Below are 56,892 nucleotides of genomic sequence, written 5' to 3'. Positions count from 1 at the left end.
GGTCGACGACCAAGGAGTCGGCCGCCTCGATCCCGTTGAAGCGCTCACGCACGCTGGGTGCCGCGAGCGCGGCACCCCCGTAGGCCGCGTCAACGTGGAGCCACATGCCGCGGTCGCGCGCGACCACGGACAAGCTGGCCAGGTCGTCGATGATCCCGGCGTTCGTGGTGCCCGCGGTGGCCGCGACTGCACAGATCGATGAGGGATCGGGGTCCGCGGCGAGGACCGCCCGCAGCGAGTCGCCGTTCATCCGTCCGGCGGGTCCCGACGGGATCACGAGCGGATCGCAGTCGATCACGCGCAAGGCGCTGATGATCGACGAGTGTGACTCCTCGCCGACGGCGACCCGCCACCGATCGGGGCGTCCACCGCGGACGCGCGCGGCGGTGTCGCGCGCCGCGACGAGCGCCGAGAGGTTGCCCGCGGACCCACCCGAGACGAAGCAGCCGCCGGCTTCTGGCCCCATTCCCGCAAGGTCCGCGACGTAGCGCAGCGCTTCGTTCTCGGCGTAGACAGCTCCGGAGGCCTCCAGCCAGGACGTGGCGCACATCGACGACGCGCCCACGACGGTGTCGAACACGAGTGCGGCCTTCGACGGTGCCGCCGGGATGAACGCGAGGAACCGTGGGCTGTCGCTCGACAAGCACGCGGGGGCAAGGACCTCCGTGAAGACACGCAGCACGTCTTCGGGATCCCGCCCCTCCGCGGTGATCGTTTGTCCTGCCTGGCGCGCCAGCTCGTCGTGCGGCACCGACCGGTCGAGCGGAGCGGGGTCATCTTGCAGCCGTTCCATCGCGTAGTCGAGGCACGCGCGCGCCGCGCGATCGGCGATCTCGTCAAAGTGATGCATGGATCGACCGTATCGGCCACCAGATCAGGGTGCGTCTTTGAGCCCGGAATAGCCGGGTGACGGACGCACCCAAGGCGGGGGGACGTAGCCTCGGCACGATGGCGGTTCCCCGGACGGTCGACGAGCACCTCACGGTGCTGGAGCGTGGGCTCCAGCCGACCACCACCGAGCCAAAGCGCGTGGTCGTCGTCGGTGCCGGGATGGCCGGCCTCGTCGCGGCGTGCGAGCTGATGCGCGCCGGCCACGACCCCGTGATCCTCGAGGCGCAGCAACGCGTGGGCGGTCGCGTGCTCACGATGCGCGAGCCGTTTGCCCCCGGGCTCTGGGCCGAGGCTGGGGCGATGCGCATCCCGAGCTCGCACCGGCTCACGCTCGGGCTTATCGAGCGCTATGGGCTTGCCACGCAGCCGTTCACCATGGACAACCCCGAGGCCTATTGCTACTTCTGCGGCCACCTCGTGCGGCACTCTGATCTTGCCGGCGACCCGACGTCGCTCGGCTTCGAGGTCGTGGAGCACGAGCGCGTACCGCCGTCCCAGCTGTGGACCGCTGAGCTCGAGCCATTCGCCGCGCGCCTTCGTGACGAAGGAGACGACGCGTGGTTGGCGATCGCTGCGGAGTACGACCAGTACGCGGTGCGCGAGTTCTTGGAGATGCGCAATTGGTCCGAGGGCGCGATCGAGATGTTCGGCCTCCTATTCAACCAGGAAGCGCTCATGAACTCGTCGTTCCTCGAGTTGCTGCGCGAGGAGCTCGGTGGGTACTACACCGACCTCGTCTACCTCGACGGTGGCACCGATCACCTGCCTCGAGCGTTCCTGCCCGAGCTGGCGGACCGCATCCGCTTCGGAGCGAAGATGGTCGCGCTCGAACAGTCCGACCAAGACGTCACCATCCACTACCGCACCGGCGCGGGCCGTTTCTCGGTGAGTGGGGACTACGCGATCGTCACGGCGCCGTTCCCGGTGCTCCGCCACGTCGACGTCCTGACGCCATTCTCCCGCGCGAAGCAGCGCGCCATCCGCCAGCTCCACTACGACGCGTCGGCGAAGGTCTTCCTCCAGTTCCGTCGCCGGTTCTGGGAGGAGGACGACGGGATCACCGGCGGTGGGACGGTCACCGACCTCGCGGTGCGCAACGTGTACTACCCGGACCACGGGCGCGACACCGGCCGCGGGGTCATGCTCGCGAGCTACACGTGGGGCGAGGACGCGCAACGGTGGGGATCGCTGTCGCCCGACGACCGGATCGTGCAAGCCCTCGAAGACGTTACGCGAATCCACCCGCAAGCCGCAGAGGAGTTCGAGGTCGGCGCGTCGAAGATGTGGCACGACGATGAGTTCGCCGGTGGGGCGTTCGCGTTGTTCGACCCGGGCCAGCAGACGCTCCTGTACGACGCGATCATCGCCCCCGAAGGTCGTGTGCACTTCGCTGGGGAGCACGCATCCCTTGCGCATGCCTGGATCCAGGGCGCCATCGAATCCGGTTTGCGGGCCGCGGCCGAGGTTCACGAGCGCGGCGGCGGCGCATGACCACCCTTGGTATGACCACCCTTGGCATGACAGCGTGGGCGCGCACGGAGCCGGACCGCCCGGCGTTCTTCTGTGGCGACGACGTGCGCACGTACGCCGAGTTCGATGCCCGCACGACGCGCCTGGCCCACGTGCTGGCTGCTCTCGGCATCGGCGAGGGCGACCGGGTGGCGATCATGCTGCCGAACAGTGTCGAGTTCTTCGAGGCGTGGGCCGCGAGCAACAAGCTCAACGCCTCCGTCGTGCTCGTGAACTGGCACCTCAAGACCGAGGAGCTGGCGTACATCCTCGAGGACTCGGGATCGCGTGTGCTGGTGGCGCACGCCCAGCTCGAAGAGCACTTCACCCCCGCCGTCAAAGCCACCGGAGCCGCCGTGCTGGTCGTGGGGGAGGGCGGCGACCGCGGCTACGAGTCCGCCATCGCCGATGCCTCCGACGACGCGCCGCCGGTCGAGCTCGAGGCGCTCACCGCGCCGGTGTTCTACACGTCGGGCACCACGGGCCGGCCCAAGGGTGTGATCCACGGCAAGCCCGACCCCGGAGCCGCGAGCCGCAACATGGAAGGTCAGCTCGCGCTGTGGAACTGGTCGGCCGACGACGTGTACATCCTCTCGGGTCCGGCGTATCACGCGGGTCCCGGCGGCTGGGCGATGGCCGCGCTGTACGTTGGCGCGCCCACCGTCGTGTTGGAGATGTTCGACGCGCACGAATGGCTGCGGTTGGTCGAGACGCACCGGGTCACCTGCAGCTTCGTGGTACCGGCCCACTTCATCCGGATCCTCGAAGTGCCAGAGGCTGAGCGCGCCGTCCGCGACCTCTCGTCGCTCCGGCTGTTGGTGCACGCGGGTGCGCCCTGCCCGATCCCGGTGAAGCGCCGCATCATCGACGCGCTCACACCGTGTGAGATCTCAGAGGTGTACGGCGCGAGCGAGGGCGGGGCCACCCGCATCAATGCCGCGCAGTGGCTGGAGCGCCCAGGCAGCGTGGGCACCCCGTGGCCGGGCGTGGAAGTGCACATCCTCGACGCTGACGGCAACGCGGTCCCGACGGGCGATGACGGTGTCATCTACATACGTCCGCCCGGTGAAGTGAGGTTCCACTACCACGATGATCCGGCGAAGACGGCCGACGCATGGAGGGACGCTGGTTTCACGGTCGGCGATGTCGGCCACGTCGACGCCGATGGCTATCTCTATCTCACTGACCGCGCCTCCGACATGGTGATCCGCGGTGGTGTGAACGTGTACCCACGCGAGATCGAGGAGGTATTGCACACGCACCCAGCCGTCGTGGACTGCGCGGTGTTCGGCGTGCCCGACGATCGCCTCGGTGAGCAGCTCCACGCGGTGGTGGAGGTCCGCGACGTCACGACTCCAGACGAGCTACGCGAGCACTGCGTCGCGCATCTCGCCGACTTCAAGGTGCCCGCGACCGTCGAGCTCGTCGACGAGCTCCCCCGTCAGCCCAACGGCAAGGTGCTCAAGCGCGTCCTACGCGACCAGCATTGGACCGGCCGGGAGTCGCAGATCTAGGACGTCTCGTGGGCGTCGGCCATCTTGATGACGGCGAACACCGCGCCTTGGCCGTCGGCCAGGATTGCGAAGCGGCCGACGTCGGGGATGTCCATCGGCCCCATCATCGCTGAGCCGCCGGCCTTCTTCGCCGTTTCGGTCGCCGTGTCGGTGTCGGTCACGGAGAAGTACGTCAGCCAGTTCGGGGGGATCGGACCCATCTCGTCGGTGATCTGGATCATCCCGCCGACCGAGCGGTCTCCGACCTTCCACTCCGTGTAGTCCATCGGACCTTCGTGGGTCTCCGGCTTCCACCCGAACAAGCCGCTGTAGAACGCCTTGGCCTTGTCGCGGTCCTTCGCGTACAGCTCGCTCCAGCAGAACGCGCCAGGCTCGTTCACAACTTCTGAGCCATGGTGCTGGTTCGCCTGCCACGCGCAGATCGCGGCACCCTCGGTGTCGAGGAAGACCGCCATGCGCCCGAAGTCCATGACGTCCATCGGCTCGACGATGACGGTGCCGCCGAGACCAGCGACCTTCTTCGCCGTGTCGTCCGCGCTCGCCACGCTCACATAGGTGGCCCAGTTCGGCGGAACGCCCATGTTCTTCTGCTCTTCCATCTGCGTCATCATCCCGGCGACTCGGCGACCGTCGAGCTTCGGTGTCGTGTAGTTGCCGGTGTCTTCGCCGCCGACTTCGTAGTCCTTCCATCCAGCACGTCGCCGTAGAACTTCTTCGCGGCTTCGATGTCGGTAGTGGACAGCTCGATCCAGCACGGTGTTCCGGCGTCGTACCTCTTCATCTCGGGCATGGATCCTCCTCGTGGCGTTCGATGCGAGTCTCGCGCCGTTGCTATCGGGCCTTGAACAGGAGATCAGCGAGGCGATCGTGGTGCCACGACGTCGTACCGAGCCAGTGCTCCGATCCCACCGCTCGACGTAGATAGAGGTGCAGGTCGTGCTCCCACGTGTATCCGATGCCCCCATGGACCTGGATCGAATCCTTGGCCGCCCGAGTGGCCGCATTTCCTGCCGCAGCCTTGGCGACGTGCACGGCGCGGAATCTCTCTTGTGAGGACGAAAGCTCGGCATCAGACGCGTCGAGTGTCATCGACGCGTACTGCGCCGCCGCGGTGGCCCGCTCGACCGCGAGCGAGCACTCGGCGAGGCGGTGCTGGATCGCCTGGAACGAGCCGATGGGAACGTCGAACTGGATCCGCTCCTTGGCGTACGCGATCGCCATCTCGAGCAGCCGGCGGGACGTCCCAACCATCTCGGCGGCCAACGCGGCCGTGGCCCGGGCCGTGAGGTCGTTGAACACCGCCGGATCCAGCCCGACGCCGGAGCCGGGCGTGCCCGTCGTGTCCACCTCGAAGAAAAGACGTGAGAAGTCGACCATGCGCGTCTGGCGCGTCGCCACGTCCGCAGCCGGAAGCACGCGCACCGTGGGGCCCGTGTCGACGACGGCGATCCAATCGACGCGGTCGGCCTCGGGGACGAAGGTCTTCACCGGCTCGTCGTTCAATGTCCAGTGGCCATCCGCACCGGCCACGGCAACCGTGCCGGTGACCTCACCCGAGAGGACGCTCGGCAGCAGCTCGTGATCCAGTGCGGCGAGTAGCGGCGCGAACATCGCCGTCGTCGGGAAGAACACGCCGGGCGCCGCGACGTACCCGGTCTCGTCGATGAACAGGCAGAGATCGGTGCACGGTCCGTCGCCCAGCGCCGTGAAGTCCTTCAGCTGCGACCACAGCGGTGCGACCGCGGCGGGATCGTCGATGTGCGCGCGCACCAGGGACGGCGGGCACTCCTTCGAGAGGATGGCGCGCGCCGTGTCACGCAGGAGCACCTGGTCGTCGGAGAACGAGAAATCCACTACCTTTGCTCCGCTCCCGCTCCGCTACTTCCGCTTCGCTCGCTCCGCATCGTGTTCACGATCGAGGAAGCCCGAGCACGCGCTGGGCGATGATGTTGCGCTGGATCTCCGAGGAGCCGCCGGCGATCGTGTTGGCGAAGCTCATGAAGAAGTAGTTCACCCAACGGCCGTTTTCTTCCCCGCGTTCGGGGTCCATCACGGGTCCGTACGCACCCTGGAGCTGCATGCCGTACTCGCACGCGGCCTTGCCCATCTCGGACGTCGCCATCTTCATGTAGGAGTGCTCGGGCGCCGACGAGCCCTGGGCGAACGACGCGAAGCCCTTGTAGCCGAGCGCGCGCAGCGATGACGCCTGCTCGTACATCGTGGCGATGTCTCGGCGGACGCCCGCGTCCTGGTCGAGACCGCGCCGCTGAGCGACGTCGATGAGACTGAGCACGCTCGCGTCGAGACGGCACACACCCTCGACCCACAGCCCGGCCCGCTCGTGCGCAAGCGAACCCTGCGTGATGCGCCAACCGTCGTTGACCTCGCCCACGATGTTCTCCGCCGGCACCTCCACATCGGTGAAGAACACCTCCGCGAACCCCGCGGAACGGCTGAGGTGGCGCAGCGGCCGAACCTCGATGCCGGGCGTGTCCATGTCGACGATCAGCAGGCTGATGCCCTTGTGCTTGGGCACGTCAGCGTCGGTGCGCACATACACGAAGCACTTCTGCGCCACCATGGCGTAGCTCGTCCACACCTTCTGACCGTTGACGATGAAGCGGTCACCGTCGCGCGTGGCGCGCGTCTGGAGCCCGGCGAGATCGGACCCTGCGTTCGGCTCGCTCATGCCGATGCACCAGATCGTGTCGCCGCGGACGGCAGCCGGCACGAGCTTCTTCTGCTCCTCGTTGCCGAACTCGAGCAGGCTCGGCGAGACGATGCCGTAGCCGGGGTAGTGGAACGAGCGCAGCACACGTCGGCGCGCTAGCTCCTCGAGGTACACGAGCGTCTGCACGAGGGTTGCGTTCCGCCCGCCGAGCTCCGGTGGGTACGCCGGGATCATCCAACCGTGGTCGAAGAGCGTTGCCTGCCAACGTCGCGCCCAGTCGGGGATGATGTTGTCGGCGTCGAGTTGCCCGTCGTCACCGACTTCCCCGCCTTCGCCCGCGTAGTCGAAGCCGCGCTCGAACTCGGGCGGTACGTGCTCGTCGAGGAACGCGCCGAGCTCCTCGCGGAACGCGACCTCCTCCGGGCCCCAGGTGAGGTGCATTCCGGGTTGCTAGGGAGCCGCGAGGAGGAACGGCGGCACGCCGGGGTCGCTGTCGGCGAAGAGCTTCTTCTTGACCTCGTCGATCGACTCGATCGTCCAGGATCCGTCGCTCTTCACGTTCGACACCGGGCGCCAGCCCTGCACGATCTGGAGCAGCCCGCCTTGGATCTTGAGCACCTGGCCCGTGACGCCTTCCGACAGGTCGGACGCGAGCCAGCCGACACCGGCGGCCACGTTGGCCGGGTCGAGCGCGGCGCGGGTCTTCTCGTCGGCCTGACCGCCCATCAGGTCTTCGGTGAGCCGGGTGAGCGCGACCGGCGCGATGGCGTTCGAGCGCACGCCGAAACGCTCGAGCTCACGCGCGAGCACGATCGTCATGGCCGCGATCCCGGCCTTCGCCGCGGCGTAGTTGAGCTGCCCGGCGTTGCCGTACAGGCCAGCCTCGGACGACGTGTTCACGATCTTGGCGTTCACCGGTTCGCCGGTGTCCTTGCTCTTCTGACGCCAGTAGGCGCCGGCGAAGCGGCTGGGGACGAAGTGGCCCTTGAGATGGACTTGGATGACTGCGTCCCATTCCTCCTCGGACATGTTGAAGCTCATCTTGTCCCGGAGGATGCCGGCGTTGTTCACGAGGATGTCGAGCCCGCCGAGGTCGCTCACGGCCTGGTTGACGACGGCCTCGCCGCCCGTCCACGACGAGATGTCGTCGTAGTTGGCGACGGCGTTGCCGCCCGCCTTCTCGATCTCGTCGACCACCTCTTGCGCGGGAGTCGTGTCGCTGCCCTCGCCCGAGCGTGCGCCACCCACGTCGTTGACCACCACGGACGCACCCTCGCGGGCGAGCAGGAGCGCCTCTTCGCGCCCGATGCCACGGCCCGCGCCAGTGACGATTGCAACCTTGCCGTCGAAGAGCCCCATGTCCGCTCCCGGTTCCTGACGTGGACGTCAGAGACTACTGCGAGCGCTGGCGCCCCCTCGGAGCCTCATCGGCATGGGCAGGATCAGCGGCGGCTTGGGGCGACGTACTTGAGCGAAGTCAGTCAAGCGCGTCGTTCGGGGCCACATTCCCGCAGCTGATACCGACGAGGGTGAAAGAGCTCGCGTTCGAGACAGAGCAGAGCGTGTAGTGGCCCTGGTACTCCCCGCGGTTGAACTGCTGCGACTCGGTGTTCTGCGCCGCAAGCGTGACGGTCTCGAAGATCTCGGTCGTGCCGTCCTGGAACGATTGTGGGGTCGTCGCGTTCAGGCACTCGGGGACGCCGGGCTCAGTGACCTGGAAGTTCGTCGCGGAGAAGTTGAGTGCGTACGTTCGATTTGGCACGGCGCCGCTCGCCGAGCCGGTGATCTGGACGTCGAAGGTCGCCGCCGTCTGCTGGTCCGAGATCTTCTCGCCGGAGCTGAGGTCGTAGCAGCCGCCGGTGAATCGGACCGTGCCCGTGCCACTCCCGCTGATCGAGGAACCGTTCACCTGGAAGGATCCGTTCCAATCGACCCTCACCAAGCTGTCCCTCGTGCCGCGGACGTTCTGGCCCTCGGCGTCGACGAACAGCTGCCACGCGGTCGGCTCGGTGAAGCCACCGGGCGGGTAGATGGGTGTCTGGGAGATGACGATGATGATGATCTTTCCGGGGTCGAAGCCCGGCCATTTCGGTCCGCGGTAGATGGGGTCGCCGATCTTGGTGGGGTCGAGGAGCGGGTTGCCGCAGCGGCAGCGGGCCACGAGCTTGCCGTACGTGTCGACGAGGACCGCGGTGCCCGCTTGGAGCACCGACTGGAGTGGCACCGCGCGCCCGTTGGCGAACGTGTGGTTCGTGACGCGGGTGTCGTACTGCAGCACGGTCGGGATCAGGTCGCGGACGTAGGTCGGGATGTCGCTCACCGAGATCTTGACCACGCGCGCCCACTCACGTGCCTGCGCCGAGTTCGCCGGATCGGTGAGGAACGAGATGAGCTGCTCGCGATCGCAGAGCGTGTTGTTGCCCGTGCCTCCGAACGGCGTATTCCCGGCGGGCGGCGGCACGAGAGTGCTCGGCGGGGTCGCGGTCGTGTCGGGAGAGAGCGGCGGTGTGAACTCGTCTTCGCCGATCGAGCTGATTGGCTCAAGCTTGATCGTGCGCTCCTTCTTTCCCTGTGCCTCGTCGCCGCCTCCGGACGCGAGCGCGCCCACCAGCACGCCGGCCAGCACCGCGATGATGGCGACGATCGCGATCAGCTGGTTGCGGTTGACGCCTTGACCTGCGGGCGGCCCGCCCGTCGGGCGTGATGAACCGGGCGGCCCCGACGGCGGCCCCGACGGCGGCGGCCCGCTCGGCGTCGTGCTCACCGCAGCTCCCCGCCCCGTGCGCTCATGACCCCCCTGTCGGCCAGAGCCTAGATCGCAACCTCGGAGGATCTCAATGCCGCCCCGCCAAGCGCCGCGGGTCGCACCGACCGGCTGAGAGAGCTCTTCCCGCTCGGTGCCTAGACGCTGTTGATGCGGTCCGCGGGCACGACGACGATGTAGGCGCCCCGGGGGTTGAACGTGGGTGTCTCGGAGCCGTCGTCGTGGTGATGCCCCGGAACCTCGCCCCCGGCGGGTTCGTCGTCGCCGAAGATCGTCACCCACACGAGCGCGGCCATCGCGACGCCCATGAGCAGAAGGAGGATCAGGAGGAACTCGAAGAAGTTCGTGACCGGCGCGCCGCCCATCACGACGTCGAGGACCCGCCCCCCCGCCTGGTCCGTCGCGTCCGCCAAGGCCTGCTGTTGACGCTCATGCTCGCCCGCGGCGTCAGCCTGGTCCGAGGCTCGGAAGGCCTCGTCAAGAGGATCCGGCATTTCCCAACTTCCCCCAGGTCATCTCGACATCATGGACGCCATTCGCGGGCCGGCGCAACGCCGCGCTCTCCGGGCTAGTCCAGACACGGCCGCGTTGCGTCCGCAAGCGTGGGTCAGCCGCCGGTGAACTTCGGGTCGCGCCGCTCCGTGAACGCGGCCATGCCCTCCGCCAGATCGGCTGACGTCGCCGCGAGGGCCTGGAACGAACCCTCGACGTCGAGGGAGTGCGCGAGGTCGGTCTCGAAGCTTGCATTGAGCAGCCGCTTCGAGAGCCCGAGCGAGCGGGTGGGCCCGGCCGCGAGGCGCACGGCCAGGTCGTCCGCGGCTGACGCGAGCTCGGCGGGCGCGACGCACTGGTATGCGAGCCCGAGGGCGACCGCTTCCGCGCCCTTGGCGCCTTCGCCGAGCAACACCATCGCCTTGGCGCGGGGAAGGCCCACGAGCCGCGGCAACAGGTACGCACCGCCGGCATCGACCACCAGCCCGATCTTGGCGAACGACCACATGAACCGCGTCTCGTCGTGCACGAGCACGAAGTCACACGCGATGGCGAGGTGCGCGCCCGGACCGACCGCAGCGCCGTTCACGGCGGCCACCGTCGGCTTGTCGAGCTCCCACAGCTCGCGGATGAAGGACTGCACCCCGACGCGCAGCGCCTCGGCGGTGCTCCGATTGTTGAACCCTGGCTCTGACGCCTTCGCGAGTGTCGACGCGCTGAGGTCCATGCCGGCGCAGAAGGCGTTGCCCACCCCAGTGATGAGCAACGCGCGCGCGTTGTCGTCGCCGCGTGCCGAGCGAACCGCGTCGACGATGGCGTCGCGCATCTCGACGGTGAGCGCGTTCTTGGCCTCGGGGCGGTCGAGCGTGATGCGACCGACATGGTCGGCCCCGACCTCGTAGCGAACGGTCACCGAGTCAGCCGGTCAGGGCCGGTTGTTGGTGAGGATGTTCACGACCGAGACGCCGGAGCCGCGACCGCCCACGTTGTGCTGGAGCGCGTACCCATTGCGCATCTCCACCTGGCGGGCGTCGGCCTCGCCCCGCAGCTGCCACCAGCACTCGGTGAGCTGCGCGACGCCGGTCGCGCCGATCGGGTGACCCTTGGCGAGCAGTCCACCCGACGTGTTGATCGGGATGCGACCCGTGAGCGATGTCTCCCCGTCGAGTGAGGCGACGCCGCCCTTGCCCTTGTCGACGAAGCCGAGGTCTTCGATGTCGAGGATCTCGGTGATCGTGAAGCAGTCGTGGACTTCTGCCATGTCGATCTGCCCTGGCTCGACGCCGGCCATCGCGTAGGCACGTTCGGCTGCCATCTGCGTGGCCTTCAGCGAGGTGAAGCTCGTCTTCTCGTGCAGGTACGGGTGGTCGGTCGCCACGCCGAAGCCGGCCACGTACACCGGCTTGTCGGTGAACTGCTCAGCGCGGTCGGCGTTCACGAGGAGCACCGCCGCGGCGCCGTCGGTCTGGGGGCAGCAGTCGAGGAGGTGGAGCGGGTGGCAGACCGGCGCCGACGCCAGCACGTCCTCGATGGTGATCTCGTTCTGGAAGTGCGCGTACGGGCAGAGCGCGCCGTTGTGGTGGTTCTTCACGGCAACGGATGCGAGCATCTCGCGCGTCGTGCCGAAGTCGTGCATGTGACGGGTGGCGAACGGAGCGAACAGCACGGGCGCGGTCTCGCCACGAGTGAAGATCGGATGGCCGGACGCGGCGCGTGCCAGCAGGCCCTCTTCGGTCGACTTGTCCCGCATCTTCTCGACGCCGATCACGAGCACGACGTCGTGCACACCGCTCGCCACGGCCATCGCCCCGACGCGAAAGGCGTCGGACCCTGACGGGCAGGCGTTCTCGATGCGGGTGCAGGCAATGCCTGACAGCCCGATGGCTGACGGGATCGTGTTGCCGCCGATGCCTTCTTGACCCCAGAGGGTGCCGCGTTGCGTGGCCACGAACGCGGCCTCGACCTGCTCGGGCTCGAAGCCGGCGTCCACGCTTTCCACCGCGGCCGAGAAGGCGTCGGAGGCCATCTGCTCGTAGCTCTGCTCGAACAGCTCGCCGAACTTGATGAGCCCGGCGCCCACGACCGCGACCCGGTTCCAGCTCATTCGGCTTCCTCCACCTCGACCGGCCCATCGGTAGCGCGCGCCTTGTAGCCGTAGACAGGTACGCCACGCTCGTGCGCGTACTTCCGCAGCACCAGCTCGACGTCGGAACCGACCGCAAGATCGGACCCGTCGCCCACGACCTGGAGCATCACGCGCGCGCCGTCTTCGAGATCGATCACCGCGATCGGGAGTGGCGCGACGAACGGCGCGGGCATCGTGTGGTTCACTACGTACGTGTGGACCTTCCCGCGACGGGCGAGTGAGGTGAGCACGAACTTCGCACTGCCGCACGACGTGCAATGCGGGTGGATCGACGGCGGGGTATTGATGGTGCCGCAGTCCACGCACCGGGCGCCCATGAGGCCGAGCATCTCGTCGGCGCCGCGCACGAACTGCGCGCTCTCGGGCGGGACCGCCATCTGCACCGTCTCACCCGACGCAACGAGCTGGTTGCGAGCGCGCAGCACGTCCGCATAGGAAGCAGGCCGTCCGGCGGTGATCGAGTGCGCAACGGTGGCCGCGCCGCGCACCGGCGACTTCACATTGATCTCGATCCCCGTCGCGCGTCCGCCACCCCAACCCACGATCGCGACCGTCCCGGCCGCATCGAGCGCGCCGATGCCGCCGAGCAAGGCAGCCGCGGCGCCGGTGTCGCCGAGCTCGGTGTAGACCGCGTCGGACACCGGGGTCGACGTGCCGAGCTGCTTCGCGACGACGCCACCGAGGCGACCGTCGGGATCGGGGAGCGACCACGCGCGCACGTCGAGCGCCGCGAGCTGCTCACCGAGCTCACGCAGCGTCGGCACGAACACCTCTTCGCGGAACAGGCGGGCGTCGTAGAGGTCTCGCGTGCCGCTCTCGCCGTCACCGCGGTACCGATCGAGGAAGGGGAACGTGCGGGTGACGCGAGCGCCGATCGAGGCGTCGCCACCATGCGAGACGAGTACGACGGCAGCCGCGCCGGCTCCGGCGCGCGCCTCGTACGGCGTGCCGAGCCCGGGCACGATCGCATCGGACACCACGACGAGCGCCACTCGTGCGGAGCCGGCGCCGATCGCGTCGGCGGCGCCGAGCAGCGCCTCCATGCCGGCGTGCGGCGAGCCCGAGCAGAGCGCGCCGCTCGAACGGTGGGAGAGACCGATCGCGCGGGCGAGCACCGCATGGCTCGGACCCTCGGCGAACGGCGGGCGTGACGTGCCCCACCAGAGCCCGTCGACGATGTCGGTCTGGAGCTCGGAGACCGCGAGCGCCCGGGTGGCCGCTTCGGCCGCGAGAGTGAGGACGTCTTCGTCGGGCGCACAGACGGCCGACTGCCCCTTGCCGCCCTTGCGCCCCCAGGCGGCAGCGGCCTCAGACGCAGCAAGGCGCCACGCGGGCGCGGCCGCGCCGACAGCCAGCAGTTGCACGCCGGGGGTCACGGCCTCCGATGCTACCGGCGCTCAGCCCCCGTCCGGCAGGGGAGCCGACGGGTCATTTCTTCTTGGGGACGTAGATGCCGATGCCGTCCGGGAAGGCCAGGCCATCGGCCATCTGCTCGGGCGCCTGGGGCTCGCCGTCGACGAAGCGCAGCCGGAACACGCGGCCGGTCCCGTTGCCGGGGCCGATGTTGGTGCCGTCGATGACGATGCTGATGTCGGCGTAATAGAGGGTTCCGTCGGGCGCGACGCCGATCCCGAGCGGTGTCCCGGTCGAGAACGGCTCTGCCCCGAGCACCTCACCCGCGGGCGGGGTGAGCACGGTGCGCACGAAGTTGCCGTCGGCGTCGTACTCGTTGATGCGGCCGTTGATCACACTCGCCACGTACCAACCACCGTCACCGGTTGGCGCGAGCCCATTCGGCGTCGCCAGCTCGTTGTCGGTGCCGATGAACTGCTCTTTGGTCACGCTGTCGGCCAGCGGTGCGCCGGTGCTGTCGGTCTTGCCGCAACCGCCTTCAGCATCGTCAGACGTGGGGAACGGTCCCGTGTAGCGCAGCACACCGGTGGTCGCGCCGCGTGCAGACGACACGAGGATGCGGTCCTCGTTGTCGATCTGGATGCTCCCCGCGGTTCCGATGGCGATGTCGATCTTGCAGAACGGAACGTCGCCGTTGGTGCCGTTCGTGGGAGCGCCGAGCTCTTCGAAGCCGGCCGTGAAGGGTGGGAACCACACGATGAGCTGACCGTTCTCAGGCCCGGCGGCCTGGTTGCCGATGTCGGAGGTGACGACGCGGCCGTCGGACAGGATCCCGCAGCCGTAGTTCTCGGCGTTGTCGCTCGCGCCCTGGTACGTGGGCTGGAGCTTGCCGATCTGCTTGGTCTTGAGCTTGCCGACCTTCGTGCCCTTCATCTTGAAGATGCCCCACCCCTGGAGCGGGTCGGGCTGGCCGGTGTCCTCGCCGGCGATGAACGTCTTCCCATCGGGGAAGAAGCAGATCTGCGCGTTGATGTCGCGTCCCTTCGGGTCGGCGTTGTGGTTCTGGATCACGAGCTGGTGCTTGAACGGCTCGGTTCCGCTGTAGGCGTCGAGATCGTTGCCCTGACCGCTGAGCACGATCACCCCGGTGCCGGCTTCCTTGCCGCCGGCGGTCGCGGGCGACGCGGCAACGATGCCGAGCAATCCGGTCACCACGACAGCTGTCATCAGTGCACGCTTCATTGCTTCTCCCTACTTGTTCTTCTTCCCCTTGCTCTTGCCGGCCACCGGCACGAGCAACGGGTTGAACGACTTGGTGGTCACGAGCCGGTCGAATCCTTGTGCGGTCGACGGCAGCTCATCGGAATCGGTGATCGCGAGCACCGAGATGCGGTTGTAGGCCGCGCCGGGTCGTGGGATCTTCGACGACACGCACGAGCCGTCGGCCTCCAAGATGCAGAGCAGCCCGCCCTGCGGGTTGTCGTCGCTCTCGGAGATGAACACGCCGAAGCGAGTGGCTCCGTCGGTAGCAGCCGGGCTCCCCGCGCGCAGCCATGTCTCGGGCGGCCCGAACCCGGTCGTTCGGATCTCCGCGCGCCACGGATCGAGCGTGAGCTCGAGTGTCATGGTCGGGTTCGTGCCGGCCGGCGGCTGCTTGAGGTCGAACGCCACGTTGCACGGCGCCTTGACGCAGTCGGGGATGGCCCCTGCGATGGTGGTTGCGGTGGGTGCGGGCTTCGTCTCGCCGGTCGTGCTCGTGACCGGCTTGCCGTGCAGCGAGAACTTGTAGACGCCGCTCGTCCGACTCCGATTTCCGACGCCGGGCTCACGGATCCCGGCCACTGCGATGACGTCATCGTCAACAATCGCCGCGCCGCCGGACACCGCGCCGCTGACCTCTTCGCGCCACAGGACCTCGCCGGTCGCGACGTCGAGCGCGCGGATCGTGAAGTCGGTGCCGCCGATCACGAGCACGCCGTTCGCCACCGCGGCAGCGCCATAGGTCGCGGCGGCCTCCGGCTGCTGCCAGATGATCTCGCCCGATGTGGCGTCGAGCGCATGGAGGAACGGCGATCCGCCGACTGCTGTCCCGCCGCTGATGATGCCCTCGGTGTACGCGGTGCCTCCGATGAACCCACCAGTCGAGAAGTTGCTGCCCGGCTCGGGTAGCCCGGCATCGGCGGCGTGCGTCTGCCACACCTCCTCGCCGGTCGCGCGGTCGACGGTGTAGTAGTTGCCGTCCTTGTTGCCGAGCCCGACGAGCGCGCGCCCGTCCGCGGTCTCGAACAAGTTGGGCGCGCCGGCGAAGTCGAAGTCGTCCTTGTTCTGCTCGTGTGGTTGGTAGGACCACGCCACCGACCCGTCGTCGAGTCGCAGCGCGACGATTGCCTCCGCGAAGCGTCCCCACCCCTCGGTGGTGACGCAGTTGCCGGTGCCCACGTACACGAAGCGCAGATCGATGTCGACGGTGGGCGAACCCCATACATCGGCGCAGCCGCTGCCGGTTGCGCTGTCGCCCTCGGTCGGGGCCAGTACAGAGGTCCACGCCTCCTCGCCCGTCGCCGCGTCGAGCGCCAGCACCCCCGCCGGGCGGCCACTCGGATCGTTGTGCACGTCCCACCCCACGATGACGAGGTTGTCGACCACGATCGGAGAGGATTCGATCTCGGAGTAGTCCGCGCCATCCCCTGGCGCGCCGATCTCGTGCTTCCAGAGGAGCTTGCCGTCGCGGGCTCGCAGCGCGTACAGCGTCTTGCCGCCACCGAAGTACACGGTGCGGACGCCGTCGACGAGCTCGACCGCGGCCGATGAGACGATCTGTCCGGCGTACACGCGTGCGTGCGGCTTGGTCGCGTACGTCCATTTCTTCTTGCCGTTCGACCGGCGCACCGCATAGAAGCGACCTGACCAGTCACCCACGTACACCGTGTTGCCGACCACTGCCGGCGTGGCCGTCACCACGTCGAACGTGTTGAAGAACCAGATGCGCTTGAGGTCGGCCGCGTTCTCAGGAGTGAGCCCGGGGCACTCCGTCGCGAAGGTGCGCTCGATGGTCCGACCCCACATGGGCCAGTCGCACGAGCTGGCCGGCACGTCGCGGCGAATGGCGCCGAACGATCCTGACGCTGGCAGCAAGCATGCGGCGAGCACGGCAAGAGCGAGCACGCACCCTGCCGTTCGCCTCCCTCCGAGGCGCACGGGTCGGATCGTAGGCCGCATAGCCTCGGGTCGTGGGAGCAGAACAGGTTCGCCACCCGATCTTCGCCAAGATCTACTCGCGCTTCGCTCCACAGATGGATGCCGCGGGCGCGCGCAAGCATCGCGAGGAGCTCCTTGCCGGTCTCTCCGGACGGGTCATCGAGGTCGGCGCTGGCACCGGGCTGAACTTCAAGCGTTATCCCGCAACGGTGACCGAGGTGCTCGCGGTCGAGCCCGAGCCGCACCTGCGCGCGATCGCGGAGAAGGCTGCGGCCGACGCGGCGGTGACGGTGACCGTGGTCGATGGCACCGCAGGTGAGCTGCCCGCACCGGATGGCGCGTTCGACGCGGTCGTCGCGTCACTCATGCTGTGTTCCGTGCGCGATCTCCCGAAGGCGCTCGCCGAGATGCGCCGGGTCATGCGCCCCGGCGGCGAGCTCCGGTTCTATGAGCACGTTCGGTCGGCCAACGCGGTCCTTGGCTCGGTGCAGCGCGCGCTCGACGTGATGTGGCCGCACCTCTTCGGTGGGTGCCACACGAGCCGTGAGACGGCCGCAGCGATCGGCGATGCCGGATTCGAGATCGAGCGCAGCCGCCGGCTCACGTTCCGGCCGGCGATCTTCGCGGCGCCCGTTGCACCGCACATCATCGGAGTCGCTCGACGTCCGGCCCACTAATCTCAACGGTTCTGGCGGCGTAGCCGAGTGGCTCAGGCAAGGGTCTGCAAAACCCTGGACGCGGGTTCGATTCCCGCCGCCGCCTCCAGTTGTTTGTGCAGTTCAGAGGCCAGTTCCGATCCGAGTGACGCAAGTCGTGAGGCCGTGTCAGGGCACTTGCGAATCAAATTTGCGAATCACTCGGAGGCCTCGTGCGAGGACACATCAGAGTTCGGAAGGGATCGCGCGGCACGTCGTACGAGCTGCGCGTGTACGCCGGGGTCGACGGGAGCGGCAAGCGCAGATACATCGTGGAGACCGTCCGTGGGTCGCGCCGAGATGCCGAGAAGCGGCTCGCGCAGCTGATCACCGCGGCCGACAGCGGCCAGGCCCGGTCGACGTCGAAAGCGAGACTGAGCGAGCTCGTCGACGAATGGTGGGAGGCGTGCACGAGCCACCTGAGCCCGCACACGCGGATCGGGTATCGAGGGATGCTCCGGCGCTACGTGCTGCCGACGTTCGGCTCGCGCCGCATCGACAAGCTGAAGCCGCTCGAGATCGAGCGTTGGTACGCGAAGTTGATGGCCGGCCCGCCGCCGCTCTCGCCGCTGACGGTGCGCAAGATCCACACGCTGCTCTCGGGGATCCTGTCGACGGCCGTCCGCTGGGGTTGGCTGCCCGTGAGTCCGCTGGCCCACGTGCGCGCACCGAGAGCGGTCCTCAAGGCGATGCGGGCGCCCGAGCCGGAAGAGATTGCTCTCGCCCTCCAGGCTGCGCAGGAGTTCGACGAAGAGCTGCATGTGTTCCTCCGCCTCTCGGCCGCGCTGGGGACACGGCGCGGCGAGACAGCCGCGCTGCACTGGTGTGACGTCGATCTCGACAACGGCGACGTCCATGTGCACCGCGGCCTTGCGCCAGTCGAGATCGATCCCACGCAGGTCCTCGAGAAGGGCACCAAGACCCATGCGAACGCGCGTCTCGCGATCGACAACGAGACCGTCGAGACGCTCCAGCGCTTCCGAGTGCGAGCCATCGAGAACGCATTCGCGTTCGGCATCGCCTTCAACGACGACTCGTACGTGTTTTCGCCTGAGCCCGGGGGACGAGCGCCGTGGCACCCAGACCACTTCGGCGGGCAGTGGGAGCGGCTCCGCAAGAAGCTCGGTCTCGACCACATCCGCCTGCACGACTGGCGCCACTTCCACGGCACCGAGCTCGCGTCCGCCGGCGTGCCCATGACCGTCGTACGCGACCGTCTCCGCCATTCGAACATCCGGACCACATCGATCTATGCCCACGGACGCCGCGCCCTCGATCGCGTCGCCGCCGACGCGATCGGCGATGCGCTCAAGAAGGCTCATCCTCGCGGCGATGAGGCCGCGCGATGAGGTCGCGATGAGGGGAGCGCGCCACAAAGCGCGGCAGCAGGGAATTCACGATGAGCAAAACATCGTGTGGTCGACCCCTTCGCGACCACATCGTCCACGCAAGTTCCGCCCGGAGGGCGGAACTTGCAATTGTGTATGCAACTCGATCGTGGCGAAGTGGCTGCTGAGCGCGCAGGAGGAAGGTTGGCTCGTCCTGCCTGTCAGGGTTCCGATGGGTTCACTGCAGAGGCAGCGTCTGCGCGTGTTGCACGAACGAGCACGTAGACAACCAATACCGCGCTCTCGATGGCACCGCCAAAAAGGAATCCCTCCGATTGCCCGAGGATCCAGGCAACCAAACCGATGCCCGCCGCGCTGATCGCGCTCGCCATCGTTACCTCGATGACATCTGCCGGCGAACGATGGACGATCTTCGGGAAGAACCATGACAGGGCTGCGCCGTACAGCATGAAGGCTGCCGCGACGAAACCGACCCATGAGCCGAGATCGTCGTCGCCCCGCGTTGAACCTGTGACGATGATCGCAATCATGATGAACGCGATCGCCGCGGTGAGGACCGGCTTACGAAGCATGAGCTTCCCGAACGCGGTTGGCATCTCTCGTGGCACGGCGGAAACCGTAATCGGGCCACCCCATATTCGTGCCAGTACCTGTGCAGACGAACGCGAGAAGAGGCCGTTTCCACTCAGTCGATTGCCTGGACGGTGGGGATCTTTCCGGACCAGAACGCGATAAGTCCTCTCCACCACCTCTGGCTCTCGGGACCGAGGTACTCCTTGAATCGATCCGGGTCGTCGAGGTCGAGGAGACCCTCGAGATAGCCGATTGTCGCGAGTTCTCGCACGTAAGCATCGCCCTCTAGGTGAAGCCGTTCGATGACCACGAACGCTGCGCTGACCTCGGTGCGGTTTCCTGCACGAAGCTGCCCAACCAAATGCGCCGCGAACTCAATGGCGTCGACGTAGTGAAGCCGTGATTCACCAGGCGAATCAGGCCCGTTCTCGGATTCGATCTGCTTCCAAACATCGGTGAATGACGGGCAAGCCACGAGCAGAAGAGGCATCACGTCGTCGCCATGGATCACTGTCGGCACGTCTACACATTGCCTGGTTTCGGGAGGCCGCTTGCGAATCAATTTGCGAATCAAACGTGGCGATACGCGCCGACACGTGGCAGCATCAGACGGACAGAGAGTGCACCTGAGCAGCGGTAACGCGACTCAGCGATACTCGACGGACAGCCTTAGAGCCGCTGCAAAACCCTGGACGCGGGTTCGATTCCCGCCGCCGCCTCCAGTTGTTTGTGCGTAGCGGCTCAGCCGAATCGGTGACGCAACCGCCGATGTCTACGGCGGAACGTCGCGTCCACCGCCCGCCGCTCGATCGGAGCGAGCAGTCCGAGCCGGTTCTCAATCTCCACGACGTCGCGCACGATTCACCCATCGGGACCGTCCAGCAGGGTGCGCTCGTGTCGCCAGACACGGTGCCACCAGCTGGACGAGGACTCACGGAAGCCACGTCCGTCAGGGAAGGCGACCAGCTCGACTCCCTGGCGGTCGACGGGGATGATCCCGAAGAGGAGCTGCCAGAGCACCGGTGCGGCGCCCCGCCACGGCTCGGTGCCGAAGGGCGCACCATCCGTGGGGTCGGTCATGCGGACGAACGGTGCGTTTCGCAGTTGACGCCACGGATGGTCGAGACGGCCGCCCAAACCTCTGAGCGGTTGGCCCGCAAGGTCGACTCGACGGTCAGCGGCATCAACTCAATCTAAGACGGGCGTACTCGGTGGATCGCTTCGCGCTCGTCAACGGATCTGGCGCGTCGAGCTTGTAGGCGCAATAGTCCTCACCGGAGATGACAGGGGGCAGGCTCACCGTGGGACCTCGCAACACGACCTGGCGCTGCGCCGCCGTGGTGGCGGCACTTGTGATGGCCCTTGTCGCTCCGGGGCTCAGTGGCACTGCTGGCGCACAGGCCAAGCGGACCGAGGACCTTTCCGGGGGCTGGACCGCGCAGGACGGCACTCCTTGGACCTTCACCGGCGACGGCCAGGGTGGGTACACGGGCGAATACCACGGGACCGCAACCCACTCGAAGCTCGTCGGGATCGTGACGGCCACCTTCGACGGGTCCACGCTCGACGGCACCGTCCACATCCAGGAGCCGAACCAGGTCGAGGGAGGTCCGCCGACGATCGTCGACGGGACGGCGTCCTTCGCGTTCAGCCGGCGCACCCTCGCCGTCCTCAAAGGTGAGCTCGTCACTCCGACCGGCGCCTACCCCTTCACACTGACGTGTCAGAGCGGTCCTTGCGAGGAACCGCCGTGCTCATTCGTGCGCGCAGGAGATCAGGAGGCCACGAAGCAGGAGGCCGCAATCTACGACGATCTCGACTTCCTGCTGTCGACCGCGTTCCCTGGCAATGAGTGCGCCGTGGAGATCAGGAACGGGGCGCTTGGAGTGACCGGCACGCTGTCGGCTGACGCGCTCAGCAAGAATCTCGACAAGACCCTTCGCTCGCTCGAGCGTGCATTTCCGGACGCACCCGTCGCCGTGCGCAAGAGCATTGCGAAGGCCGTGGTTGTTGCGGAGGTGCTATCCGCAATCGATGCAAAGGGTCAACCTGTATTCCCTGGCGTGCGCAGCCTGGTCGATGGGCCCGCGTTCGCGCTGGTCGCCGGTGCGGCGCTGAAGCCGCCGGGCGACGCCAAAGCGGCTGACGCCCTGAGGACCCTCATCCGCGTCGTAGCGCTGAGAGACGCCGTCGCGAGCGCGCCAACGCCATGAGAAACGCGAACCGCGTCCTCATGGCGCTCGTCGTGCTGGCGCTCGGTGTCGGCGCGGGTGTGGCTGCGATGGCCGCGTCGCGCGCGCAGTCCGCCGGGCCCTTGCCGGTCACGCTCGTAGCGCCAGATGGTTGGTTCGCGAGCGCAGACGGCACCGTCATCGCGGAAGTCGAGGCCGATCTCAGCGCTGCCATTCCGTCGGGCCCGCGCGCGCAAGTCGTCGGAGTTCCGAGCACCAAGCTGGGCTTGAAGCCGCTGGTGAAGCGATTCAAGAACGCCGGAGGTTCGGATCCCGAGCTCGTCGACGGCCCGACCGATGTGACGCTTGGATCCAGAGAAAGCCTCACGGGCACCGTGATCACGTTGTCGGTAACGGTGCAAGGGGAGCGTCTCGTGCGCCGCTATGTGATTGTGAATCCGCCGGGAGAAACGCCAGCCCTCGTCGTGTTGGAGGCACCCGAAGCACAATGGACCGAAGCCGTCGACGCGCTCATGACGGCCCTGAACGAGTAGTCCCAAACCGCCGAGCTGGCGGTCGTAGGTCTTTCGACCGGTACTGAGCTGCGTTGTCTACTTGGGCGCGCGCTTGAGGCGAGGCTTGAGCTTGTCGAGCATCGCGCGGTGCCTTGACGGCACGAAGCAGCACCGTGCTCGGGTGGTATTCTTTACTTATGACAAAAATAGTAAGGAAACAGCGTCGGCGGGGAACTACCGGTATCAGTGCCAAGCATCAGGTGACGATCCCGGTTGACGCTATGCAGGCCGCGGGGCTTCGGCCCGGTGATCGTCTCCGGGCTCGCGCTGAAGGCGCCGGCCGAGTTCTGCTCGAGCGCGAAGCCGAGCCGCTCGACGAGTTCCTCGGCTTGTTCACCGGCGCGTACGACGATTTCGACCTCGACGCATTGCGCGAAGAATGGGCTTGAGTGTCTTCGACGCGGGCGTCGTGATCGCAGGGCTCGACGCGAGCGACGCCCGCCATGGTGCCGCGGCCCGAGCCCTGGGTGCCGCCCGCGACCGCGGCGACGAGTTCGTGGTCCCCGCGTCGGCGTATGCGGAGATTCTGGTGCGCCCTGCCGCTCAAGGGGAGGCGGTGGTCGCCCGCCTTGACGCTGCCCTCGACGCGTTGCCGGTTGTGGTTGCCGACGCCACGCGCGACATCGCCCGTCGCGCGGCCACCCTCCGCGCACGCCACCCGAGTTTGCGCTTGCCTGACGCGCTCGTGATCGCAACTGCAGTCGAGCTCGACGCCGACCACCTGCTGACCACCGACCGGAGATGGAAGTCGCTGCGCGGTCTCGGTCTCCGCGGCCGCCTCACGGTGGTCGCATGACCGACTTCCGCCCGGCGTAGGTGCGCGCGTCTTGCCAATGGTTTGCCAACGATCACGCCGATCCTCAGGCGCGCTGAGGCATACTGGGCAGACGACAACAGTGAGCTGATCAGCCAGAACGCAACTCCGCGCCACACCCTGGACATTGGGAGTCCGCCTGCAAAACCCTGGACGCGGGTTCGATTCCCGCCGCCGCCTCCAACGTTTGTGCTGGTCAACGCGCTCTTTCGAGTGCGCGGCCGCTCGCTCTTGCCATCGAGTTGCCAACGATTCCGTTGGCAAACGGCGCGGCACCCCGACCGAAGCGACGACAACGGGGCACGTGAGCGCACTACATAGAACGGAATAGCGCCACGTGGACGAACGTCCAGAGTTTTGAAGACCCTGGCGAGGACTTGCAGCGCCATTGAGTCGCGAGCCCGGGCGCCGTGCAAGTAGCGCTGCTTGATCAAGGCAGAGCGCTGGCCGCTCTCGTTGAGAGAGGGTTCGTAACTCGATGCACGCGGCATGCCTCCTTACGCTGCCGCGCACACACGCGCGTGTGCGCCGACGGAGGCTTGAGCCATGGGGGCAGCCGCCGCGTCTGCGCTTCGGGGGAGCTGAAGAAATCGCAACCGCGATGCGCCAAGACGATCGCGACAACTCCCCGCCGTGAACTCTGAACCCCTGGCGGACCCTGATCAGCGGGTCCACCGGCGGTCCGGTGCTGACCTGACGGTCGTTCAGTCCGTGCGGGCGTCGCCCGACTTTGGCAACCTGGCGTGCGCCCGGTGGAGGTGGTTGTCAACCGAAGAGCGACCCGGACCAACCCAGACCAGCACGAGCATGAGTACGAGCAGCGTGGGCGCGTAGATGAGATGGAAGTCTCCCCCGACGACGCGACCGGCGGTCAGCAGGGCACCGACCATGTTCAGCGCGAGGGTGCCCGCGGCAAACCGCGTGGCGAAACCAACAATCAGCAGCGCGCCACCGACGATCTCAAGGATCCCGACGAGGGGTACAGCGATGTCCGGAAGCGGAACCTCGAAACGGCGGAACTCGTCGACCTCGTGCGAGTAATCGAGGAACTTCCCAGCACCGGTGGCCACGAAGAACCCCCCGGCACCGACCCGCACAACGGTTGGGACGAACGCCGCCGCGCCCGACCAACGAGTGGATCGGGAGCGAGTGAGAAGCTCGACCATGCCCGCAGCGTACGCCGGGGGTCGTTAGGGTCTTCGTCGTGCGGTTGCGGATCGTGTCTGTCGTGCTCGTCGTGGCGAGCACTCTGGTTCTTGAGTCGTCATCCGCAACCGCGGGTACGAACGGGTGCCCGGCGAAGCCATTTGCTGGTTCGATCACGCGCAGCGAGGATTCGGCCACCGGCCAGCCAGGTGTGGGCCTCCGTGGCGATGAGGTGAAGCGGGGCTTGGCCTTCGACTTCGGGACCGCGCGCAACACCACGGCGTACCTCGCGACGTATGCGCTCGATCCCGATGACCTCGGCTCGACGATCGCGGCGCCGCAAGGCGAGGCCGTCGTGACCATCTTCTTGCGTCCCGAGACCGGCGATCTCGCACCCGGCAAGCGGCTCAAGACCCCCCGGGACGTCATCACTGTGACCGTGGACTCCGGCGGCGGCGCACACGCAACGACAGCCGGTGCGCGAGCGAAGGCACGCGTGCTCGAATTCAGTGACGACGAAGTGTGCTTTTCGATCGACTACCGCGACGACCTCCAACGGGTCAAGGGTCGCGTACACGCAGTGATCAGCTGATGCCCATTCACCGGCGCGGTGCCAGGGCTCAGCGTGGTCGAACGACCCGCCATAGTGAGGCGCCCACGATGCTCCCGTCCGCGGCGTAAGCGATCACTTGCCACTGTGCCGCCTTGGTGATCACCGGGCCGACCGCATCGTCGGACGGCTCGTCGACGCCGCCGAGGAAGACCGTGGTCTCGACGCCGCGCCACGCCCAATACGGACGGCCGCGGAGGTTCTGCACCACCAGCGTGTACTCAGTCGCGTCATCGACGGCGGCCCATGTGAAGCGGGGTCGATCACCGGCGCGCGCCGTGGCCTTCATCTTCTCCACGCCTGGCAGCTCGAGCGGGTCGAAGGCGTGCGCGGAGGGTTGCTCACCCGCGCTCGTGGGCGTGGGCATGGTCAAGACTGCTCCCGTCGCCAACACCACGACGCACAGTGTCCGGAGCCTGGATGGGACCCGGGTCATTCGTCGCCCCTTGCGAAGTACTCGGCAGCCGCGGCGGCCTCACGTGCCCACCGCGCCGTTGGCGCAGAGTCTTCGTGATCAGGTTGTGGGAGCACCCCGTGCAGTGGTGCCGTACACGATGTCGGCGAGTCCTAGTCGTTCCGCGAGTGCCGCGTCGTCGACTCGAGCATCGTCAGGTACGAGCGCGGTCAACGTCTGAAGTTGAAGCCACGCGTCGAGACAACGGCCTCCCCAGCCGCTCTCAACGTACCTCGCCGCCGGTGGCGATGTTCAGGGTTGTGATCCTGCCCATCCTCTTGTCCATCTACTCGAATCCGATGCATAGCCTGCGGCCGCACCGCGACGGCAGCCGACCCGCTTGAAGGCTGGACGCACCTTGCTCCCCACGAGTGCACCACCGAGATGAAGGAGCTTCTCGTTCGCCGAGCCGAGGACGAAGGGGTGCCGGTATCGGAAGTGATCCGTGAAGCACTCCGCCACCACCTCAAGACCAGCGAACCAGGAGCCACCCGGCGCGGGGCCCGAATCTTTGCCAATGGTTTGCCAACGAACACGCCGACATTCAGGCGCGCTGAGGCATACTGCGTGGACACCCATAGCGAGCTGATCAGCCAGAACGCAACTCAATGCCACAGCCTGGACAGTGGCATTCCGCCTGCAAAACCCTGGACGCGGGTTCGATTCCCGCCGCCGCCTCCAAGTTTCTCCTAGTCAGAGCACGTTTCCGGGTCGGTGAACCTTTGTGCCCGATAGTGGTTTGCCAATGAACTCCGCGTCACTCCGCGTCACACGCTGCGACGGAGCATTGCGCGGTGGACGCGGCGCTGAACCAGGGACGCTCAACGGCACTGCAGATCACCAGATAGACGGACGGCGCGTCTTCGCGAGACCCTGGACGCAGAGTGCATCGCACTTGCAATTGGGTTGCGCCTCCGGTTGGCACGTCAGGATTCGAGCAGTTCGGTAGCGAGCTCACGCAGAGCGGCGAGAGACTGCTCGAGGGCTCGCCGACCGCGTGCAGTGGCTCGGTAAACGCGGCGGGCGCGGCCGTCGACGACGACGGGGCGTGATCGCAGCAGTCCTTCGTATTCCATGCGGTGAAGGGTTGGATAGAGGGTTCCGGGGCTGATGCGATGGCCATGATGCGCGAGCTCGGTCCGCATCCACGCGCCGTGGACATCGTGCCGGGCGGCGTGGTGGAGGATGTGGAGTCGCACCGCGCCACGCGTGAACTCCCGCACGCTCTGATGGTAACTGCTGATATCGCAGAACGATATCGGAAACCGATATCGTCCGGGGGTGGATCGGGCCGATCGAAGCCGTGTCGCGGAGGTCGGGTGCCTGTTCGCTCGGTTGGGGTTGACCGCGTTCGGTGGTCCTGCGGCGCACGTCGCGATGATGCGGCGCGAGGTCGTCGAGCAGCGCGGCTGGGTCGACGACCAAGAGTTCCTCGATCTCGTGGGTGCGACGAACCTGATTCCGGGCCCGAACTCGACCGAGCTCGCGATCCACTTGGGCGCGCGCCGAGCCGGCGCCCGGGGTCTGGTGGTCGCGGGGGTTGCGTTCATCTTGCCTGCAGCGGTCATTGTGACCGGCCTCGCGTGGCTCTATTCCGAGTACGGGCGTTCGGCCGCATTCGTCGACTTGAGCTACGGGGTGCTGCCGGTCGTCATGGCGATCATCGGCCAGGCCCTGTGGGGACTGGCCCGCACCGCGATCAAGACACTCGCGCTGGGAACGACCACGGCCGCGGTCATGGCGCTCTACTTGGTCGGTGTCAACGAGCTGTTACTGCTCGCGGCCGGCGCGTTTGGCGGCATCCTCGTCAGTGCGTGGCGGGCGAAACCTCCAGGGGGGTCGACTGCACTCCTCGGCGCGCTCCTCGTCGCGCCCGGCGGCCTTGGAGTCCTCGTCGCGCGTGCCCGAACGACTGTGGACCCGGAGCTCGCGCGGCTCTTCTTCGTGTTCCTCAAGATCGGCAGCGTGCTCTACGGCAGCGGTTATGTGCTGCTCGCGTTCTTGCAGCGCGACCTGGTGCAGCACCTCGGATGGGTGACCAAGCAGGAGCTCCTCGACGCGGTCGCGATCGGGCAGATCACTCCCGGACCGGTGTTCACGACGGCTACGTTCCTGGGCTTCCAAGTCTCGGGCCTCCCAGGAGCTGTCGTCGCGACCGTCGGGATCTTCTTACCGTCGTTCGTCTTCGTCGCGCTGTTGACCCGCATCGTCGGGTGGGCTCGGAACACCCCCTGGGTCCGTCCCGCGCTCGACGGGGTCAACGCCGCGTCACTCGGGCTGATGGCAGGTGTGACCCTCGTCCTCGCCCGGGCTGCGTTCCCCGACGTGATCACCGTGGGAATCGGCATCGCGGCAGTGCTGGTCCTCGTGCGTTGGAACCCGAGCACGGTCTGGCTGCTCGGCGTGGGCGCGGCGATCGGGGCATTCAAGCTCGTCGCGTAGACGATCACCGAGCGATCTTCATGCGGACCCGGCGCGACTCAGTCGGGTATGAACGCCTGGAAGAACGTCGGGAACGTACCGATGAGCCCGAGCGCCACCAGCACAAGCGCGATGGTGAGCGCCCGGCGGCTTTCGTACGCTTTCGCCCTGAGCCACACGTACAGCACCGTCCAGGCGATCAGCCAGACGATGACGGCGGAGATCGTCTTGCCCGAGAGCGGACCGACGCGCACGCTCCACTCGAAGAACTTGGCGATCGACTCGCTGGCCTCGGCAAGTGTCGTGAAGATGCCCAATGCGAGCGCGCCGATGCCGGCCGCGATGATCGCCGCCGAAATCGGGCCTTCGGGCTTGTCCTCGAACTCGATCCCCGTCAACGCGGCGCCCGCAGCGCCACTTGGCGACTTGGTGGTCATCGAAGCTCCTCCTGAAATTCGGCCGGCGCGATCACTTGACTGGTGCGACCTTGGTGATGAAGGCACCAAAGGCGCCCGCGACGAGCGCACACGCAAACGACAGCACGAACAGCGTCATCGCGGTGCGGCGGACCCGATCGTGACGGATCAGGTTCGTCCCGTAGTACACGACGATGAACGCCACCGCCGTGGCCAGGATCGGGCTGATCCAGGCGATGTGTTCCTTCCATTCCATTCCGAAGTCATGCCAATCGGCCGTCGAGGCGTCGGCTAACAGCGTGGACCTCGGACTGGATGGAATGTCCTCCCGGTACCACGGGTATACGACCCAAGAACCGGTGATCACCGTGCCCCACGCGGCCGCGGCCATCGCGACGACACCGAACCTCAGCCGGCGCATGCGCTCTTGCACCCCCGCGGCCGTCACGAGATCGGGGCGCAAGCTGTAGAGACCAGCGAACCCACCCGCGAACGCCAGCAGGAAGAGTGCGCCGAATCCCATCCCGTGGATCAGCGCCCACCATTCCCGAGTCGTGAAACTCATCCAGTCCCTCCCCAACGGTGACGACGATCATGCCGCTCCCCATCTTCCCCCAAGGCTGGCGGGAGCGGACTCTCGCACAGACAATCCAGCGCTCGACCTTGTGAGGCTCGGCGCGACGTGTCGGAACTTGCCAACGGTTTGCCAACGAACACGCCGATGCTCAGGCGCGCTGAGGCATACTGGATAGACAGTCGCAGTGAGCTGATCAGCCAGAACGTGACTCAGGTGCATGGCCTGGACGGTTGCATTCCGCCTGCAAAACCCTGGACGCGGGTTCGATTCCCGCCGCCGCCTCACATTCTTGCTGGTCAGGGCACACTTTGGAGATGGGTCCCGTCGAGCGCGCCGACGGTTTGCCAACGAACTCCGCGTCACACGCAGCGCGACCTTTCCTCGTCGGGAAGGTGCCCTGAGCACAGCTTGCTCAAGGCAGAGAGGCAGGTCAGCCGGTGCCCCGCAGCTGCCAGAAAGTCGGTGACCCGACCCTTCTTGTCGACAGCCCCCAAAGGTGCGACGACACCGACAACGACCGCGATCGTCACCGCGAGCACCCACCCGACCCGACTGCGACCCGCACGTCAGTTCGCTTCCTTGCCGAAGTCGCCGCTCGGTCTATTTCGGCGCGCGCTTGAGGCGGGGCTTGAGCTTGTCGAGGATCTCGTACATCTTCGTCTGGTCGAAGGCGATCACGCTCGTCTCGGCTGGATCAAAGCCGCGGCTTTGACCGAGGGTGCCGAAGATCACGAGGATCTCGGCGCGGCCCTGCCGGATCGCCACGAACACAAGCGTGCCCGGGGTTGGCCCGAATGAAGTCTGGGCGATGAAGGACACCCGGAAAGCAGCGGTGGAGCTTCCGTAGCGCTTGACCGGGACCGGCTCCGCCGTCACCGCCGAATTGAGTGGGTTGGCGGCGATGTTCAGCTGCGCGAAACAACTCGGGAACTGCGGATCCGAGGCGAACGCAAAATCCGCAGCAGCCATGGCCTTGGTCTTCAAGATCGTCACAATCGAGGAGATGCTCTCCTTCGGATGCAGCTCATCGGGAACCAGTTCTGCCGGGCTGTCGAACTGCAGACCCGCGACGTCGGCGGTGACCACCCGATCCGTCGGATCCGGTACCGGCGTGCCGACACACTGGGCGAGCGCGACCCGAGCCGAGTCCTCGGCGCCAGCCGAGGCCGGAGCACCGGCCAGAACTGGCTGCGAGTCGTACCCGCTGCCCACGTCGGCTTTCGTGAGTAACAACTTCTTAGCCGCGCTCTTGTCCGATGCCCCCGCAGGAGTCGCGAACGCTCCAACCAACCCGAGCGACAGCACCACCATCGACGTGGTCGCGCGCCCGACACACACGCGGATTCGACGGTTCATCAGTGCCCCACCTCTTCCTGCACCGTCCAGCACCTGGACTCAGGGAAGAGGCGAAGGGCTCAAGTCGAGAGCTGGGTCCAGGCCACAGAACTCGAACTCGGCGTCGCTCCCCAAGAGCAGCGAACGACTCGACGATACACCACCGTCAGGCGAGAAGGGCACTCGCCCGGGGGACGACACCTGACGGACCGTCCATGCCCAGCTCGGTGCCGAGCGCGAGCGCGTGCTCGGCGAGCGGGCGTGCCCGCTCGGCGTCGCCCCGGCCGTCGAGCACGCGGGCCCAGTCGAGCGTGCACCGTGCTTCGTATGCGCGCGCGCCAGCGCGCTCGCACAGCTCGATCGCCTTCGCGAAGTGCGTGTCGGCAGCGTCGTCGTCACCCAAGGTGGCGGCAGCCATTGCGAGTCCGAGGTCGTTGGCGTCGGCGATCGTGCCGCCCGTCCAGTTGAAGTAGCCGCTGAAGGGCGCAAGATGCTCGTAGATCGAGCGCACGATCGCGGCGTCGGGCTTGATCCGGTACGAGATTCGCCCCAGGCCACACACCACGACGGGAAACGTGATGTCGGGCGGAGTCCCGGCGCAGTCGTCGTCGGCCAGGGCATGGAAGTGCGGACGGGCTTCATCGACCCGGTCGCTCTCAACGAGCGCACCCGCGAGCGCCACCCGCCATACGGGCGCGCCGGGTGATTCCACCACTCGCTGGGCGAGCAGCTCGGTCAACTCACCGACGCGGCCCTGACACAACCGAATCATGTAGAGCTGCGCGCCGAGCACGGCCATGATCACGTCGTCGGGGAAGTCGGCGACGCGCGTCGCTTCCGCGCATTCGAGCGCGAGCGCCTCGGCACGCTCGAGGTTCCCGGCAAACGCTTCCGAGCACGTTTCGTCGCTCAGCAGGTATGCACGCTGCGCGGGCTCTCGCAGCCGCTCAGCGATCGGACGCGCCAAGGTGAGGCGGCGATCCATCTCAGCCCGGTCACCACGGACGCCAGCCGCAAACGCCTTCACGCGATGCACATACACGGCCGCCGATGCGTTGTCGGTCGCGGTTGCAATGGTCTCGGCTTCGTCGAGCAAGAGTTCGAGCTCGCCCCAGAAGGGGCGCGACCCGTCCACCAGGGTCCAACCGCGCGCCAACGCGAGTGTGAGCGCCTGCGCGTCCTGCGTTGCGCGGGCCATCTCGAGGGCTTCGCGTGCAAGCGCGCGACGGCGCTCGGACTGCGGGGTCCATTGCAGCTCCATCGCGAGGGTCGAGAGGATCTGCGCGCGGATCGGCGACGGCTCCTCCGGAAGGCGCTCGAGGGCCTCTTCGAGCAGCGCGACGAACTCGTCGTCGGCGAAACCCATCCGCGACGAGTTCATCGAGTGCTCAGTGATTGACACCACGGCCGTCGCGAAGCGTTCCGGATCATCGAGATTACGCGCGGCATCTGCGGCCTGGTTGCGGACGTTGGCGCGCCGGTCGTCGCCGCCGGCCGCGAGCGAACGAGCCCAGGTGATCAGCAGGTCGCAGCGCGCCACCGGATCGGGTGACTCGAGCAGCTCGGTCGAGCCGAGCGCGCGCTCGAAGTGGCGGGCTGCCGCCTCGAACGCGAGCTCGGACATTGCCCGCTCGCCGGCCCGCCGTGCGTAGTCGACTGCCTTGGTCGCATCACCGGCGAGCGCGCCTTCGCCGTAGTGATGCGCGAGCTCGTCGAGGTGATCTTCGATGTTGGCGGCGTGGCGCGCCTCGATCGCCTGACCGACGCGCAAGTGCATGCGAACCCGCTGGGTGGTGGTGAGCTCCTCGTAGAGCGCCGCGCGCATCAACGCGTGCGAGAACGAGTACTGCCCGACCACTCCTGGGACCTCCCGGATGATCGCGGCACGCGTGGCTTCGTCGAGCGCGTCGAAGAGCTCTTCTCCCGTGGGGCCATCGGCGCCCTGGATCGTCGGGATGTCGAAGGTCGGTCCGATCACCGCGCCGAGCACGAGCGCCTGGTTGGCCGTCTCCGACAAGCGCGACAGGCGACGCCCGACGACTTCGCGGATCCCCTCCGGGATGCTCATGTCGCCGAGCGCGACGTTGGTGGTCCAGCGGCCGTCGCGCTGCACGATGGCGCCCGTCTCGGCGAGGTGCAACAGGACCTCGCCGACGAAGAACGGGTTGCCTTCGGTCTCGTCGACGAGTGCCTGGGCAAGTGCGAGCGCGTCCTCGCCGAGCTCGTGGCCGGCGGTCGCGGTCATCAGCGCGCTCACGTCGTCGGCGTCGAGACCGTGGAGATCGAGCCGTTCGACGCCCGCCTCGCGGCGCAGGTCGGCGAGCACGTCGCTGAGCGGGTGCGAGCGGTCGAGGTCGGTGTCGCGGTACGTGGCGATCACCAGCAGTCGCAGCGGCGCGTTGGCGCGCAGGAGGTGGCGGAGCAGGAGGAGCGAGGGCTTGTCGGCCCAGTGCACGTCGTCGAGCACGAGGATGATCGGCGCGGCAACCGACATCTCTCCGAGCAGATCGACCACGCTCTCGAACAGGCGGTGGCGCTCCGCTTCGGGCTCACCTTGGAGCGGCTCGGCGAGACCGGGCACGCGTGCCGCAAGGTCGGGCACGATGCGCGTGAGCTCGCCGCCCAGGGGACCGACCTCGGCGCGCAGCCGCTCGGGTGCCACCGAGGCGATGTACTGGCGCAGCGCTTCGGCGAACGGCTCGTAGGGGATCCCGAGCTCCTCGTCGCAGCGGCCCCACAGCACGGTTGCGCCGCGATCGTGCGCGGTGAGGCACAGCTCGGTGATGAGGCGCGTCTTGCCGATGCCCGGCTCTCCCGATACCAGCACCACGCGTCGGGAGCCCTCGGCGCTCTCCTTCCATAGCGTGGTGACCCGCTCGAGCTCAGTGCTACGACCCGAGAACGGGAACGACGCCGCCACTTCCAGGAACGCCGGCAGCGGCACGGTGACTTCGGAACCGCTCCGCTCCCAGACCGCTTCGCACACGACGAGCGGCTCGGTGAGGCCCTTGAGCTCGCGCGGCCCGAGCGTCTCGAGCGCGATTTCGTGGCGCGTGCCCGCGAGCGCACGCACGAGGTCACTGACGAGTATCTGACCGCCTGCTGCGGCCGCGCACAGACGAGACGCCTCCACCACGGGCGTGCCGAACCAGTCGCCGTCCTCGTACGCCGCGTCCCCCACACTCACGCCGACGCGCATCTCGAGGGCGCCGTCGGTGAGCCGCCGGTTGTGGCGTTCCACGGCGCGCTGCATCGCGACCGCGCCGCCGAGCGCGTCGGACGCGCTCGCGAACGACGCCATCAATGCGTCGCCGATGGTCTTGATCTCGATGCCACCCGTGGAAGCCAGTGCCTCACGCAGGTGGGAGAAGTGGTCGCGGCGTAGGGCATCGGCGGCCACGTCGCCCTGCTTGGTGGCGAGCTCGGTGGACCCCACCAGGTCGGTGAAGAGAATCGCGACGAGGCCCGAACCTCCCGTAGCCCGATCGCCGCCCGCCGCCACACGGCAACCCTAGAGGTCGGCGACGGCACCTGTCCGCGGTCGTGGGAGCAGATCAGTAGCGCGAGTGCGTCAGCGCAGCCGGCGCTCTTCGCGCTCGACGATGCGGAACATCGCGTCGACCTCGCCGGGGCGAACGTTGCGATCCTTGGCCCGTTCTTCGGCGACGGGTCGGAGGAAGGGCACGATCGTGTGTCGGTCGAACTCGCGGATCACTCGGGACGCGAAGTAGCGCTGGAGCGGCGCGCCGAGCCGGGCAACGAAACCCTGGTCGGAGGTGTCGGATGCCGCCACGATGAGCCACGTCTGGGCAAGATCGGTCTCGGGATGCCCGCGCTGCGCGTTCGGCCAGTCGATGAGCACCGGGCCGCTCGGCCCGTAGAGAACGTTGAGCGGATGGAGGTCGAGGTGCACGATGCGATCGCCACCACCGGGGTGCTGAGGGAGCCAGCTCGGCGCGTGGAGGTCGTGCAGCCGGCGATGCAGGTCGGCGAGCACCTTCGCGTGGCGTGCGAGTGTCCAGGGACGGCGGGAGATGACGTCGAGCATGTTGCCGCCGTCGATGCGCTCCATCACGATCTCCGTGCCATTCGCGTGGACCTCGCGGATCTTCGGTACCGGGAACCCCAAGGCGCCGACGTGCTCCATGATGCGGGCCTCGTGCTCGATGTTGCGACCGTCGCGCGGCCGTCGGAGCACCAACCCAGGTCCGAACTCGAAGACGTCACCGTCGCGCCCGCTGGCGAGCAACGGCAGCGGTTCCGACGGCATCAGGGCTCAGTGTTCCATGCTCGGCAACGCGGCGACGGCGCGCGCAATGATGGCCGACGCCACCTGACTTGGGAGCCGCAGGGACCAACATCGAGGGCATGGTCCGGTCGATCAATGCGCGGATGATCAAGTCGAGGAGACCACGCTCATCCAGTAGGCGGCGCAGATCGGCGGGTTGCCGCGACTACGTTCGGGCGCGGCCGAAGGATCGGATTGTCTGGCAAGGGGTGGCATCACTTGAAGCGGTGGCGCTGCCGACGGGGGGCGGTGCTGGCGCTCGCGCTGGTCGCGGCGTGTAGCTCGAGCACATCGACGCCGGTACGACGCCGCGGTCCGTATCCCCTTGACGACGTGCTGCGCCTGAACCAGGTGCAGGTCCTGGGCACGCACAACAGCTACCACCGACGCCCGTCGTCGGGCGTCCCCGGTGCGTGGAGCAACTACGCGCACCCGGAGCTCGAGGTGCAGCTCGACGAGCAGGGGATCCGCAGCGTCGAGCTCGACATCTCGAACACCGACGGATTCAGCGTGGGGCACGACCCGTACTTCGACGACCGTTCGAACTGCAGTCCGCTCGCGGCGTGCCTGCGGCGGCTGAGACGTTGGTCTGACCAGCATCCCGGCCACATCCCGATCGTCATCCTGCTGGAGCCCAAGGACCCGAGTCCCGTGTTCGACCCGGTGCGCGACGCGTGGGACGAGCGCGCGTTCAACCGACTCGACAAGGCGGTGCGGTCGGTGCTCCATCCGGACGATCTCGTGACGCCCGACGACGTGCGTGGCAACGAATCCACGTTGCGTGAGGCAGTCGTGAACAAAGGTTGGCCGACCCTCGACGCGGTGCGGGGCAAGTTCGTGGTCGTGCTCAACCGCATCGCGCTGCGACGGGAGTACCTCGACGGCAACCCGTCCCTCGAGGGGCGGGCCATGTTCGTGCCGGCCTATGAGAACGCACCATCGGCGGCGTTCATCGAGCACGACCAACCGGTGGAAGCCGAGATCCGTCGCTTGGTTGAGAAGGGCTTCATCGTCCGCACGAGAGCCGACGCCGACGGCGTCGAAGTGCGTGCCGAAGACCAGTCTCGGAGTGACGCCGCCATCCACAGCGGTGCGCAGATCGTGAGCACCGACTATCCCGTGCCGGACGTCACGATCTCGGATTACGTCGTACGCCTTCCGAACCAGCGCACATTGCGGTGCAACCCGATCAACGCGCCATCTCGGTGTGACACGTCGGACATCGAGAACGCACGCGGCCTGCGGCGAGGTCGGGGCGCTGCGGGCTAGCGTCGACTCCCGTGCCGGTCGCACTCGTCACCGGAGCGAGCCGCGGGATTGGTAAGTCGTGCGCGCTCTACCTCGCCGAAGCTGGCTTCGATGTGGCACTCGGCGCTCGAACCCTCGTGGAGGGTGAGGCACGCGAGCACTCGTCAACGATCCAGCGCTCCGACATGCGTCCCTTGCCCGGGAGCTTGGAGACGACTGCAGCACTGGTCCAAGAACGAGGCCGCCGCGCGCTTCCGGTGTTCCTGGACCTGCTTGCCCGGCCCACGCTCGAGGACGCGGTCGCCAGTGTGCTCGATGAGTGGGGCGCGATCGACGTGCTCGTGAACAACGGTCGATACATCGGGCCGGGACACATGGACCGCTTCCTCGACACGCCGATCGAGCTGCTCGAGAAGCAGATCGAGGCCAACGTGATCGCGCCGATGGTGCTCGCGCAGTTCGTGCTCCCACAGATGATCGAGCGCGGCAAGGGGGTGATCGTCGACATCACGTCTGCTGCCGGTTACGGCGACCCGCCGGCGCCGCCGGGCGAGGGTGGGTGGGGGATGGGCTACGGCGTCTCGAAGGGTGCGTTCCACCGAATCGCCGGCGTGCTCGCGGTCGAGCTCGCGCCGCTGGGCATTCGCGCGTACAACGTGCAACCCGGCTTCGTGGCGACCGAGCGCATGGCGATGGACATGGGGGAGTTCGGGTTCGACGCGTCGCTGGGCGCGCCACCCGATGTGGTGGGCGCGGTGGTTGCATGGTTGGTCACAGATCCTGAAGCCGAAGGTATGAACGGCGTCAACATCGAAGCCCAGGACTTCTGCCGCGAGCGCGGGCTGGTGCCGGGCTGGGGCGAAGACTGAGCGTTCCTCAAAGACGAATCAGGTGACGGTGGGGCTCAGTCGGCGAATCCCTCGGTGTGCTCGCCGACCCCCGGGAGTGGCCCGCTGCGGCGCGCCGGGTTGACGCTGAGGGTCGCGGGGAGTGCGATCACCTCGGTGCCACTGGCGTCGGCAACGATGCCGCGCGCTTGGATCTGTGGGTGCTGCACCATCTCCTCGGGCGTGAGCACGAGCGAGACGGGTGCACCGGCACCTCGTAACCGGGCAAACGCGTCGTCAGCGCTGAGCTTGGCGATGGCTGCTTCCACGTCGGCGTTCACGTCCTCCGTGCGCGCGAGGCGCTCGAGGAACGGGAGACCTACGAGCTCGTCGAGCTCGAGCGCGGTGCAGATGCCGTCGAAGAGGTGCTGCTCGCCCAGCGGCGCGAGCGCGATGAAACGGTCGTCAGCAGTCCGGAACACCCCGTACCCGGGATGACCGCCGGTCGAGTGTTCGGACCCCTCGACCCGCACCGCGGTGTTCGGTCCGATCCACCACGCGATGGCGTCGGCCATCGCAACGTCGATGCGCTCGCCTTCGCCGGAGAGGTGACGCCGACCCCAGGCTGCGCACACCAGCAACGCTGCGAGTGTGCCGGCCTCGAGGTCCGCCGCGGGCAGGCGCGGGATCTCGGGTGTGCCGACGTCGTTCGGACGTGGCGCGACGGCGCCGCCGAGGGCCTGGTAGTTGAGGTCATGTCCCGCGACGTCGTGCCACGGACCGGTCTGGCCGTATCCCGAGATCGAGCAGTAGATGATCCCTGGGTTCTGACCGCGCAGCGCGTCGTAGCCGAGACCGAGCCGCTCGGCGACACCGGGTCGCCACGCCTCGCAGAACACGTCGGCTTTCGCAGCGAGCTCGAGCGCGCGAGCGCGGCCGTCGTCGGACTTCAGGTCGAGCTCGATGCTGCGCTTGTGCCGGGCGAGACCGGCGAAGATGTCGGGGTACGCGCGCATCGGGTCGCCGCCCGGTGGCTCGATCTTGAGCACCTGCGCACCGAGGTCGGCGAGGATCTGCGTGGCGTGGGGCATCGGTCGCCACCACGACGGGTCGAGCACCTTCATCCCGTCGAGCAGTCCGCTCATGTGGGGCTCTCCACTCCCGCGAAGCGGTCGTCAAGTCGGTAGAACTGCAACGGCGTGTCCCAGAGCACCGCCTGGAGGTCGGCTTCCGGCACGCCCTCGGTCTTCTCGAGGAACTCGTCGACCGCGTCAGGGAACGCGGCGTCTGGATGAGGGAAGTCACTCGCCCAGAGCACGTGGTCGGCGCCGACCCGGCTGATCACGAACGGCGCGAGCACGTCCTCGGGATCTGACGAGATGGTGCACTGCCGCGCGAAGTATTCGCTCGGACGCATCGAGAGCTCGGTGCACTCGGTGTCGTGCATCCACTCGTGGTGGTCATCGAGGCGGGCCAACCAGTAGGGGAGCCAACCGGTGCCCGACTCCAGGAAGGCGACCTGGAGCTCGGGGTGCCGCTCGCACACGCCACCAAGCAGGATCGCGACCGCCGCGGTCATTTGCTCGAGCGGGTGCGAGCACATGTGACGCGCTGCGAAGCCCGTGAACCGGTCGGAACCGATCGTGCGACCGGCGCGCACGCCGAGTGCCTCGTGCACCGCGAGCACACCGCCGGTCTCCTCGAGCGCGTGGTACAGCGGTGCCCACGACTCGGCGTCGAGGTACTCCTCGTCGAGATGGTTCGGTCGCACCGTCACGCCGACGAGGTCGAGCTCGGCGGCGCGTCGGGCCTCCTCCGCGGCAGCGACCGGGTCGCGCGGGACGATGGCCACCGCCGCCAGCCGGTGCGGGTCGGTGGCGCAGTACCCGGCTATCCAGTCGTTGTACGAGCGGCACGCCGCCGCCGACGCGTCGGCGTCGAGCTCGGGCATATAGGGGACGAACAGTCCGATCGAGGGGTACAAGACCGCGCCGTCGATGCCCTGCGCGTCCATTGCCCGCAGATAGGAAGGTGCGTCGAAGCCGTGGTCGAGCTGGTCGCGCAGCTTCTCGATGTCGCCGCACATCTGGATCGGCGTGGTGGTCGGAAGGTCGTAGATCGGTGTCCCGGCTGGCACGAAGTCGGCGAACACGTCACCGGCCTCGACCACGTGCCCGTCGGCGTCGAGCACCCGCATCCCGTTGTGCATGCGTGACTCAGACGATGCGGCGAGCCGCGAGGCCGCCGTCGAGGGGGACCACGGCGCCGCTCAGATAGGTGGACTGGTCGGACGCGAGGAACACGGCCGCGTCGCAGACCTCCTCTGGGTCGCCGAGTCGCTTCATCGGCATGCCCGCTGCCACCTGGGCGCGCAGCTTGTCGGGGTCGGGCGCCTTGCCCGAATGCTTCATGAACAGCCCGGTCGTTGTCGCCGACGGTGCCAGCATGTTCACGCGCACGTTGTCGGGAGCGTGCTCGATCGCCGCCTGCTTGCACAGGTTGAGGAGCGCGCCCTTGGCTGCGCAGTACGCCGGGTGGCCGGGCGCCACGATTAACCCGAGTGTCGAGCCCATGGCGATCACCGAGCCGCCACCGCCCTTGACCATGCGTGGGATCGCGGCCTTCATGCAGAGGAACGGACCCTTCAGGTCGATGTCGAGGACCTGCTGCCATTCCTCGTCGGACAGGTCGACCACCGGCACGAGGCTCTCGATTGCGGCCGAGCACACGAGCACGCCGATCCGAGGTCCGAGGCGCGCGGCCTCGTCGACCATCGCGTTCACCTCGGCGCTCTTGGTGACATCGCAGGCCACGGCGACGGCATTGCCGCCATCGGCGACGATGGCGTCGGCGACGACCTTCGCGCCGGGCTCGTCGATGTCGGCCACGACGACGGTGGCGCCCTCGCGAGCGAAGCGACGACAGATCACGTCGCCGAGGCCCGACGCACCGCCGACCACGATCGCCACCCGATCCGCGAGCTGTTGCGTCACCTTGATTGCTCCGCTCCCACTCCGCTACTTCGGCTCACTACGTTCACTCCATCCGCTCCGTTCGCTACGCACTAGCGGTACACCGCCAATCCTCCGTCGGCCGGGATCACCGCTCCGGACACGTACGACGACAGATCGCTCGCCAGGAACAACGCGATGCGGGCCACGTCATCCGCGGTACCCAGCCGCCGCACCGGGATGCTGCGCTTGAGCCCCTCGACGAACTCCTGGGCGCCCGGGGTCTTGTCGAGCACCTTGCGGAACCGCGGCGTGTCGATGGATCCGGGCGCGATGACGTTGGCTCGCACCGCGGGCCCGTACTCGACCGCGATCTGCTTGGTGAGCACGGCGAGCCCGGCCTTGGCCGCGCCGTAGGCGGCGTAGCCCTCCGAGCCGATGAGCCCCAGCGTGGATGCGGTGTTGATGATGCTCCCGCCGTCACCGGTGAGCAGATGGGGCAACGCCTTGCGGCACGCCCAGAAGATCGCGGAGAGGTTGGTGGCGATCGTGAGATCCCAGTCGTCCTCGGTGCAGTCAACGAGGCGGCCGGACATCTGGACCGCTGCATTGTTGTAGAGCACGTCGAGGCGGCCGTAGCGCTCCATCGTGGTGTCGACCATCGCGTCCACTTCGGCGCGCACGGACACATCGGCGTGCACGGCGACACCTTCGGAGTCCTGCTCCTCGAGCATCTTCACGGTCTCCGCCGCGCCGTCGTCGTTGAAGTCGGCGACGATCACCTTTGCACCCTGCGCACCGAAGAGCAGCGCCGCGGCGCGCCCCTGGCCTGACGCCGCGCCCGTGATGAGCGCGACCTTGTCGGCGAGGAGGCCGGAGAAGTCGAGGCCGGCGGCGATGGTCATGAGGCCCACACTGCCACGATCTCATCGCTCGTGGCACGAGTGGCGAGGGCCGAGAGCGTGTTGTCCACGACCGCTTGGGCGTACGCGGCGGGGATGCCCGCGACGGCGTCGGTGACGACAACGACGTCGTAGCCGCGGTCGACGGCGCCCATCACCATGCCGAGGATGCCGACGTTCACCGACACGCCGGTGGCGATCACCGTGCGCACCCCGAGGTTGCGCAGCGTCGGGTCGAGATCGGTGCCGGGGAAGGGTGTGAGCCCGTGGCGACGCGAGCAGATGACGTCGGACGGCTCGGGCCCGAGCTCGGGCACCAGCGCGGCCGCACTGCTTCCGGGGAGGAGGTGTGGGTCGCGCTTCGCGAGCATGCGCAGGAACGGTGCGTTGGCCACGGCGCCGGTGCGATCGGCACGAGCCTCGAACGTGCAATGCACGACGTGCGTCCCCGCAGCACGCGCTGCGTGCACAACCTTCGCGGTGTTCGTGACCACGTTGGCCGCGGTCGCAGCGTCGGCGAGCTCACGCAGCGGCGACTCGGCACCCACCACACCGCGTTGGAGCTCCATCGTGAGCACCGCCGTATGAGACGGATCGATCAGCGCAGCAAGGTCGACGGGCATGCAGCAGTCGAGGCTATCGACGGCGAAAGCGGACGTGCACCGGGTGCTGCGCCCGGGCGATGCCGCCGATCTGGCGACGCCGTGGCTCGGGTGTCCCGTCGAGTTCGAGGTCGTACGTTTCGAGGAGCGTGCGCACTGCGATGCGAATCGCCGAGATCGAAAAGCGCGCGGCCGGGCACGAGTGTGGGCCGTGGCCGAACGTGCTCACGAGCTCCTTGGTGGCGACCAGCACCTCGGGCAGGAGTCGTCGCCGGTCGTCATAGTGAGCGGGGTCGAAGTGCTCGAGGCCTGGCGCGGCGGTGCAGTTGTTCACGCTCAGCATCGTGGTGAGGAACGCGCCCGGGCCGAGCTCGTACGTGCGGTCCCCATCGTCGACCTCGATCGGGGTCAGGACCTCGCGCAGCGTGATCGATCGCTGGGCCATGCGGATCGATTCGTTGGCGCACGCCTCGAGCAGCGAGTCGTCACCCGAGCGGATGCGCTCGGCGTGGTCCGCGTTGGAGACCACGTTCAGCACCGTCCACGCCAGCGCGGCGTAGAGATTCGACTGCGCGCCGGTGTGCAGCATGATCACGTCGCGTGCTGTGCCCACGAGCGCGTCGTCCCTCGGGAGGTCGGCATATGACGCCCCGATCTGCTCGAGGAAGTCCCCGCGGAGGGTGCCCGCGCGTTCACGTGCGGTCCAGATCTCGGCGATGACGCGTTCGATACCGTGCATCGCGCGCCGCTCTCGGGCTCGCCGCGTCGCCCAGGTCCGGAACGCCTGCGCCGGGCGCACGAACGCCTCACTCGAATCGATGGCGTCGAACCGCGGGACGAGACGGTCGAGGTAGAGCGGCGAGGCCGCCTCCACGTCGGCCCATGACGCGAACCCGAGTCGGTGCCCAAGTCGGCGCGCCTGGGCGAACGCCTCGAACGTGCCCGCGGCCCCGAGCTCGTCGACCTCGTGGTTGACCGCGACCTCCAGGTTGCCGAGGTATCCCTCGACGCGTTGGTTGCCGAACAGATGGTGCGGCGAGTTCCGGCGACCGACGAGCAGCTCGGGTGGGAGCTTGAACCCGATGAGGCGGTAGGTGGCGAGTCCGAAGCTGGCTTGCTGTTCCGGCACGTCGTAGAGGCGGCGCACTCCTTCGGGAGGGAACACGCAGAACATGCGGAACCCGAACGCGTCGACGACGAAGGTGTCGCCGTGCCGTTGGCGGGCACAGGTGAAGAACTCGGTCGGGTTCCGCAGCAGCGCGGCGCCGGCGCCGACCCACGGGACCGGCCCGGTGACGCGCGGCGGCATCGGATCCACGACGACCTCGCGCGCCCGCCGCACGAGCGGAGCGTAGACGCCGTTCGTGCTGGACGTCCGGGCCATGGGTCGAGCGGCACCGCCTCGACGAGTGCCGGTACGCTGCCTGCGCAGCCGTAACCCGTCGAGACCGGGAGGGGACCGCAGATGGGGGAGCAGAAGCTCTTCTTCAACGATGTGAAGGAAGGCGACGCCGCGCCCGAGTTCAGCCACGAGCTCACGCGCATCGACCTCGTGCAGTACGCCGGGGCGTCGGGCGACTTCAACCCGATGCACAGCGACGAGGTGTCCGCGCAGGCGGCCGGACTGCCGAGTGTGTTCGGCCATGGCATGTTCACCATGGGCATCCTGGGCAAGGCGCTCACCGACTACGTGGGTGTTGGCAACCTCAAGCGGTATCAGGTGCGCTTCACGAAGCAGACCTGGCCGGGCGAGAAGCTCACCACCAAGGTCACCGTCGCCAAGAAGTATGACGAGGATGGCGAGCACCGCGTGGATCTCGAGTGCGAGGTGGTCAACCAGGACGGCGAGGCCAAGGTGTCGGGGGTGGCTACCGCCGCGCTCCCGTCGCGCTAGCGATCAAGAGCGCCGCGTGCGCTTCGATCTCCCGTCACCCGACAACGACACTCGGGAGTATTGGGCTGCTGCGCGCGAGCATCGACTGCTCATCCAACGGTGCGGCGCATGCGGCGAGGCGTACTTCTATCCGCGACCGTTCTGCCCGAACTGCTGGAGCGAGGACGTTTCGGCCGAGGAAGCCTCGGGTGACGCCATCCTCTATACGTGGTCGGTTGTGCACGTGAACGACCTCCCGCCGTTCCACGAGCGCGTGCCCTACGTCGCGGCCATCGTCGACCTCGTCGAGGGGCCACGCATGATGACCAACGTCGTCGACTGCGACGTGGATGTACTGAAGGTGGGCATGGGATTGCGGGTCTCCTACAGAGAGCTCACGCCCGAGATAACCGTGCCAGTCTTCGTGCCGACATGACGCACCGGGACGACTGGAGCTTCCCCTTCGAGGGCCCGCTGCACGAGGTCTTCCCCGCGCTCCACGAGGCTCAGAACGCGTGGCTGAGCCAGATCGACTCGCTCCGTGCACCCGACCGCAAGACCCACGAGCTCATCCGGCTCGCGTGCACGGTCGCCTTGCGCAACCCGGCCGGCGTCGCGCGTCACGCGCGGCTGGCGCGCGAGGTCGGCGCCTCCTGGGACGAGGTGCTCGGCGCGATCCTGCTGACGAGTCCCGGCTTCGGGCTGCTGCCCGCGGTCGAAGCGATCCCACATGCCCGGCGCGGCGTCGATGCCGCGCCCGAGCCCGAGGAGGACGATGGCGAAGACTGAGGCAGGCGTGTCCGAGGTGCCGTTCCGGATCGTGCCGGCGGTCTCGGATCGCAACAAGCACTTCTGGCAGGGAGGGCGCGACGGCGAGCTCCGCTTCCAGAAGTGCAACGGCTGCGGCTACTTCATCCACCCGCCGTCAGTGATCTGCCCGAAGTGCTGGTCGAAGGACATCGCCATCGCGACCGTGTCGGGTCGGGCGGAAGTGCTCACGTTCTCCGTGAACGTCCAGAACTGGATGCCCGGGCTCGAGCCGCCGTTCGTGCTCGCCATCGTGGGCCTGGTCGAGCAGGACGATCTTCGGCTCACCACCAACATCGTGAACATCGATCCGTACGAGGTGACGATCGGAATGCCCGTGCAGGTCGTGTTCGAGCCACACCCGGATGACGAGGTGTGGATCCCGTTGTTCGAGCCAGCTCGCGAACGGTAGCGAGCGGTGCTGCGAACGGAGCGAATGGAGCGAGCGAAGTGAGCGGAAGTAGCGGAGTGGGAGCAGCACCAAGAGTGAAGGAGAAGTAGTGGCCTCCGAGGCAACCGACCTCATCGGGGAACGGCGCGCGGTCATCAGCGGTGTCGGGCAATCCGACATCGGCCGCCGGCTGTTCCGCGACCCGCTCGAGCTGACGATCGATGCGTGCCTCGCCGCGATCGAGAACGCCGGCCTGACCACGACCGACATCGACGGGCTGTCCACGTATCCCGGGGCCGGCGGGCCGCAAGGCTTCTCGGGCGGTGGGATCACCGACGTGCACGATGCGCTGCGGCTCGAGGTCAACTGGTTCACGGGCGGCTTTGAGCAACCGGGTCAGCTCGGCGCAGTGGTGAACGCCTGCTTCGCAGTGGCCGCCGGGCTGTGCAAGCACGTGCTCGTCTGGCGCAGCGTGTTCGAAGGAAGCGCGCAGGGCAAAGGTGGGCGCGCGGCAGTGATGCCGGGCGGCGGGAGCACGACCACGTCGTTCAAGGCCAGCGGCTTCATGGAATGGCTCCTGCCGTTCTCGGTGCCGTCGGCCGCGACGTGGATCGCGATGTACGCCCAGCGGCACTTCCACGAGTACGGGACGACGCGTGAGCAGCTGGGGCAGATCGCGGTGAACGCCCGGAAGAACGCGGCGCTGAACCCCAAGGCGATCTACACCGACCCGATGACGCTCGACGACTACCTGTCAGCGCGCATGATCTCGACCCCGTTGTGCCTGTACGACTGCGATGTCCCGTGTGACGGCGGCACCGCGATGATCGTGTCGCGTCGAGACACCGTCGCCGACCTGCGCAAACCACCGATCAACGTGGAGGCTGTCGCCACCGCGCTGCACGGGCGTCCCTCGTGGGACCAGTACCACGATCTCACTTCGATGCCCGCGCAGGACGCCGGCAAGGAGCTCTGGAAGCGCACCGACCTCAAGCCGACCGACGTGGACGTGGCCGAGATGTACGACGGCTTCTCGTTCATCACGGTCGCGTGGCTCGAAGGCATGGGCTTCTGTAAGAAGGGCGAGGCCGGGGCGTTCATCGAAGGCGGGCAGCGCATCGCGCTCGACGGTGAGCTCCCGCTCAACACGAACGGTGGCCAGCTGTCAGCCGGTCGACTCCACGGCTTCGGCTTCCTGCATGAGGCGTGCGTGCAGCTGTGGGATGAAGCCGGCGACCGTCAGGTCCCCAACAACCCCGAAGTCGGCGTCGCTTGCGCCGGCGGCGGCCCCATGGCGGGCACCCTGTTGCTGACGAAGTCTGGCTAGGCGAGCGCGATCGACGCGAGCTCTTCGAGCTGGTCGACCGTGCCGCCACCGGTTTGCTGGAGCGTGAGCAAGCGCTTGTAGAAGAGCCCGATGTCGTGCTCCCACGTGTACCCGATGCCGGCGTGCACCTGCACCGCACTCGCGCCGACGCCGTACAGCTCGTCGGCCGCGAAGGCGAGCGCCATCGTGGCGGCGCGGTGCCGCTCGTCGGTGTCCGCAGCATCGGCGGCCCAGCACGCGTAGTACCCGGCGGCGCGTGCGAGCTCGACCGCGCGCAGCATGTCGGTGCACAGGTGCTGCACGGCCTGGAACGAACCGATCGGTACGCCGAACTGCTTGCGCTCCTTGGCGTACTCCACCGAGATCTCGAGTGCCTGCGCGGCAGCGCCTACGCCGTCGACCACCGCGCCCGCGTGCAACCGATCGAGCGTGGTCCCGAGCGCCTCGACCGCGTCTGCGCCACCGAGCCTGTGGGCAACGGCACCTTCCAGCGTCACCTCGCCTTGCTTGCGACTCCCGTCAACGGTCGGCGTTGGCGTGATGGTCACACCCGTGGCCGCGTGTTCCACGACGAAGACGCCGAGCGCGCTCTCCGGTTTGGTCGCGGTGACGAGCAGCACGTCGGCCGCCATCGCGTCGGGCACGTGCACCTTGCGCCCATCGACGCGCCAGTTGTCACCGTCCGCAGTCGCGGTGGTGTGAGTGGTGCGCCACTCGTTCCGTCGGTCCGGCTCGTAGAGCGCGACGGTGCCGATGCGGTCTCCGGAGGCGAGTGCGGGCAACAGGGCTTGGTAATCGTCGTCGGTACCGGCGAGCAGGACCAGGCTGACCGCACCGATCGCTGACGACGCGTACGGGCCGGGGTTCACCGCCCGGCCGAGCTCCTCGAGCACGACGGCGGCGTCGACCATTCCCATGCCCGTGCCGCCGTGGGCTTCGGGTACGAGAAGGCCCGTCGCGCCCAGATCGGCGAGGCCGCGCCACACCGCGTCGGTCGTGCCGCGATCGTCATCGAGCATCTCGCGCACGTGCGTCAGCGGTGCACGATCAGCAAGGAACTTGCGCACACTGTCGCGCAGCGCCTCTTGCTCGGCTGAGAATTCGAAATCCAATTGTCTCGCTCGCTCTCTGCGAGCCGGGATACCCGGCTCGCGGACGTTCGCTCGCTGGGCGAGCTCCCTTCGGTCGCCGCGTCGCGTCGAGCCTGCGGCGCTGCTGACGTTACCGAGTACCGTTCCCGGCGTGCGACTGCGGTATGGCGATGCGGAGGAGTCTTTTCGCGCTGAGCTCGTGGGGTGGCTCGAGGCGAACGCGCCGGCGCGCGAGCTCCTGAACGAGCCGAAGCAGTCGAGCGCGTTCCTGACCGACTGGGCGCGCGAATGGCAGCGCACACTGTTCGACGCGGGATGGCTCGTTCCGGGATGGCCGCCCGAGCTTGGTGGGCGCAACGCCACAGCTTCGGAGCAGATGATCTACTTCGAAGAGCTCACGCAGCGAGAGATCCCGCGCAGCCTGAATCCGCAAGGTCTCGGCATCATCTCGCCGTCGCTGCTCGACTACGGCACGCCCGAGCAACGGGAGCGGTGGTTGCTCCCCACGCTGCGCGCCGAGGTCGCCTGGTGCCTCGGGATGAGCGAGCCGGGCGCCGGCAGCGACCTCGCGAGCCTCAAGACTCGGGCTGTGCTCGACGGCGACCACTTCGTCGTCAACGGTCAGAAGGTGTGGACGTCGGGTGCCCACCACGCCGACTGGTGCATGTGCTACGTGCGCACGGACTCCGACGTACCCAAGCACAAGGGCATCAGCGTGCTCCTCATCGACATGCACAGCCCGGGCGTCGAAGCCCGCCCGTTCTCCGAGCTGAGTGAGCCCAACTACTACGACTTCAACGAGGTCTTCTTCACCGATGCGATCGTGCCGAAGGACCAGCTCCTCGGTGATCTCAACAACGGGTGGGCGCTCACGCAGGGATCGCTCTCACACGAGCGCGCCATGCTGTGGATCGATCACGCGTACGCCGCACAGCGAGCGTTCCAGGAGATGCTGAAGTTCGGCGACCGCGCCGGGAACGACGGGCATCCACTGCGTGACGACGCCCACTTTCGCGACATGCTCGGCGGCTTCTACGTGGACACGCAGGCGCAGACGCTGATGGGGTACCGCGGTCTCTCCAAGGTCATGGCGGGCAAGTCGGCGCCCGAGCACTCGTTGCTCAAGCTGTACGGCAGCGAGACCCTCCAGCGGCTGCTGCTCGCCGGGAGCGAGGTGCAAGGGCACGACGCGCTCGACGTGGACCACTTGGGTCCAAAGATGTGGCGCGACGGCGCGTGGATCGAGCAGTACCTGCGTTCGTTCGCAGGCACGATTCCCGGCGGAACGAGTGAGATCCAACGGAACATCATCGCCGAGCGCGTGCTCGGATTGCCCAGGGCGTAGAAAGCGGTGGAGGGGGACCAGATGCCCGAACACGAGCTCAGCCCGGCCGACATCGCGCGCATGCGCACTCCGCTCTGGGAGCAGGCGAAGATCGCTCTCGGGCGTGGCAACCACGACGAGGCCGCAGCGCTGATCGATCGCGCCGTGGAGCAGTGGAGAGGTCTCAAGGAGTACTCGATCAACTGGATCACCTCGCTGCTCACGTTCATCGGTGAGGAGATGGGAGAAGAGGCGGTCGAGCGAGCGCTCCGCAAGACGGGTGACGAGTTCGTGCGGCCCCGCCGCGACACCGGCACTGAGTGGGGGTCGCTCCCGGCCGCGGCCCGCGCCAAGGTCATCGCTCGCGCCATGCTCGGCAACATGGGCGAAGTCGACGTCGAAGAGGACGACGAGAAGATCATCCTGTCGTTCAAGTGCGGCAGCGGCGGGATGCTCATCGATGGCGGCAAGTACGAGGGCGAGCACCCCTACATGAAGTTGCGCGAGAAGAGCGGTCGAACGTTCATGCGTGATGAGCTCTGGGTGTACTGCGCCCACTGCTCGGTCAACAACGAGATCCAAGCCGTCGAGTGGGGTGACGCGCCAACGAGTGTGGAGTACCCACCCGAGAAGCCGGGCGAGCGTTGTGTTCACCACATCTACAAGGATGTGGCCGATGTCCCCGACGAGGCGTACGAGCGCATCGGGAAGACGCCACCCGCGCAGCGGTAGCGTCAGCGTCCGTGCGTGCCGTTGAAGAAGAGCGGAAGCGGGGCTTGGCGCGGACGCGCGAGCTCTTCCGACTCTGGCGCGACGAGAAAGAGAATCCGGCTCCGTTCTACTCGCTGCTTGCGAAGGAGGCCGTGGTCGACCTCGAGCGCCGGTACGGCGCACTCGAAGGTCGCACGATCGCAGACCTGGGGTGCGGTCCCGGCTACTACGCGCTGGCGTTCCGCGAGCGAGGGGCGTTCGTCGTCCCGCTGGAGGGGTCGCGCGAGGAGCTCATGGCGGGCGGAGCGCCGCCGAAGGGCGCGGTGATCGGCGATGCCGGTCAGCTCCCGTTGCGCGACGCGTGCGTCGACGGCGTGTTCTGCTCGAACCTCCTCGAGCATGCCCGCGACGCGCAATCAGTGATCCGGGACATGGAGCGGATCCTTCGACCGGGCGGCTGGGGGTACCTGTCGTGGACCAACTGGTACTCCCCGTGGGGAGGGCACGACATGACGCCGTACCAGTTCCTTGGTCCTCGCCTCGGCCCGAAGCTCTACGAGCGGTTCCATGGTCCTCCCCGCAAGAACCGGTACGGGGAGGGCCTCTTCGCGGTGCACATCGGTCCGACGCTGCGCTACGTGAGGGCGCGTGACGATCTGCGCGTCGAGCGCGTCGAGCCGAGGTACTGGCCGTGGGCGCGGTTCATCTCACGCGTCCCCGGCATCCGAGAGGTGCTGTCCTGGAACTGCGTGATTCGCTTCCGTCGGAGCCCGTGACGAACGCCGGCGACGGAAGATGCGGTCGCGTACGCCCCACCAGGTGACCAGCAGGAGCTCCTCGGCGAAGATGCCCCAGGTCATCTTGGAATAGCCGCGGACGCGGTCGGTGAACACGATGGGGTACTCGTCGGCCTTCCCGCCAGCGCGGTGCACGCGGTACGCGGTCTCGATCTGGAACCCGTACCCCTTGGCGCGGGTGGAGCCGAGGTCGAGCTCGCGCAAGGTGTCGGCTCGATAGGCGCGGTACCCCGACGTGGCGTCGCGCATCTTGATCCCCAGCACGAATCCGGCGTAACGGTTGCCGTAGCGCGACAACGCGCGTCGGAACCACGGCCAGTGGGGGATCTGGCCCCCGGCGACGTACCGCGACCCAACGGCCACGTCGGCGCCGCTCTCGACCACCGCGAGGAGCTTCGGGATGACGGCGGGGTCGTGCGACAGGTCTGCGTCGATCTGCACGAGCCGGTCGTAGTCCTGTCCGAGTGCCAGCGAGAACGCTTCGCGGTACGCTTCGCCGAGGCCTTCCTTCTTCGGCCGGTGCAATACGCTCACGCGTCCCAGCTCCTTGCCGACGCGCTCGGCGATGGCGCCCGTGCCATCAGGGCTGGTGTCGTCGACGACGAGGATGTCCGCGTCGGGTGCCGCGGCGCGCGCCAGCCTCAGAAACTGCTCGATGTTCTCGGCCTCTTGGTACGTCGGCGTGATGACCAGCGTGCGCACCGAGGAAGGCTACCGTGCGCCTCCGCGGCAGTGCTGGTACAGGTAGTAGTGAGGCCCGAACTTGTCGACCAGGCAGAACTCGTCGCGCACGACTTCGTTCGGTTCGTTCGGTCCGAACTTGCGCGAGTCGTTCGGTTCATCCCAGATCTCCCATGTCGAAGACAGGATGAGGATGTCGGAGTTCCGCACCTCGTCCGCGAGGCCGGAGTCGGGAGCGTTCGCGATGCCCGGATCCATCTCGATGTAATAGGTGGCCGGAGGCAAGTCGGGAAGAAGGAAATAGAACGACGCTTCGCTGAGCGGCGCTTTCCGCAAGTCCTTTGATCCGACAAAGAGGCGATCACCGGGTTTCGTGATGCGATTGATCACCTTGAACATCTTGTTGGCGGCCTTCGCATTTGCTTCATTGCCGTTGTAGAAGGTGCGTCCGCCGTTCTTCATGGGGTGCGAGTCGACGTGCTCGCCGAAGGTCTGCGCCGTGAAGTCCGCGTAGCTGCGCAGCGTGTAGTTGGGGATGACCAGCGTGAGGCCGAGCAGGAACGCGGCTCCGACCACCAACGCGACCGGTCGCCGACCCCAACCCGGGCGCCGCGCCTGGATGACCTCGACGGCCGCCACCGGCACGAACGCCATCCCGACACACGCCACCCAGGCGAGGTGGGTGGGGTCGGGCCGCTGGAGGGCTTGCGGGATGAGGCCGACACTGAACCCTGCTGCCGCGAGCAGCACGCGAGCACGCGGCGACGTGCGGTCGCGGCGCACGGCCCAGATCGCGACCACGGCCACGAAGACGAGGGATCCGAGCAGTCCGAAGAACCAGAGGCTGATCTGGGCCGGCCCGTCCAGGCGCGGGATCGGCCACGGAAGCTTGATGAAGTCGGCGACGAACTGAACGTCGCTGTCGAAGACGTTCCAGTTCGGCGGGATCGGGAGCGCCCGACCGCCGCGAAGGTGCACGACGGGGTCGATGAGCATCCCTTGCACCACGTTCTCGAGTCCCGCGGTGGCCACGTGGATGAGGTACGGGAACAAGCCAATCGTGAGCCCGAGCGCGAAGCGCTTGCGCACCGCTGCGCCGACACCCGATGCAAGCGCGAGCGACGCGAGGGTGATCGCGATCACGAGATCAATCCGGTAGAGCAGTGCTAGGCCGAACAACAGGCCGCACGTCAACGCCAGGCGTCGGCCTCGTTGTGAGTCGCCTGCGTCGCGACTCGCGATGCCGGCAACGATGCCGAAGACCCCAAGGCCAAGTGCGCCGACCCAGGGCATGGCGACGAGGCCGTGCGGTTCGAGGATGATGAGCAGCGACACGAGTGCACATCCGAGCGCGGTCGTGCGGCCCCACGGACGCACGATGAAGTAGATCCCGAAGACGACGGCCGCTTCCTGGATCAACCCGAAGAGTCGCTCGGTGACGAGCGTCGTGCCGAACACCTTGTAGACGGCGGCAAGCACCCACAGGCTGCCCGGGCCGTAGAGGTGCAGGAAGTCCTTGTTGGGAATGTCGCCCGCGAGCACGCGCTCGGGGAACACGAGCATGAAGCCCTCTTCCATCGGCGCGCCGGGGCTGCCGAGCAAGCCTCGGAGGGGCAGCAAGAACCCCGCCGCGAGGATGGCGAAGGCGATCAGATCGAGGGAGCGGGGAGAGAGGTTGCGCCAGGTCGTGCCGCTCCCGGCCGAGGGAGCAGACTTTGACTTGGTCGTCGTCACCGCGCCCATGGAAGTGAAGGACTCTAGGTGACGGGCCCCGTCACGGGGCGGGTTCGGCATCGGCTGGAGGACGTGGCGCGCGCCAGAGGGGTCGGTCCTTCAGACCAAGCGCGGGACGCTCGATCAGGTAGTAGCTGATCGCGGCGACCACGAGCGTGGCTCCCAGCGTCGCGGGAAGCATCGACGAGAAGTTGCCGGCGAACGGCTGCGTGTCGGTCCACTTCGCGTACCCGTCGAGCGCGGCTTCGTGCCAGAGGTAGATCCCGTAGGAGATGAGTCCAAGCCAGACGATCACCGGATTCCTGAGGAAGCGCCGGATGAGGCCGCGGTCCTGGGGTCCGAACACCCCGGGTAAGAGGAAGAAGAACGCGGCCGTGCTGTAGAAGAACTGGAGCCCGAACTCCTTGCCGAACGGGAGGTCGGTGATGACCTGGATCCCGTTGCGCGTCGTGAGCTCCGCCGGGGCCGGTTGGAGGTCGATGCCTTTGGAGACGATGACGAACATCACCAGTGAGATCGTCCAGCACACCCACGGGAACGCCCGGGAGGCGGTGAACGACCACTCTCGACGACCCGACCGGGCGACCCATGCGCTCGCGACGGCGAGAAGGATCCCCAGCGCGAAGTAGTCGAAGTACCCAGGGAGCCAGCTGCGGTACCGGCCGGTGTCCTCGACGTTGGTCGCGTACAACAAGCCTCGGTAGAGGACACTGATCGCGTACAAGATCGCGGCACCCCAGAGCTGTACGCGCAACGCGTTGCGCGTGCCGCATGTGAAGCGCGCCGTGAGCCACGCGTAGAACGGGAGGAACAGATAGAAGGTGATCTCGACGGCAAGGGTCCATGCTTGCTGTACCGGGCCGCCGATGATGTGGTCGTGGCTGTAGATCTGCAGCAAGCTGAAGTGGAGGAAGAACCCCTTCACGTCCACCGTCTGGAACTCGAACACGAAGATCACGACGATGAGGCACACCCAGTAGGCCGGGAAGATCCGCAACGCCCGACGCTTGAGGAACGAACCGAGCGCCGGGCTCTTCGTGCCAGCGAAGATCCGGTCGACGAAGGGCCGGTACAGCAGGAACCCCGAGATCAGAAAGAAGATGGCGACGCCGATGTCGAGGCGCGCCAGGAACGGTCCGAACGTGTCGCTGCGAACGTTCTTCCCGCTGAAGAAGCCGACGTGATTGACAACCACGCCGAGCGCAGCGATGGCCCGGAAGCCATCGAAGCACGGAAAGCGCGACGTGCGCGCCTCCGTGGCCCGCGCCGTCGTGGTCACGACGTCGCGGCTCCGGCCGCGGTCTCGTTTCGATCATCCAGATCGGCGGGGTCGGGGTCGCTCTCGCCGCGCCTTCGACGGATGAACGCATCGATTGCGACGGCGGCAAGGATCGCGAGCGCGGGCTCGGCCGTCGATCGGTACCGCGACGACGAGAACGCGATCCCGATGGCGATCATCGCGATGGCAGGCAGCGCGACGAGCGGATAGACGGGCACCTTGCGCCGCCGGAGCAGCACGGCGCCGTACACCGAAAGCGCACCGAGGACCCAGAAGCTGATCAGACCCCCGATTGCGATCGGCCAGTCACGACCTTCGGGGAAGTGGTCGAACTCCACGGAATGAATCGGCCGGTAGAGACCGAGCGAGCGACCCCACCGGGACAAGACGACCACCGGCGCGCGTCCCAAATGATCACCGAGGTAGTCGAGCGCCGCCTCCCTGTACCCGGCGTCACGCTCGGACTCGTCGTATCCCTTCGGGAACGTGCGCTGGACGCGGAGACCGCACCGGATCGACCACAACCCGGTGAACTCGCCGTAGTACGCGTCATCGCACTGTGTGGCCGCAAGCGTGACCCCGAGCCCGTTCGACAGGAAGACCGGCTTGTCGAACCTGGTGACGTTGTACGTGATCCACGGTGCCACCACGAGCGCCGCCATCAGACCTGCGACCACCAGTCGGCGAAGCCGCGCCGCGAAGTCGATCGTGCACGAGCCGAGGGCGAGCGGAACGAGCACGAACGGGACGAGGAGCACGAGCTCGGCCCGTGAGAGGGCGGCCGCGCCACACGAGAGCCCGACGAGTAAGAGTCCGCGAGTGTCCGGCGCGCGCCAGTAGCGATAGCAGAGGAGGACGACGAGCGTGGCCACGAACAACGACATCGTCTCGGAGAGGATGACGGTGTCCCAGTAGAAGACGTTTGGTCCGATCGCAGCGAGGGCTGCCGCGATGAGGCCGGCGCGGTACCCCGCCAGCTGCCGGCCGAGGACCCCCAAGAGCGCGACCGTCCCCAGACCCAGGACGCACGACCACAGCTGGTGGACGAGCGGGCTGCGGAACCCGAGCATTGACGGGATCGCGAGCCACAGCACGTAGAGCGGGGGGTTGCTCGCGCCTTGCGCCTGCTGCCCGTTCTCGAGGAAGAAGGCGAGGACGAAGCCTTTCCCGTCGACGAGCGAGTTTGCGCCGGAGTGGTACAGGAGCGCGTCACCGACGGGGTAATACGGGTGGTGCATGATGAAGAGGAAGGCGACTCGGATCACGAGTCCGACGGCCGCGATCGCCCCAAGACCCACCAAGAACCGCCGGGTTTCGCGGGTCATGGCGAGAGAAGGTAGCAAACGAGCCCTTCGTCCCTTGGTCGATGCGCGCTCCGCCGCGCACTCGCCTTCAGAACGGTGGCAAACGATTCGACCGGTGCCCGAGCAGGCGCGTGAGTGGATGGAGGTGCACGATCATGAGTGCCTTCACCAGGACATTCCGGATGAACCATGGGAGCTGGGCCAGCTGATGGGCAGTGCTCCGCACTCGGGATCCCCGCGTTCCGCACCGGTACTCGGCGAGGGAGCCCGTTCGTCCGACATAGTGGAATCGCCGGTTGCCGAGCAGCTCGGTCGCGATCGCGCCGGTCACCCCGACCGACGAGAACGAATCGTGGATCAGCATCCTTCCGCCATCGCTCACACGCCGTCCCCAGTCGCGGATGTCCGCGCGCGCGGGTGCGAAGCGGTGGGCACCGTCGATGTACAGGAGATCGATCGAACCTTTGACTTCCAACCCTGACTCCTGCGACGCGCGGCGCACGTAGCGGACGCGGTCCTTCACCCCGAAACGTTCGAGGTTGGCGACGAACACCTCGTGATCGCGATCACCCTGCGCGGAAGACCCACGGATCTCCCCGGGACCGCGGTCATTTCCGGCATGGGGATCGATGGCAACGACTTCGACGCTCGGGCGTGCGCCGTGCGCGAGCACGATCGCCGACCGACCATGAAAGCTTCCGATCTCGACGATTCGACCTCCCTCGGGGACTTCCGACGCGCACTCCCAGAGCTGGCGCAGCTGCGCGTGGGTCGTCCAGCCGTGGACATCCGCGACGGCATCGAGCGTCTCGATGAAACCAGGGGGCACGGTCGAGCTCGCCGCCAACTTTCTTCGAAGCACGCGGTCATTGTGGAGCGATCGCGCTCGCATCATCAAACCAGCGCTCACGCGGGCGCGGCTTCGATCGCAACTCGTCGGGTAGAGTGGCGCCTCCGGGAGCGTGGGGTCCCTACGCATGACCGGGTTGCCGTGTACCGCCCCACCCGTGAACGCCGACATGACCAACCACGACGCCACGATCTCGGAGATGAAGGATCTCGCGGCCGAAGCCGGCCTGCGGCGGGTGACGATCCTCGCGTGGCGCGACCTCGACGACCCAGAAGCCGGGGGTTCGGAGGTCTCCGCGGCGATGACCGCGAAGTACTGGGCGGAGGCCGGGCTCGAGGTCACGATGCGCTCGTCGTTCGCGGTCAATCACCCCGCGTTCGCCTGGCGGGACGGCTACCGGGTGGTTCGCAAGGGAGGGCGCTATCTCGTGTTCCCCCGCGTCGCGCTCAGCGAGATGGTCGCGCCGCGTGATCCCGCGCACGGGCTCGTTGAGCATTGGAACGGCATGCCCTTCTTCTCCCCCGTTTGGTCACGTAACCCGCGTATCACCATGGTGCATCACGTGCACGGGGAGATGTGGCGGATGACGCTCCCACCACGCTTGGCGGCACTCGGGAACTTCATCGAGTCGAAGCTCGCTCCGCCGTTGTATCGACGCACGCCCATCGTCACACCGTCTGAATCGAGCAAGCACGAGATGGTCGAGGTGATGGGCTTCTCACCCGCGATGGTGACGGTCGTGCAACCGGGCATCGATCCCCGGTTCAAGCCGGGAGGTGAGAAGTCACCGACGCCGTTGATCGCCGCGGTCGGCCGTCTTGTTCCCGTGAAGCAGTTCCACGTGCTGATCGACGTGGTGGTGCGCTTGAAGCGTCTCCATCCCGAACTCGAGGTCGTGATCGCGGGTGAAGGGTACGAGCGCGACCACCTCGAGGAGTGCATCCACGCCGTGTACGCCGAGAATTGGATCCGACTTCCGGGTCGCATCAGCGACGAGGAGGTCGTGGATCTGTACCGCCGCGCGTGGGCCGTCGCGAGCGCCTCTGCACGTGAGGGTTGGGGTCTCACGATCAGCGAAGCAGCAGCCTGCGGGACCACCGCCGTTGCGACGCGGATCGTCGGACATCTCGACGCGATCGAGGACGGCCGGACGGGGATGCTCGCGTCGGACCCCGCGGAGATGGTCGAGTGCCTCGATCGGCTGGTGCGCGACAAAGAGCTGCGCATCCGCCTCTCCAAGGCAGCCCTGGGGCGTGCCTCGGACCTGACCTGGGAGAGATCGGCGCTCGACATGTTCGACGTGCTGGCTACTGACGCCATCCGTCGCCGCGAGCTCCAGTCGCGGCGTTGAGTCGCACGCCCGCGCCGGCAATCGGTCGCGGAGCTTCGCCGGCCGCCACGTCACGCCGGCAACGCGTTCTCGGATACGCGCTCCTCGCCGCGCTCTCGTACGTCCCGCTGCTCCTGAGCGCGTCCGGGCGTGCCGTCACCGACACGAAGCAGTATCTGTACCTGGATCCGGGTCGGCTCTTGTCACGCGCTCCGTATCTGTGGAGCCCCAACGTCCACCAAGGCTCCCTCACCCATCAGGACATCGGCTACCTGTTCCCGGCCGGTCCTTTCTATTGGCTGTTTGATCAGTTGGGTGTTCCGGTCTGGGCGGCGCAGCGGCTCTGGCTCGGATCGATCATCTTCGCCGCCGGACTCGGCGTGCTCTACCTGCTCCGTACGCTCAAAATCTCGGGTCCCGGCGCGGTGGTTGCTGCGCTCGTATACATGTTCAGCCCGTACTTCCTCCAGTACGCGTCGCGGATCTCCATCATCCTCGTGGCGTGGAGCGCAGCACCGTGGTTGATCGCGCTGATCGCTCGAGCGTTGCGCGACGGTGGATGGCGCTATCCGGCTGCCTTCGCGATCGTGGTGCAGCTCGCCGGCAGCGTGAACCCTCCGTCACTGTTCTTCGTTGGCCTCGCGCCGCTGCTCTGGGTCGCGCATGCGATCTGGGTGAGTGGAGAAGTGTCGGCTCGTCAGGCGCTCCGTACGTGCGCCCGAATCGCGTTGCTCACCGTCCTTGCATCGGCGTGGTGGGTCGCTGGCCTCATCGTGCAAGGCGCGTACGGCCTCGATGTTCTTCGGTACTCGGAGTCGATCGAGGCGGTAGCAGTCGCAGGCCACTCGGGCGAGGTCCTGCGCGGCCTCGGCTATTGGCTCTTCTACGGTGGCGACCGCCT

At 67.5% G+C, this 56,892-nt stretch carries 58 protein-coding genes and 1 tRNA gene (2 of these 59 running past the window's edge); 24 read left to right on the top strand and 35 right to left on the bottom strand.

Going from position 1 to position 56,892, the window contains the following annotated elements:
• On the bottom strand, window positions 1-850 hold the 5' portion of the coding sequence (locus WEE69_04655) for a pyridoxal-dependent decarboxylase (protein MEX1144581.1). The gene continues 503 nt to the left of window position 1, outside the view; 850 of the gene's 1,353 nt are visible here — the first part of the coding sequence; the start codon lies at window positions 848-850; its stop codon lies beyond the left edge, outside the window.
• Window positions 851-948: 98 nt separating this feature from the next.
• On the opposite strand from WEE69_04655, the gene WEE69_04650 reads away from it, so the two are divergent.
• Together WEE69_04650 and WEE69_04645 are read left to right on the top strand one after the other, a co-directional pair.
• On the top strand, window positions 949-2,382 hold the full coding sequence (locus WEE69_04650) for a flavin monoamine oxidase family protein (protein ID MEX1144580.1): 1,434 nt from the start codon (window positions 949-951) through the stop codon (window positions 2,380-2,382).
• On the top strand, window positions 2,379-3,914 hold the full coding sequence (locus tag WEE69_04645; protein ID MEX1144579.1) for an AMP-binding protein: 1,536 nt from the start codon (window positions 2,379-2,381) through the stop codon (window positions 3,912-3,914). Before WEE69_04650 ends, WEE69_04645 begins: the two co-directional genes overlap by 4 nt.
• On the opposite strand, the gene WEE69_04640 is transcribed toward WEE69_04645, so the two are convergent.
• The 11 genes from WEE69_04640 to WEE69_04590 form a co-directional block, all read right to left on the bottom strand.
• Window positions 3,911-4,669: a VOC family protein gene (locus WEE69_04640; protein ID MEX1144578.1), complete on the bottom strand. Its 759-nt coding sequence runs from the start codon at window positions 4,667-4,669 to the stop codon at window positions 3,911-3,913. The two genes, WEE69_04645 and WEE69_04640, sit on opposite strands and share 4 nt — an antisense overlap.
• A 76-nt stretch (window positions 4,670-4,745) precedes the next feature.
• On the bottom strand, window positions 4,746-5,768 hold the full coding sequence (locus WEE69_04635) for an acyl-CoA dehydrogenase family protein (GenBank protein ID MEX1144577.1): 1,023 nt from the start codon (window positions 5,766-5,768) through the stop codon (window positions 4,746-4,748).
• 55 nt (window positions 5,769-5,823) lie between these two features.
• Window positions 5,824-7,026 carry an acyl-CoA dehydrogenase family protein gene (locus WEE69_04630; protein ID MEX1144576.1) on the bottom strand — a complete coding sequence of 401 codons (1,203 nt, stop codon included), beginning with the start codon at window positions 7,024-7,026 and terminating at the stop codon, window positions 5,824-5,826.
• A 9-nt stretch (window positions 7,027-7,035) separates the two neighbouring features.
• Window positions 7,036-7,944 carry an SDR family oxidoreductase gene (locus WEE69_04625; GenBank protein ID MEX1144575.1) on the bottom strand — a complete coding sequence of 303 codons (909 nt, stop codon included), beginning with the start codon at window positions 7,942-7,944 and terminating at the stop codon, window positions 7,036-7,038.
• 118 nt (window positions 7,945-8,062) lie between these two features.
• Window positions 8,063-9,349: a DUF6777 domain-containing protein gene (locus WEE69_04620; protein MEX1144574.1), complete on the bottom strand. Its 1,287-nt coding sequence runs from the start codon at window positions 9,347-9,349 to the stop codon at window positions 8,063-8,065.
• 137 nt (window positions 9,350-9,486) lie between these two features.
• Entirely contained in the window at window positions 9,487-9,843 is a 357-nt protein-coding gene (locus WEE69_04615; GenBank protein ID MEX1144573.1) for a hypothetical protein, read from the bottom strand.
• Window positions 9,844-9,956: 113 nt separating this feature from the next.
• Entirely contained in the window at window positions 9,957-10,754 is a 798-nt protein-coding gene (locus WEE69_04610) for an enoyl-CoA hydratase-related protein (GenBank protein MEX1144572.1), read from the bottom strand.
• Between the two features lie 12 nt (window positions 10,755-10,766).
• Complete coding sequence (locus WEE69_04605; GenBank protein ID MEX1144571.1) at window positions 10,767-11,945, bottom strand: thiolase domain-containing protein; 1,179 nt, start codon at window positions 11,943-11,945, stop codon at window positions 10,767-10,769.
• Window positions 11,942-13,363: an OB-fold domain-containing protein gene (locus tag WEE69_04600; protein ID MEX1144570.1), complete on the bottom strand. Its 1,422-nt coding sequence runs from the start codon at window positions 13,361-13,363 to the stop codon at window positions 11,942-11,944. The genes WEE69_04605 and WEE69_04600 overlap by 4 nt, the downstream gene beginning before the upstream one ends.
• A gap of 52 nt (window positions 13,364-13,415) precedes the next feature.
• Window positions 13,416-14,567: a hypothetical protein gene (locus WEE69_04595; protein MEX1144569.1), complete on the bottom strand. Its 1,152-nt coding sequence runs from the start codon at window positions 14,565-14,567 to the stop codon at window positions 13,416-13,418.
• A 24-nt stretch (window positions 14,568-14,591) separates the two neighbouring features.
• The gene (locus WEE69_04590) at window positions 14,592-16,538 is read right to left on the bottom strand and encodes a PQQ-binding-like beta-propeller repeat protein (protein ID MEX1144568.1); all 1,947 of its coding nucleotides are present in this window, start codon (window positions 16,536-16,538) and stop codon (window positions 14,592-14,594) included.
• A gap of 32 nt (window positions 16,539-16,570) precedes the next feature.
• Between WEE69_04590 and WEE69_04585 the strand changes: the two genes are divergently transcribed.
• From WEE69_04585 to WEE69_04575, 3 genes are all read left to right on the top strand, one after another.
• Window positions 16,571-17,215 carry a class I SAM-dependent methyltransferase gene (locus WEE69_04585; GenBank protein ID MEX1144567.1) on the top strand — a complete coding sequence of 215 codons (645 nt, stop codon included), beginning with the start codon at window positions 16,571-16,573 and terminating at the stop codon, window positions 17,213-17,215.
• A gap of 13 nt (window positions 17,216-17,228) precedes the next feature.
• A tRNA-Cys gene (locus WEE69_04580) sits at window positions 17,229-17,303 on the top strand.
• A gap of 103 nt (window positions 17,304-17,406) precedes the next feature.
• On the top strand, window positions 17,407-18,582 hold the full coding sequence (locus WEE69_04575; protein ID MEX1144566.1) for a site-specific integrase: 1,176 nt from the start codon (window positions 17,407-17,409) through the stop codon (window positions 18,580-18,582).
• 200 nt (window positions 18,583-18,782) lie between these two features.
• On the opposite strand, the gene WEE69_04570 is transcribed toward WEE69_04575, so the two are convergent.
• From WEE69_04570 to WEE69_04560, 3 genes are all read right to left on the bottom strand, one after another.
• Window positions 18,783-19,190, bottom strand: a complete 408-nt coding sequence (locus tag WEE69_04570) for a hypothetical protein (GenBank protein ID MEX1144565.1) — start codon at window positions 19,188-19,190, stop codon at window positions 18,783-18,785.
• A 77-nt stretch (window positions 19,191-19,267) separates the two neighbouring features.
• Window positions 19,268-19,675: a hypothetical protein gene (locus WEE69_04565; protein MEX1144564.1), complete on the bottom strand. Its 408-nt coding sequence runs from the start codon at window positions 19,673-19,675 to the stop codon at window positions 19,268-19,270.
• Between the two features lie 341 nt (window positions 19,676-20,016).
• A complete protein-coding gene (locus tag WEE69_04560; GenBank protein ID MEX1144563.1) occupies window positions 20,017-20,235 on the bottom strand; it encodes a hypothetical protein in 219 nt (72 codons plus the stop codon).
• A 221-nt stretch (window positions 20,236-20,456) separates the two neighbouring features.
• Here WEE69_04560 and WEE69_04555 point away from each other — a divergent pair, with 221 nt between their 5' ends.
• The 4 genes from WEE69_04555 (at window position 20,457) to WEE69_04540 (ending at window position 22,697) form a co-directional block, all read left to right on the top strand.
• A complete protein-coding gene (locus WEE69_04555; protein ID MEX1144562.1) occupies window positions 20,457-21,368 on the top strand; it encodes a hypothetical protein in 912 nt (303 codons plus the stop codon).
• Window positions 21,365-21,880, top strand: a complete 516-nt coding sequence (locus WEE69_04550; protein MEX1144561.1) for a hypothetical protein — start codon at window positions 21,365-21,367, stop codon at window positions 21,878-21,880. The genes WEE69_04555 and WEE69_04550 overlap by 4 nt, the downstream gene beginning before the upstream one ends.
• A gap of 221 nt (window positions 21,881-22,101) precedes the next feature.
• The gene (locus WEE69_04545) at window positions 22,102-22,290 is read left to right on the top strand and encodes an AbrB/MazE/SpoVT family DNA-binding domain-containing protein (GenBank protein ID MEX1144560.1); all 189 of its coding nucleotides are present in this window, start codon (window positions 22,102-22,104) and stop codon (window positions 22,288-22,290) included.
• Window positions 22,287-22,697, top strand: coding sequence for a type II toxin-antitoxin system VapC family toxin (locus WEE69_04540; GenBank protein ID MEX1144559.1), 411 nt, complete (start codon window positions 22,287-22,289; stop codon window positions 22,695-22,697). Before WEE69_04545 ends, WEE69_04540 begins: the two co-directional genes overlap by 4 nt.
• 722 nt (window positions 22,698-23,419) lie before the next feature.
• Here the strand turns inward: WEE69_04540 and WEE69_04535 are convergent.
• On the bottom strand, window positions 23,420-23,881 hold the full coding sequence (locus tag WEE69_04535; protein ID MEX1144558.1) for a DoxX family protein: 462 nt from the start codon (window positions 23,879-23,881) through the stop codon (window positions 23,420-23,422).
• A 38-nt stretch (window positions 23,882-23,919) separates the two neighbouring features.
• On the opposite strand from WEE69_04535, the gene WEE69_04530 reads away from it, so the two are divergent.
• The gene (locus WEE69_04530) at window positions 23,920-24,453 is read left to right on the top strand and encodes a hypothetical protein (protein ID MEX1144557.1); all 534 of its coding nucleotides are present in this window, start codon (window positions 23,920-23,922) and stop codon (window positions 24,451-24,453) included.
• A gap of 28 nt (window positions 24,454-24,481) precedes the next feature.
• On the opposite strand, the gene WEE69_04525 is transcribed toward WEE69_04530, so the two are convergent.
• Window positions 24,482-24,838, bottom strand: coding sequence for a hypothetical protein (locus WEE69_04525; protein MEX1144556.1), 357 nt, complete (start codon window positions 24,836-24,838; stop codon window positions 24,482-24,484).
• A gap of 471 nt (window positions 24,839-25,309) precedes the next feature.
• Here WEE69_04525 and WEE69_04520 point away from each other — a divergent pair, with 471 nt between their 5' ends.
• A complete protein-coding gene (locus WEE69_04520; GenBank protein MEX1144555.1) occupies window positions 25,310-25,618 on the top strand; it encodes a ribbon-helix-helix domain-containing protein in 309 nt (102 codons plus the stop codon).
• Between the two features lie 233 nt (window positions 25,619-25,851).
• Here WEE69_04520 and WEE69_04515 read toward each other — a convergent pair whose 3' ends face one another.
• Complete coding sequence (locus WEE69_04515; GenBank protein MEX1144554.1) at window positions 25,852-26,148, bottom strand: PadR family transcriptional regulator; 297 nt, start codon at window positions 26,146-26,148, stop codon at window positions 25,852-25,854.
• Between the two features lie 58 nt (window positions 26,149-26,206).
• On the opposite strand from WEE69_04515, the gene chrA reads away from it, so the two are divergent.
• Entirely contained in the window at window positions 26,207-27,367 is a 1,161-nt protein-coding gene (chrA, locus tag WEE69_04510; protein ID MEX1144553.1) for a chromate efflux transporter, read from the top strand.
• A 38-nt stretch (window positions 27,368-27,405) separates the two neighbouring features.
• On the opposite strand, the gene WEE69_04505 is transcribed toward chrA, so the two are convergent.
• The 5 genes from WEE69_04505 to WEE69_04485 all read right to left on the bottom strand — a co-directional run bounded on the left by WEE69_04505 (window position 27,406) and on the right by WEE69_04485 (window position 33,944).
• Window positions 27,406-27,783, bottom strand: coding sequence for a hypothetical protein (locus tag WEE69_04505; GenBank protein MEX1144552.1), 378 nt, complete (start codon window positions 27,781-27,783; stop codon window positions 27,406-27,408).
• Window positions 27,784-27,814: 31 nt separating this feature from the next.
• Window positions 27,815-28,327: a hypothetical protein gene (locus tag WEE69_04500; GenBank protein MEX1144551.1), complete on the bottom strand. Its 513-nt coding sequence runs from the start codon at window positions 28,325-28,327 to the stop codon at window positions 27,815-27,817.
• A 612-nt stretch (window positions 28,328-28,939) separates the two neighbouring features.
• The gene (locus WEE69_04495) at window positions 28,940-29,650 is read right to left on the bottom strand and encodes a hypothetical protein (GenBank protein ID MEX1144550.1); all 711 of its coding nucleotides are present in this window, start codon (window positions 29,648-29,650) and stop codon (window positions 28,940-28,942) included.
• A gap of 190 nt (window positions 29,651-29,840) precedes the next feature.
• Window positions 29,841-33,176 (bottom strand): AAA family ATPase, encoded by a 3,336-nt coding sequence (locus WEE69_04490; GenBank protein MEX1144549.1) that lies wholly within the window; start codon window positions 33,174-33,176, stop codon window positions 29,841-29,843.
• Window positions 33,177-33,245: 69 nt separating this feature from the next.
• A complete protein-coding gene (locus WEE69_04485) occupies window positions 33,246-33,944 on the bottom strand; it encodes a phosphotransferase (protein MEX1144548.1) in 699 nt (232 codons plus the stop codon).
• 351 nt (window positions 33,945-34,295) lie between these two features.
• On the opposite strand from WEE69_04485, the gene WEE69_04480 reads away from it, so the two are divergent.
• Window positions 34,296-35,231 (top strand): Ca2+-dependent phosphoinositide-specific phospholipase C, encoded by a 936-nt coding sequence (locus WEE69_04480; protein MEX1144547.1) that lies wholly within the window; start codon window positions 34,296-34,298, stop codon window positions 35,229-35,231.
• An 11-nt stretch (window positions 35,232-35,242) separates the two neighbouring features.
• Complete coding sequence (locus WEE69_04475; protein MEX1144546.1) at window positions 35,243-36,079, top strand: SDR family oxidoreductase; 837 nt, start codon at window positions 35,243-35,245, stop codon at window positions 36,077-36,079.
• Between the two features lie 35 nt (window positions 36,080-36,114).
• Here WEE69_04475 and WEE69_04470 read toward each other — a convergent pair whose 3' ends face one another.
• The 6 genes from WEE69_04470 to WEE69_04445 form a co-directional block, all read right to left on the bottom strand.
• Window positions 36,115-37,182, bottom strand: coding sequence for a CoA transferase (locus WEE69_04470; GenBank protein MEX1144545.1), 1,068 nt, complete (start codon window positions 37,180-37,182; stop codon window positions 36,115-36,117).
• Entirely contained in the window at window positions 37,179-38,246 is a 1,068-nt protein-coding gene (locus WEE69_04465) for an amidohydrolase family protein (GenBank protein ID MEX1144544.1), read from the bottom strand. The genes WEE69_04470 and WEE69_04465 overlap by 4 nt, the downstream gene beginning before the upstream one ends.
• A gap of 7 nt (window positions 38,247-38,253) precedes the next feature.
• Window positions 38,254-39,030 (bottom strand): SDR family oxidoreductase, encoded by a 777-nt coding sequence (locus tag WEE69_04460; GenBank protein ID MEX1144543.1) that lies wholly within the window; start codon window positions 39,028-39,030, stop codon window positions 38,254-38,256.
• A gap of 71 nt (window positions 39,031-39,101) precedes the next feature.
• Window positions 39,102-39,893, bottom strand: a complete 792-nt coding sequence (locus tag WEE69_04455; protein MEX1144542.1) for a glucose 1-dehydrogenase — start codon at window positions 39,891-39,893, stop codon at window positions 39,102-39,104.
• Entirely contained in the window at window positions 39,890-40,513 is a 624-nt protein-coding gene (locus tag WEE69_04450) for a cysteine hydrolase (protein MEX1144541.1), read from the bottom strand. Before WEE69_04450 ends, WEE69_04455 begins: the two co-directional genes overlap by 4 nt.
• 13 nt (window positions 40,514-40,526) lie before the next feature.
• Window positions 40,527-41,834 carry a cytochrome P450 gene (locus WEE69_04445; protein MEX1144540.1) on the bottom strand — a complete coding sequence of 436 codons (1,308 nt, stop codon included), beginning with the start codon at window positions 41,832-41,834 and terminating at the stop codon, window positions 40,527-40,529.
• Between the two features lie 123 nt (window positions 41,835-41,957).
• On the opposite strand from WEE69_04445, the gene WEE69_04440 reads away from it, so the two are divergent.
• From WEE69_04440 to WEE69_04420, 5 genes are all read left to right on the top strand, one after another.
• Window positions 41,958-42,386 (top strand): MaoC/PaaZ C-terminal domain-containing protein, encoded by a 429-nt coding sequence (locus WEE69_04440; GenBank protein MEX1144539.1) that lies wholly within the window; start codon window positions 41,958-41,960, stop codon window positions 42,384-42,386.
• Window positions 42,387-42,402: 16 nt separating this feature from the next.
• Window positions 42,403-42,801 (top strand): OB-fold domain-containing protein, encoded by a 399-nt coding sequence (locus tag WEE69_04435; GenBank protein MEX1144538.1) that lies wholly within the window; start codon window positions 42,403-42,405, stop codon window positions 42,799-42,801.
• Window positions 42,798-43,154, top strand: a complete 357-nt coding sequence (locus WEE69_04430) for a hypothetical protein (GenBank protein MEX1144537.1) — start codon at window positions 42,798-42,800, stop codon at window positions 43,152-43,154. Before WEE69_04435 ends, WEE69_04430 begins: the two co-directional genes overlap by 4 nt.
• Entirely contained in the window at window positions 43,141-43,584 is a 444-nt protein-coding gene (locus tag WEE69_04425) for an OB-fold domain-containing protein (GenBank protein ID MEX1144536.1), read from the top strand. Before WEE69_04430 ends, WEE69_04425 begins: the two co-directional genes overlap by 14 nt.
• A gap of 88 nt (window positions 43,585-43,672) precedes the next feature.
• Entirely contained in the window at window positions 43,673-44,890 is a 1,218-nt protein-coding gene (locus tag WEE69_04420) for a thiolase family protein (protein ID MEX1144535.1), read from the top strand.
• Here the strand turns inward: WEE69_04420 and WEE69_04415 are convergent.
• On the bottom strand, window positions 44,887-46,002 hold the full coding sequence (locus WEE69_04415; protein ID MEX1144534.1) for an acyl-CoA dehydrogenase family protein: 1,116 nt from the start codon (window positions 46,000-46,002) through the stop codon (window positions 44,887-44,889). The genes WEE69_04420 and WEE69_04415 overlap by 4 nt on opposite strands.
• A 130-nt stretch (window positions 46,003-46,132) precedes the next feature.
• On the opposite strand from WEE69_04415, the gene WEE69_04410 reads away from it, so the two are divergent.
• Genes WEE69_04410 through WEE69_04400 form a run of 3 tightly spaced genes read left to right on the top strand, consistent with a single transcriptional unit; the run spans window position 46,133 to window position 48,792 of the window.
• A complete protein-coding gene (locus WEE69_04410; GenBank protein MEX1144533.1) occupies window positions 46,133-47,326 on the top strand; it encodes an acyl-CoA dehydrogenase family protein in 1,194 nt (397 codons plus the stop codon).
• A gap of 21 nt (window positions 47,327-47,347) precedes the next feature.
• Window positions 47,348-48,037, top strand: a complete 690-nt coding sequence (locus WEE69_04405; GenBank protein ID MEX1144532.1) for a hypothetical protein — start codon at window positions 47,348-47,350, stop codon at window positions 48,035-48,037.
• Window positions 48,038-48,048: 11 nt separating this feature from the next.
• The gene (locus WEE69_04400) at window positions 48,049-48,792 is read left to right on the top strand and encodes a class I SAM-dependent methyltransferase (protein ID MEX1144531.1); all 744 of its coding nucleotides are present in this window, start codon (window positions 48,049-48,051) and stop codon (window positions 48,790-48,792) included.
• Here the strand turns inward: WEE69_04400 and WEE69_04395 are convergent.
• The 5 genes from WEE69_04395 to WEE69_04375 all read right to left on the bottom strand — a co-directional run bounded on the left by WEE69_04395 (window position 48,724) and on the right by WEE69_04375 (window position 54,673).
• Entirely contained in the window at window positions 48,724-49,515 is a 792-nt protein-coding gene (locus WEE69_04395) for a polyprenol monophosphomannose synthase (protein ID MEX1144530.1), read from the bottom strand. The two genes, WEE69_04400 and WEE69_04395, sit on opposite strands and share 69 nt — an antisense overlap.
• A gap of 9 nt (window positions 49,516-49,524) precedes the next feature.
• Window positions 49,525-51,228, bottom strand: a complete 1,704-nt coding sequence (locus WEE69_04390) for a hypothetical protein (GenBank protein MEX1144529.1) — start codon at window positions 51,226-51,228, stop codon at window positions 49,525-49,527.
• Between the two features lie 40 nt (window positions 51,229-51,268).
• Window positions 51,269-52,507 (bottom strand): acyltransferase, encoded by a 1,239-nt coding sequence (locus WEE69_04385; GenBank protein ID MEX1144528.1) that lies wholly within the window; start codon window positions 52,505-52,507, stop codon window positions 51,269-51,271.
• On the bottom strand, window positions 52,504-53,832 hold the full coding sequence (locus WEE69_04380) for a glycosyltransferase family 39 protein (GenBank protein ID MEX1144527.1): 1,329 nt from the start codon (window positions 53,830-53,832) through the stop codon (window positions 52,504-52,506). Before WEE69_04380 ends, WEE69_04385 begins: the two co-directional genes overlap by 4 nt.
• 67 nt (window positions 53,833-53,899) lie before the next feature.
• Complete coding sequence (locus WEE69_04375; GenBank protein MEX1144526.1) at window positions 53,900-54,673, bottom strand: class I SAM-dependent methyltransferase; 774 nt, start codon at window positions 54,671-54,673, stop codon at window positions 53,900-53,902.
• A gap of 145 nt (window positions 54,674-54,818) precedes the next feature.
• On the opposite strand from WEE69_04375, the gene WEE69_04370 reads away from it, so the two are divergent.
• Together WEE69_04370 and WEE69_04365 are read left to right on the top strand one after the other, a co-directional pair.
• Window positions 54,819-56,012 carry a glycosyltransferase family 4 protein gene (locus WEE69_04370; protein ID MEX1144525.1) on the top strand — a complete coding sequence of 398 codons (1,194 nt, stop codon included), beginning with the start codon at window positions 54,819-54,821 and terminating at the stop codon, window positions 56,010-56,012.
• Window positions 56,009-56,892 carry the 5' end (the start) of an alpha-(1->3)-arabinofuranosyltransferase family protein gene (locus WEE69_04365; protein MEX1144524.1) on the top strand. The gene runs 3,535 nt beyond the window's last position, so the window shows 884 of its 4,419 coding nt (coding positions 1-884); it begins with the start codon at window positions 56,009-56,011; the stop codon falls past the right edge of the window. Before WEE69_04370 ends, WEE69_04365 begins: the two co-directional genes overlap by 4 nt.

The sequence above is a fragment of the Acidimicrobiia bacterium genome, from assembly GCA_040881685.1.
Taxonomy (GTDB): domain Bacteria; phylum Actinomycetota; class Acidimicrobiia; order IMCC26256; family PALSA-555; genus SHVJ01.
The sequence above is the reverse complement of the archived record's forward strand: the minus strand, read 5'-3'. Positions and strand labels throughout refer to the sequence as shown.

What these genes read in the sequence shown, in the direction of transcription:
- WEE69_04650 (MEX1144580.1), top strand. Translation starts at nt 949, where the DNA reads ATGGCGGTTCCCCGGACGGTCGACGAGCACCTCACGGTGCTGGAGCGT.
- WEE69_04645 (MEX1144579.1), top strand. Translation starts at nt 2,379, where the DNA reads ATGACCACCCTTGGTATGACCACCCTTGGCATGACAGCGTGGGCGCGC.
- WEE69_04630 (MEX1144576.1), bottom strand. Translation starts at nt 7,026, where the DNA reads ATGCACCTCACCTGGGGCCCGGAGGAGGTCGCGTTCCGCGAGGAGCTC.
- WEE69_04625 (MEX1144575.1), bottom strand. Translation starts at nt 7,944, where the DNA reads ATGGGGCTCTTCGACGGCAAGGTTGCAATCGTCACTGGCGCGGGCCGT.
- WEE69_04615 (MEX1144573.1), bottom strand. Translation starts at nt 9,843, where the DNA reads ATGCCGGATCCTCTTGACGAGGCCTTCCGAGCCTCGGACCAGGCTGAC.
- WEE69_04605 (MEX1144571.1), bottom strand. Translation starts at nt 11,945, where the DNA reads ATGAGCTGGAACCGGGTCGCGGTCGTGGGCGCCGGGCTCATCAAGTTC.
- WEE69_04595 (MEX1144569.1), bottom strand. Translation starts at nt 14,567, where the DNA reads ATGACAGCTGTCGTGGTGACCGGATTGCTCGGCATCGTTGCCGCGTCG.
- WEE69_04560 (MEX1144563.1), bottom strand. Translation starts at nt 20,235, where the DNA reads ATGACCGACCCCACGGATGGTGCGCCCTTCGGCACCGAGCCGTGGCGG.
- WEE69_04550 (MEX1144561.1), top strand. Translation starts at nt 21,365, where the DNA reads ATGAGAAACGCGAACCGCGTCCTCATGGCGCTCGTCGTGCTGGCGCTC.
- WEE69_04535 (MEX1144558.1), bottom strand. Translation starts at nt 23,881, where the DNA reads ATGGTCGAGCTTCTCACTCGCTCCCGATCCACTCGTTGGTCGGGCGCG.
- WEE69_04525 (MEX1144556.1), bottom strand. Translation starts at nt 24,838, where the DNA reads ATGCCCACGCCCACGAGCGCGGGTGAGCAACCCTCCGCGCACGCCTTC.
- WEE69_04520 (MEX1144555.1), top strand. Translation starts at nt 25,310, where the DNA reads ATGAAGGAGCTTCTCGTTCGCCGAGCCGAGGACGAAGGGGTGCCGGTA.
- WEE69_04505 (MEX1144552.1), bottom strand. Translation starts at nt 27,783, where the DNA reads ATGACCACCAAGTCGCCAAGTGGCGCTGCGGGCGCCGCGTTGACGGGG.
- WEE69_04500 (MEX1144551.1), bottom strand. Translation starts at nt 28,327, where the DNA reads ATGAGTTTCACGACTCGGGAATGGTGGGCGCTGATCCACGGGATGGGA.
- WEE69_04495 (MEX1144550.1), bottom strand. Translation starts at nt 29,650, where the DNA reads ATGGTGGTGCTGTCGCTCGGGTTGGTTGGAGCGTTCGCGACTCCTGCG.
- WEE69_04485 (MEX1144548.1), bottom strand. Translation starts at nt 33,944, where the DNA reads ATGCCGTCGGAACCGCTGCCGTTGCTCGCCAGCGGGCGCGACGGTGAC.
- WEE69_04470 (MEX1144545.1), bottom strand. Translation starts at nt 37,182, where the DNA reads ATGAGCGGACTGCTCGACGGGATGAAGGTGCTCGACCCGTCGTGGTGG.
- WEE69_04465 (MEX1144544.1), bottom strand. Translation starts at nt 38,246, where the DNA reads ATGCACAACGGGATGCGGGTGCTCGACGCCGACGGGCACGTGGTCGAG.
- WEE69_04455 (MEX1144542.1), bottom strand. Translation starts at nt 39,893, where the DNA reads ATGACCATCGCCGCCGGCCTCGACTTCTCCGGCCTCCTCGCCGACAAG.
- WEE69_04450 (MEX1144541.1), bottom strand. Translation starts at nt 40,513, where the DNA reads ATGCCCGTCGACCTTGCTGCGCTGATCGATCCGTCTCATACGGCGGTG.
- WEE69_04440 (MEX1144539.1), top strand. Translation starts at nt 41,958, where the DNA reads ATGGGGGAGCAGAAGCTCTTCTTCAACGATGTGAAGGAAGGCGACGCC.
- WEE69_04430 (MEX1144537.1), top strand. Translation starts at nt 42,798, where the DNA reads ATGACGCACCGGGACGACTGGAGCTTCCCCTTCGAGGGCCCGCTGCAC.
- WEE69_04425 (MEX1144536.1), top strand. Translation starts at nt 43,141, where the DNA reads ATGGCGAAGACTGAGGCAGGCGTGTCCGAGGTGCCGTTCCGGATCGTG.
- WEE69_04405 (MEX1144532.1), top strand. Translation starts at nt 47,348, where the DNA reads ATGCCCGAACACGAGCTCAGCCCGGCCGACATCGCGCGCATGCGCACT.
- WEE69_04380 (MEX1144527.1), bottom strand. Translation starts at nt 53,832, where the DNA reads ATGACCCGCGAAACCCGGCGGTTCTTGGTGGGTCTTGGGGCGATCGCG.